This is a genomic window from Rhodocyclus gracilis, from assembly GCF_009617575.1.
Lineage (GTDB): Bacteria > Pseudomonadota > Gammaproteobacteria > Burkholderiales > Rhodocyclaceae > Rhodocyclus > Rhodocyclus gracilis.
In genome coordinates, this window is record NZ_WIXJ01000001.1 from 456893 (window position 1) to 514563 (window position 57671).

45 protein-coding genes (1 of these 45 cut by a window edge) are annotated in these 57671 nt (G+C 66.4%); 23 read left to right on the forward strand and 22 right to left on the reverse strand.

Annotation, left to right across the window (positions count from 1 at the left end; all coding sequences use genetic code 11):
• Positions 1-273: the 5' end (the start) of a branched-chain amino acid transaminase gene (locus GHK24_RS02075; protein ID WP_153468180.1), read on the reverse strand. 648 nt of this gene lie to the left of the window's left edge; only the first 273 of its 921 coding nucleotides appear in the window; it begins with the start codon at positions 271-273; its stop codon lies off the left edge, out of view.
• 106 nt (positions 274-379) lie between these two features.
• Here GHK24_RS02075 and GHK24_RS02080 point away from each other — a divergent pair, with 106 nt between their 5' ends.
• The 6 genes from GHK24_RS02080 to GHK24_RS02105 all read left to right on the forward strand — a co-directional run bounded on the left by GHK24_RS02080 (position 380) and on the right by GHK24_RS02105 (position 5974).
• Complete coding sequence (locus tag GHK24_RS02080) at positions 380-826, forward strand: NUDIX hydrolase (protein ID WP_153468183.1); 447 nt, start codon at positions 380-382, stop codon at positions 824-826.
• Positions 823-1539, forward strand: coding sequence for a hypothetical protein (locus GHK24_RS02085; protein ID WP_228384478.1), 717 nt, complete (start codon positions 823-825; stop codon positions 1537-1539). Before GHK24_RS02080 ends, GHK24_RS02085 begins: the two co-directional genes overlap by 4 nt.
• Positions 1529-2680: a tRNA 2-thiouridine(34) synthase MnmA gene (mnmA, locus tag GHK24_RS02090; RefSeq protein ID WP_153468186.1), complete on the forward strand. Its 1152-nt coding sequence runs from the start codon at positions 1529-1531 to the stop codon at positions 2678-2680. Before GHK24_RS02085 ends, mnmA begins: the two co-directional genes overlap by 11 nt.
• Positions 2677-3678 carry a lysylphosphatidylglycerol synthase transmembrane domain-containing protein gene (locus GHK24_RS02095; protein WP_228384479.1) on the forward strand — a complete coding sequence of 334 codons (1002 nt, stop codon included), beginning with the start codon at positions 2677-2679 and terminating at the stop codon, positions 3676-3678. Before mnmA ends, GHK24_RS02095 begins: the two co-directional genes overlap by 4 nt.
• 90 nt (positions 3679-3768) lie before the next feature.
• On the forward strand, positions 3769-5133 hold the full coding sequence (locus GHK24_RS02100) for an FAD-binding oxidoreductase (RefSeq protein ID WP_153468192.1): 1365 nt from the start codon (positions 3769-3771) through the stop codon (positions 5131-5133).
• Positions 5134-5236: 103 nt separating this feature from the next.
• The gene (locus tag GHK24_RS02105; protein WP_153468195.1) at positions 5237-5974 is read left to right on the forward strand and encodes an SDR family oxidoreductase; all 738 of its coding nucleotides are present in this window, start codon (positions 5237-5239) and stop codon (positions 5972-5974) included.
• A gap of 183 nt (positions 5975-6157) precedes the next feature.
• Here GHK24_RS02105 and GHK24_RS02110 read toward each other — a convergent pair whose 3' ends face one another.
• Positions 6158-6766 (reverse strand): glutathione S-transferase, encoded by a 609-nt coding sequence (locus GHK24_RS02110; protein ID WP_153468198.1) that lies wholly within the window; start codon positions 6764-6766, stop codon positions 6158-6160.
• A gap of 163 nt (positions 6767-6929) precedes the next feature.
• On the opposite strand from GHK24_RS02110, the gene purB reads away from it, so the two are divergent.
• The 3 genes from purB (at position 6930) to GHK24_RS02125 (ending at position 9236) form a co-directional block, all read left to right on the forward strand.
• The gene (gene purB / locus GHK24_RS02115) at positions 6930-8297 is read left to right on the forward strand and encodes an adenylosuccinate lyase (RefSeq protein ID WP_194286352.1); all 1368 of its coding nucleotides are present in this window, start codon (positions 6930-6932) and stop codon (positions 8295-8297) included.
• A 99-nt stretch (positions 8298-8396) separates the two neighbouring features.
• Positions 8397-8750, forward strand: coding sequence for a DUF2322 family protein (locus GHK24_RS02120; RefSeq protein WP_153468204.1), 354 nt, complete (start codon positions 8397-8399; stop codon positions 8748-8750).
• 15 nt (positions 8751-8765) lie between these two features.
• Complete coding sequence (locus GHK24_RS02125) at positions 8766-9236, forward strand: c-type cytochrome (protein WP_153468208.1); 471 nt, start codon at positions 8766-8768, stop codon at positions 9234-9236.
• 180 nt (positions 9237-9416) lie between these two features.
• Here GHK24_RS02125 and GHK24_RS02130 read toward each other — a convergent pair whose 3' ends face one another.
• The 7 genes from GHK24_RS02130 to GHK24_RS02160 form a co-directional block, all read right to left on the reverse strand.
• Positions 9417-10121, reverse strand: a complete 705-nt coding sequence (locus GHK24_RS02130) for a cytochrome b/b6 domain-containing protein (RefSeq protein ID WP_153468211.1) — start codon at positions 10119-10121, stop codon at positions 9417-9419.
• Positions 10122-10333: 212 nt separating this feature from the next.
• The gene (secF, locus tag GHK24_RS02135) at positions 10334-11278 is read right to left on the reverse strand and encodes a protein translocase subunit SecF (RefSeq protein WP_153468214.1); all 945 of its coding nucleotides are present in this window, start codon (positions 11276-11278) and stop codon (positions 10334-10336) included.
• Positions 11279-11290: 12 nt separating this feature from the next.
• Positions 11291-13177, reverse strand: a complete 1887-nt coding sequence (secD, locus tag GHK24_RS02140; RefSeq protein WP_153468217.1) for a protein translocase subunit SecD — start codon at positions 13175-13177, stop codon at positions 11291-11293.
• A gap of 78 nt (positions 13178-13255) precedes the next feature.
• Positions 13256-13588 (reverse strand): preprotein translocase subunit YajC, encoded by a 333-nt coding sequence (gene yajC, locus GHK24_RS02145; protein ID WP_153468220.1) that lies wholly within the window; start codon positions 13586-13588, stop codon positions 13256-13258.
• 91 nt (positions 13589-13679) lie between these two features.
• Positions 13680-16301 carry an alanine--tRNA ligase gene (gene alaS / locus GHK24_RS02150; protein WP_153468223.1) on the reverse strand — a complete coding sequence of 874 codons (2622 nt, stop codon included), beginning with the start codon at positions 16299-16301 and terminating at the stop codon, positions 13680-13682.
• Between the two features lie 175 nt (positions 16302-16476).
• Positions 16477-17226, reverse strand: a complete 750-nt coding sequence (gene ugpQ / locus GHK24_RS02155) for a glycerophosphodiester phosphodiesterase (protein WP_340666074.1) — start codon at positions 17224-17226, stop codon at positions 16477-16479.
• Positions 17223-18518: an extracellular solute-binding protein gene (locus tag GHK24_RS02160; RefSeq protein ID WP_153468230.1), complete on the reverse strand. Its 1296-nt coding sequence runs from the start codon at positions 18516-18518 to the stop codon at positions 17223-17225. Before GHK24_RS02160 ends, ugpQ begins: the two co-directional genes overlap by 4 nt.
• Before the next feature lie 147 nt (positions 18519-18665).
• On the opposite strand from GHK24_RS02160, the gene GHK24_RS02165 reads away from it, so the two are divergent.
• On the forward strand, positions 18666-19136 hold the full coding sequence (locus GHK24_RS02165) for a hypothetical protein (RefSeq protein ID WP_340642704.1): 471 nt from the start codon (positions 18666-18668) through the stop codon (positions 19134-19136).
• 244 nt (positions 19137-19380) lie between these two features.
• Complete coding sequence (locus GHK24_RS02170; RefSeq protein WP_153468233.1) at positions 19381-20859, forward strand: DEAD/DEAH box helicase; 1479 nt, start codon at positions 19381-19383, stop codon at positions 20857-20859.
• Positions 20860-20930: 71 nt separating this feature from the next.
• On the opposite strand, the gene GHK24_RS02175 is transcribed toward GHK24_RS02170, so the two are convergent.
• From GHK24_RS02175 to paeA, 5 genes are read right to left on the reverse strand one after another with little or no spacing between them, the layout of a single operon-like run.
• Positions 20931-21812 carry an HDOD domain-containing protein gene (locus GHK24_RS02175; protein ID WP_153468236.1) on the reverse strand — a complete coding sequence of 294 codons (882 nt, stop codon included), beginning with the start codon at positions 21810-21812 and terminating at the stop codon, positions 20931-20933.
• A 57-nt stretch (positions 21813-21869) separates the two neighbouring features.
• Positions 21870-23135 carry a glycolate oxidase subunit GlcF gene (gene glcF, locus GHK24_RS02180; protein WP_153468239.1) on the reverse strand — a complete coding sequence of 422 codons (1266 nt, stop codon included), beginning with the start codon at positions 23133-23135 and terminating at the stop codon, positions 21870-21872.
• Positions 23136-23137: 2 nt separating this feature from the next.
• Positions 23138-24361 carry a glycolate oxidase subunit GlcE gene (glcE, locus tag GHK24_RS02185; RefSeq protein ID WP_153468241.1) on the reverse strand — a complete coding sequence of 408 codons (1224 nt, stop codon included), beginning with the start codon at positions 24359-24361 and terminating at the stop codon, positions 23138-23140.
• Entirely contained in the window at positions 24358-25938 is a 1581-nt protein-coding gene (locus tag GHK24_RS02190; protein WP_153468244.1) for an FAD-linked oxidase C-terminal domain-containing protein, read from the reverse strand. Before GHK24_RS02190 ends, glcE begins: the two co-directional genes overlap by 4 nt.
• The gene (gene paeA / locus GHK24_RS02195) at positions 25935-27272 is read right to left on the reverse strand and encodes a polyamine export protein PaeA (protein WP_153468247.1); all 1338 of its coding nucleotides are present in this window, start codon (positions 27270-27272) and stop codon (positions 25935-25937) included. The genes GHK24_RS02190 and paeA overlap by 4 nt, the downstream gene beginning before the upstream one ends.
• Before the next feature lie 302 nt (positions 27273-27574).
• On the opposite strand from paeA, the gene GHK24_RS02200 reads away from it, so the two are divergent.
• The 10 genes from GHK24_RS02200 (at position 27575) to GHK24_RS02245 (ending at position 38932) form a co-directional block, all read left to right on the forward strand.
• Entirely contained in the window at positions 27575-28726 is a 1152-nt protein-coding gene (locus tag GHK24_RS02200) for an efflux RND transporter periplasmic adaptor subunit (RefSeq protein ID WP_153468250.1), read from the forward strand.
• Between the two features lie 2 nt (positions 28727-28728).
• The gene (locus tag GHK24_RS02205; RefSeq protein ID WP_153468253.1) at positions 28729-31854 is read left to right on the forward strand and encodes an efflux RND transporter permease subunit; all 3126 of its coding nucleotides are present in this window, start codon (positions 28729-28731) and stop codon (positions 31852-31854) included.
• On the forward strand, positions 31851-32171 hold the full coding sequence (locus GHK24_RS02210) for a DUF3240 family protein (RefSeq protein WP_153468256.1): 321 nt from the start codon (positions 31851-31853) through the stop codon (positions 32169-32171). Before GHK24_RS02205 ends, GHK24_RS02210 begins: the two co-directional genes overlap by 4 nt.
• On the forward strand, positions 32168-33628 hold the full coding sequence (locus GHK24_RS02215; RefSeq protein WP_153468260.1) for a TolC family protein: 1461 nt from the start codon (positions 32168-32170) through the stop codon (positions 33626-33628). Before GHK24_RS02210 ends, GHK24_RS02215 begins: the two co-directional genes overlap by 4 nt.
• A 341-nt stretch (positions 33629-33969) precedes the next feature.
• Positions 33970-34203: a hypothetical protein gene (locus GHK24_RS02220; RefSeq protein ID WP_153468264.1), complete on the forward strand. Its 234-nt coding sequence runs from the start codon at positions 33970-33972 to the stop codon at positions 34201-34203.
• On the forward strand, positions 34200-34553 hold the full coding sequence (locus GHK24_RS02225) for a hypothetical protein (protein ID WP_153468267.1): 354 nt from the start codon (positions 34200-34202) through the stop codon (positions 34551-34553). The genes GHK24_RS02220 and GHK24_RS02225 overlap by 4 nt, the downstream gene beginning before the upstream one ends.
• Positions 34554-34649: 96 nt before the next feature.
• The gene (locus tag GHK24_RS02230; protein ID WP_153468269.1) at positions 34650-35795 is read left to right on the forward strand and encodes a LysR family transcriptional regulator; all 1146 of its coding nucleotides are present in this window, start codon (positions 34650-34652) and stop codon (positions 35793-35795) included.
• Positions 35796-35805: 10 nt separating this feature from the next.
• A complete protein-coding gene (locus GHK24_RS02235) occupies positions 35806-36456 on the forward strand; it encodes a winged helix-turn-helix domain-containing protein (protein WP_153468272.1) in 651 nt (216 codons plus the stop codon).
• A complete protein-coding gene (locus GHK24_RS02240; RefSeq protein WP_153468275.1) occupies positions 36453-37979 on the forward strand; it encodes an ATP-binding protein in 1527 nt (508 codons plus the stop codon). Before GHK24_RS02235 ends, GHK24_RS02240 begins: the two co-directional genes overlap by 4 nt.
• A gap of 158 nt (positions 37980-38137) precedes the next feature.
• Positions 38138-38932, forward strand: coding sequence for an EAL domain-containing protein (locus GHK24_RS02245; RefSeq protein WP_153468278.1), 795 nt, complete (start codon positions 38138-38140; stop codon positions 38930-38932).
• A gap of 99 nt (positions 38933-39031) precedes the next feature.
• Here the strand turns inward: GHK24_RS02245 and GHK24_RS02250 are convergent, their stop codons facing one another.
• The 6 genes from GHK24_RS02250 to GHK24_RS02275 all read right to left on the reverse strand — a co-directional run bounded on the left by GHK24_RS02250 (position 39032) and on the right by GHK24_RS02275 (position 49328).
• Complete coding sequence (locus GHK24_RS02250; protein WP_228384481.1) at positions 39032-39916, reverse strand: decaprenyl-phosphate phosphoribosyltransferase; 885 nt, start codon at positions 39914-39916, stop codon at positions 39032-39034.
• A 9-nt stretch (positions 39917-39925) separates the two neighbouring features.
• Complete coding sequence (locus GHK24_RS02255) at positions 39926-41494, reverse strand: ArnT family glycosyltransferase (RefSeq protein ID WP_153468281.1); 1569 nt, start codon at positions 41492-41494, stop codon at positions 39926-39928.
• Between the two features lie 36 nt (positions 41495-41530).
• Positions 41531-42607, reverse strand: coding sequence for a 3-deoxy-7-phosphoheptulonate synthase AroG (gene aroG / locus GHK24_RS02260; RefSeq protein ID WP_153468284.1), 1077 nt, complete (start codon positions 42605-42607; stop codon positions 41531-41533).
• Positions 42608-42732: 125 nt separating this feature from the next.
• On the reverse strand, positions 42733-44181 hold the full coding sequence (tldD, locus tag GHK24_RS02265) for a metalloprotease TldD (protein ID WP_153468287.1): 1449 nt from the start codon (positions 44179-44181) through the stop codon (positions 42733-42735).
• Positions 44182-44242: 61 nt separating this feature from the next.
• A complete protein-coding gene (locus GHK24_RS02270; RefSeq protein ID WP_242569235.1) occupies positions 44243-45016 on the reverse strand; it encodes a carbon-nitrogen hydrolase family protein in 774 nt (257 codons plus the stop codon).
• Positions 45017-45086: 70 nt separating this feature from the next.
• Complete coding sequence (locus GHK24_RS02275; RefSeq protein WP_153468293.1) at positions 45087-49328, reverse strand: YhdP family protein; 4242 nt, start codon at positions 49326-49328, stop codon at positions 45087-45089.
• A 177-nt stretch (positions 49329-49505) separates the two neighbouring features.
• Between GHK24_RS02275 and glnE the strand changes: the two genes are divergently transcribed.
• The gene (glnE, locus tag GHK24_RS02280; protein ID WP_153468295.1) at positions 49506-52319 is read left to right on the forward strand and encodes a bifunctional [glutamate--ammonia ligase]-adenylyl-L-tyrosine phosphorylase/[glutamate--ammonia-ligase] adenylyltransferase; all 2814 of its coding nucleotides are present in this window, start codon (positions 49506-49508) and stop codon (positions 52317-52319) included.
• Positions 52320-52443: 124 nt separating this feature from the next.
• Positions 52444-54741 carry a hypothetical protein gene (locus GHK24_RS02285; RefSeq protein ID WP_153468298.1) on the forward strand — a complete coding sequence of 766 codons (2298 nt, stop codon included), beginning with the start codon at positions 52444-52446 and terminating at the stop codon, positions 54739-54741.
• A gap of 32 nt (positions 54742-54773) precedes the next feature.
• Here the strand turns inward: GHK24_RS02285 and GHK24_RS02290 are convergent, their stop codons facing one another.
• Complete coding sequence (locus tag GHK24_RS02290) at positions 54774-55961, reverse strand: methionine aminotransferase (protein ID WP_153468301.1); 1188 nt, start codon at positions 55959-55961, stop codon at positions 54774-54776.
• Between the two features lie 24 nt (positions 55962-55985).
• Positions 55986-57650 carry a methyl-accepting chemotaxis protein gene (locus GHK24_RS02295; protein ID WP_153468304.1) on the reverse strand — a complete coding sequence of 555 codons (1665 nt, stop codon included), beginning with the start codon at positions 57648-57650 and terminating at the stop codon, positions 55986-55988.
• Between the last annotated feature and the right edge of the window lie 21 nt (positions 57651-57671).

The following is a 57671-nucleotide window of genomic DNA, read 5'->3' on the forward strand; positions in this document are numbered from 1 at the left end:
ATTGGCACGCACCACGGCTTTTTGCGCTTCCATCAGCGTATCCCGGTCGAAGCCGACCTTCATCTGGAAGATCTTGGCCGAGTTGAGCAGACGCTCGGTGTGCTCGCGCAAGCGGAATACCGCCGTGCCTTGCTCCGCCTTGTAAGCGCGTACACCTTCAAAAACACCCATGCCGTAATGCAGGGTGTGCGTCAGGACGTGGGTCGTCGCCTCACGCCAGGGCACCATTTCTCCGTCGTACCAGATGAAACCGTCGCGATCCGCCATCGACATCTTGTTTTTCTCCGTTCGCCACAAAATAGAGGGGGAAATTCTAGCCGATTTTGCCCCCCGGTTGGCGGTAAAATGGCCGCTTTCCCTAGCAAGTACGCCATTTGTCATGATCTGGAAACCGCATGTCACCGTCGCCGCCGTGGTCGAGCGCGACGGAAAATTCCTGCTTGTCGAAGAGCATACCGACGACGGGATCGGCTTCAACCAGCCGGCAGGACACCTCGAATGCAAGGAGTCGCTGATCGACGCCGTCGTGCGCGAAACGCGCGAAGAAACGCGCTACGACTTCGCGCCGCGCTCGCTCGTCGGCGTCTATAACTGGCGCAACGACGCTCGCGATCTCACGTATCTGCGCTTCACCTTCGCCGGCGAAATCGTCGGCTTCGATCCGGCGCGCGCGCTGGACGACGGTATCATCGCCGCGCACTGGCTGACGCTCGAAGAAATCCGGGCCTGCCGCGCGCAGCATCGCAGTCCGCTGATCCTGCGCTGTATCGAAGACTGGATCGCTGGCCAACGGCATCCGCTGAGCCTGCTGACTCACTTCGCATGAAACCGTCGGCCGCCTCGTCGCGCCCGTTTTCGAGCACGTTTTGGCGCCCGCTTTCGCCGCTCTCTCTGCCAGCATCCCTGCGGCGACGTTTCTGGCCGTTACCGCTTCTCCTGGCGGCTCTGGCGCTGCTCGCTGGCACTGCCTTCGCCGACAGTGCCTTCGCCGGCGAGGCGATTTCGGTGTGCTACAACTACGGCTGTCTGGTGCAAAGCGAGGTCGTTTTCAGCAAACAAAACCTCACCCGCGTCGGCGAATTGCTGGGCGATGCGCGCACGCCGGAGCACGAACGCGCCCTCATCGGCGTGGCGGTCGGCTGGCTGCTCGGCATCGCCGGCAAGCAGACGCCAATCTTCGCCGACCGGGCGGGCAATTTTGCCGATGACGGCGTCGAGGGGCGTATGGACTGCATCGACCACTCGACGACAACGACGCGCCTGCTGCGCCTCTTCGAGCGGCACCGCTGGCTGCATTTTCATCGCGTACTCGAACCCGCGCGGCGCACGCGCGGACTGATTTTTGACCACTACTCGGCGCAGATCGAGGAGATCACGCCGCCACCGATGTGCACCTCGGCCAACGAGGCACCGACGGTGTCGGACGACGCCATGTCGCGACGCTACGTCGTCGATAGCTGGTATGTAGATAATGGACAGCCCGTGCCCGTACTGGCGCGGCAACGCTGGCAGGATGGAGAAGGACCGGATGGCGACTGAACACGAATTTCCCCAGGCAGAAAGCATTGAACCGGGCGACGGCCGTACCGTCGTCGTCGGCCTTTCCGGCGGCGTCGACTCGTCGGTCGCCGCCTTGCTCCTGAAGCAGCGCGGCTGGCGGGTTGTCGGCATGTTCATGAAAAACTGGGAAGACGACGACGACGAGGAATACTGCTCGTCGCGGCAGGATCTGATCGACGTCATGAGCATCGCCGACCACCTCGGCATCGACGTCGAGGTCGTCAATTTCGCCAAGGAATACAAGGAGCGCGTATTCGCCGAGTTCCTCCGCGAGTACGCCGCCGGTCGCACGCCCAACCCGGACGTGCTGTGCAACTCGGAAATCAAGTTCCGCGCTTTCCTCGACCACGCACTGACGCTCGGCGCCGAGAAGATCGCCACCGGCCACTATGCCGGCGTGCGCACCGACCCGGCCGGCAGCGGTCGCGTGCAACTACTCAAGGCCGAAGACGCCAGCAAGGATCAGAGCTACTTCCTGCACCGCCTGAATCAGGCGCAGCTGTCGAAAACCCTCTTTCCGCTGGCCAGCATCTACAAGCGCGAGGTGCGCAAAATCGCCGCCGCCGCCGGCCTGCACGTTGCGGTGAAGAAAGACTCGACCGGCATCTGCTTCATCGGCGAGCGGCCGTTCAAGGAATTCCTGATGCGCTACCTGCCGCCGCAACCCGGCGAGATCCGTGCGCTCGACGATGAGCGTGTGCTCGGCACGCACGACGGCATGACCTATCACACCATCGGCCAGCGCAAAGGCCTGCATATCGGTGGCCGCAAGGACGGCAAAGGCGCCGCCAGCGGCGAGCACGAAGCCTGGTTCGTCGCCGCCAAAGACATTGCGCGCAACATCCTGTACGTCGTCCAGGGTCACGACCACCCGGCCCTGCTGCGCCACGACCTGAAGATCGACCAACTCTCCTGGGTCGCCGGAGAGGCGCCGCATCCGGCCTGGGTCTACACCGCGAAAACGCGCTATCGCCAGGACGACGCGGCCTGTGCCATCAGCCAGATCGACGGCGAACGCTGCACCCTCGATTTCGCCGAAGCGCAATGGGCGGTCACCCCCGGTCAGTCGGCCGTGCTCTACGAGAGCCGCGTCTGCCTTGGCGGCGGCATCATCGTTTGACCGCGCCAAACGCACGCGACACGGGCAGCTCGCGCCCAAAAGAGGGTTGCGGGGCCGATGCCGCGCGCCCCACGGGCACGCGCGGGCTGCCGGTACGCGCCGCTCTGGCCAGCGTCGCGCTGGCGGCACTCGGCTATCTGGCCCTTTCGCTATGGGCGGGCTGGCGCGATGTCGTTGCCGGCATCGACGCCGTCGGGCCACTCGTCCTCGCCGGCTTGCTGGCGCTCTCCCTCGCCAACTACCTGCTGCGTTTCGTGCGCTGGGGGCGGTACCTGTCGCTGCTCGACGCGCCGGTGCCCTGGCGCATCAACCTGCCCGTCTACTTCGCCGGCTTCGCGCTGACGACAACGCCGGGCAAGCTCGGCGAAACGCTGCGCTCGGCACTGCTGAAGCCGCACGGCGTGCCACCACCGGCGAGCCTCGCCGCCTTTTTCGCCGAGCGCGCAAGCGACTTGCTGGCCGTCATCACCATCACCTCGTTTGGCTTATGGTCCTACGCGCCGGCGCGTCCAGCCGTTGCCGCCGGGCTGGCGCTCGTTCTCGTCGCGCTGATCGGCGTGCAGTCGACGCGACTGATCGCCGCTATCGACCGCCGTGCGAGCGCGCATCCGCACGCGCTGGCCAAGCTCGTCGTCCGACTCTGCGAAATCGTCCTGCACTTTCGTCGCTGCTTCCGCCTGCCAGCCATGAGTATGGGGCTGGCCTTCGGCATCGCCGCCTGGCTGGCGGAGGGTATCGGCTTCTGGTGGCTGCTCGCCGCCCTCGGCCAGCCGCTGCCGCTGGCCGACGCCGTCTTCATTTACGCATTCGCCATGCTCGTTGGCGGCCTCTCGTTCCTGCCCGGTGGCCTCGGCGGTAGCGAAGCGGTGATGATCGGCCTGCTGACCCTGCACGGCCTGCCCGATGCCAGCGCCGTCACCGCCACCCTCATCTGCCGACTGGCTACCCTGTGGTTCGCCGTCGCCATCGGCGCCGTTTTCCTCTCCCGTCAGCGCTGACGCACTCGCCATGACGCACCGCCTCTCTGCCACTTCCGTCCCCTCCCCGACCTCGCGCCGCCACGGCCAAACTGCCCGCAGGAGCGACGCATGGCACTGAATTCCTGGGGGCGCCTGCCGAGCCTACCGGCGGCGCAGGAGATTCCCTGGCGCCAGCGCGATGACGCTCTGCCCGAGCTGCCGATTCCCCTGCTCGCCTTCGGCAATGGGCGTAGTTACGGCGATTCCTGCCTCAACAGCGACGGTGCCCTGCTGCTCACGCGCGGCACCGACCGTTTTATTTCGTTCGACGCCGCCCCGACCACGCGAGGCAACCCGACGCCGGCAACGCCAGCAACCCATCCCACCCCAGCGCACACGCAAGTCACCGCCACCGATGGCGACAGCGCCTATCTGCGCTGCGAGGCAGGTGTTTTGCTGGCTGACATCATCGAGGTTTTTCTGCCGCGCGGCTGGTTCCTGCCGGTGACGCCCGGCACGCGCTTCGTCACCGTCGGCGGCGCCATTGCCAACGACGTGCACGGCAAGAACCACCACCGCGCCGGCAGCTTCGGCGCGCATGTGCGAAGCTTCGAGCTGCTACGCTCGGACGGCTCGCGCCGGGTCTGTTCGCGCCATGAAAACGCCGACTGGTTCGCCGCGACAATTGGCGGACTCGGCCTCACCGGGCTGATCACCTGGGCGGAGATCGAATTGCGTCGCGTCGACAGCGACGGCCTCACGGTGGAAAACACCCGCTTTCATGGCCTCGACGAGTTTTTCGCCCTCAACGGCGAGGCCGAAGCGGCGTATGAATACGCGGTCGCCTGGATCGACTGCCTCGCCAAAACACCCCGAGGCATCTTCATGGCCGCCGACCACGCACCCGCCGGCAGTCGCGCCAGAACGCCGGGCAAAGCGAAACGCGCGCCGTTCACTCCGCCGCTGTCGCCGGTCAACACGGCAAGCCTCAGCCTCTTCAACCAGGCGTACTACCACCGCCCCCTGCCGTCGCGCGGGCTGACGCACCTGTTGCCGTTTTTCTACCCACTCGATGGCATACTCGACTGGAACCGCCTCTACGGCCGGCGCGGCTTCTATCAGTACCAATGTGTCGTCCCGCGCGCCGCACGCGCCGCCATCGACGAGATGCTGCACGCCATCGCTGCCAGCGGGCAGGGCTCGCTGCTCGCCGTGCTGAAAACCTTCGGCCACGACGCGTCACCCGGCATGCTCTCGTTCCCCATGGAAGGGACCACCCTCGCGCTCGATTTTCCCGACCAAGGCGAAGCCACGCAGGCGCTCTTTGGCCGCCTCGATGCCATTGTCGCGTCCGCCGGCGGCCGTCTCTATCCGGCCAAGGACGCGCGCATGCCCGCCTATCTTTTCCGGCAGGGCTACCCGCAGTTCGACGCCTTCGGCCGCTTTGTCGACCCACGCTTTTCCTCAAATTTCTGGCGCCGCATCAGCGCGTAGGCGCCACCGCAAAGTCTCGGCCAACCACTTAGCCACCCGCTTTCGGCCCACGACGCCCGCCACCCACACACGCCACCGACCGCACTTCTCACCGGACCTTCGTATGCAGAACATCCTCATCATCGGCGCCACCTCCGCCATTGCCGAAGCCAGCGCACGACGCTTTGCGGCGCGTGGCGACGCGCTTTTTCTCGTCGCCCGCGACCCCGTGCGTCTTGAGCACATCGGCGCCGACCTGCGCCTGCGTGGCGCCGCGCGCGTCGCCACCTTCGTCATGGACGCCACCGACAGCGCCGCGCATCCGGCGATGCTCGACGCGGCCGAACAGGCGCTGGGCGGCATCGATGTCGCCCTGATCGCGCACGGCACGCTGCCCGACCAGAAAGCCTGCGAAGCGTCGGTCGAACTCACGCTGGCGACCCTCGCTGTCAATGGCACCTCGGTCATCGCACTGGCGACCCTCATCGGCGCGCGCTTCGAAGCACGCAAGACCGGCGTGCTGGCCGTCATCGGCTCCGTCGCCGGCGACCGCGGACGCGCCAGCAACTACGTCTATGGCACAGCCAAGGGAATGGTCGACATCTTCATGCAGGGGCTGCGCCACCGCCTGAGCAAAAGCGGTGCGCAAGCACTGCTCATCAAGCCCGGCTTTGTCGATACGCCGATGACGAGCAGTTTCAAGAAGGGGGCACTGTGGGCGCAGCCTGACACCATCGCGCGCGGCATCGTCGCGGCGATCGAGGCGCGGCGTGACGTGGTTTACCTGCCGGGATTCTGGCGCTGGATCATGCTGATCATCCGCCACATCCCCGAGCGGATTTTCCAGCGCACCTCGCTATAAGCCGCGCATGCGAAAGACCGCGCGCAGCACGCCTTAGCCCCAAGGGGCGTAAGGCCGACGAAGTCGGCAACAGCGAAGAGTGAAAGCCGCAACGCCGGGCGGCAAACGAAACCCCGCGACACCCCGCCGGCGAACAAACCACCAAAGGCGCTATTGCGAGCGGGAGCGATGCGGCGGCGGGAGCTATTCGCTCGGTACGGTATCGATGAAGCTCTGACGCTGCATCAGCTTGTCGTACAGGCGACCGAGGTTGGCGTGCGTCTCACGCCACTCAATCTCGGGGAAGCGGAAGGCGAGGTAACCCAGCGTCGCGCCGGTGGCGATATCGGCAAGCGAGAAGTGCGTGCCCATACACCAGGCGTCTTCGCCGAGCTGTTCGGCCATGAAGGCCAGGCCGCGATCGATCTTCTCTTTCTGACGGGCGATCCAGGCGGCATCGCGATGCGCCTCGGGGCGCTTGCGCTCAAGGAAAATCAGCGCAGCCGCATCCGCCACACCATCCGCCAGCGCTTCCCAGCGCTTCACTTCCGTACGCTCACGATTCGGCGCCGGCATCAGCTTGTTGTTCGGCGTCACATTGTCGAGGCATTCGACGATGACACGCGAATCAAACAGCACCGTCTCGTCGTCCAGCACGAGCGCAGGAATCTTGCCCAGCGGATTGGCGTCGGCGACATGATTACCCGGCACCCAGGGGGATTCGATGGCGAACTCGACCTCGATCTTCTTTTCTGCGAGGACGACGCGCACCTTGCGGGCGAAAGGACTGGTCAGCGATCCGATGAGCTTCATTGGTTTCCAAGAATAGTGAGGCGCGCCAATTATAGCATTGCCGGGCCGACGGGCCTTGGCGGGCGCAGAGTGTGCGTTGGGCGCGGGGCCGCGTGCGGCGAGTGCGCCGCCCAACCGGCGCGCTGAGGTAAAATTACGGCTTACCCCCGAAAGGATGCAATCCATGCACGAGAGTTCCCTGACGTCGCTATCGCCACTGGACGGCCGTTACGCGTCCCGCCTGGACGCCCTGCGCCCGCAGTTTTCCGAATACGGTCTGATCCGGCGGCGTCTGCAAGTCGAAATCGCGTGGTTGAAGGCGCTCTCCGCCGAGCCCGCTTTTGCCGAAATTCCGCCTTTCTCTGCCGCCACGCTGGCCGCGCTCGACGCGCTGGTCGACGGTTTCGGCCCGGCCGAGGCCGCTGAAGTCAAGGCCATTGAGGCGACGACCAACCACGACGTCAAGGCGCTGGAATACTGGATCAAAGGCAAGCTCGCCGATAACGCCGAAGTGACGCGCGTCGGCGAATTCATCCATTTCGCCTGTACGTCCGAAGACATCAACAACCTGTCGCACGGCCTGATGCTCAAGGCGGCGCGCGACGAAACCATGCTGCCGGCACTGACCGCGCTGATCAACCGGCTGAAGACGCTGGCGCACGAATACGCAGCCGTGCCGATGATGGCACGCACGCACGGCCAGCCGGCAACGCCGACGACCATCGGCAAGGAGATGGCCAACGTCGCCTGGCGCCTCGACCGCGCACGCATGCGCATCGAATCCGTCAGCCTGCTGGGCAAGATCAATGGCGCGGTCGGCAACTACAACGCCCACCTCGCCGCCTATCCGGATTTCGACTGGGAGACTTTCGCCCGTCGCTTCGTCGAATCGCTGGGGCTGGAATTCAACCCCTACACGATCCAGATCGAACCGCATGACTCGATGGCCGAACTCTTCGACGCCCTCGCCCGCGCCAACTCGATCCTGATCGACCTCGACCGTGACGTCTGGGGCTACATCTCGCTCGGCTTCTTCAAGCAAAAGGTCAAAGCGGGCGAAATCGGCTCGTCGACCATGCCGCACAAGGTCAATCCGATCGACTTCGAGAATTCCGAAGGCAACCTCGGTATCGCCAACGCCGTGCTGCACCACCTCGCCGAAAAGCTGCCGATCTCCCGCTGGCAGCGCGACCTCACCGATTCGACCGTTCTGCGCAACATGGGCGTCGCCTTCGGCTACACCCTTCTTGGCTACGACTCACTCAGCCGCGGCCTCGGCAAACTCGAGATCGACGCCGAACGCATGCGCGCCGACCTCGACGCCAACTGGGAACTCCTGGCCGAGCCGATCCAGACCGTCATGCGCCGCTACGGCATCGCCAACCCGTACGAGAAGCTCAAGGAACTGACGCGCGGCCAGCGCGTATCGCGTGAGCGCATGCAGGCCTTCGTCCAGTCGCTGGAGATCCCCGACGCCGCGCGCGCCGAACTGCTGCGCCTCACGCCGTGGGACTACACCGGCAAGGCCGAAGAACTCGCCCGCCGCATCTGAGTCGAGACGACGGCAGGCCGAACGACGCGTTCCGGCTTGCCGAATTCCCCGCCACCGTGCCAAGCGCGTGGCGGCGACCAACGCCTTCGAGAAATTCCCATGAGTACGTTTCAGGACAACCTCAAGAAGCTGCCCGGCATTTCGCATCTGGCGGCGATTGACCTCTTCGACAGCGAGGGCGCAGCCGTCGCACGCATCGAAAATCAGCCCGGCCAATCGGGCTCGCTCACGCTCTACAACTACTTAGCGCAGATCTACGGTGCGATCACCCCGGAAGCCGCCGCACGGGGCGTCGAACTGTATGCCGAACACAGCGAAGACGCGCGCGCCCACCCCGGCAAACACCCGAACATCGACCGGCTTTTCAGCCTCGTCGCCGAGGCGAAGACCCTACGCATGAAACATGTATTTCACGACGATGGTGTAGTATCGTTTCGTCGTAGCAAGCCCTGAAACAACGGAGGAAAAATGAAAAAAGCATTCACCGCACTCATCACCGGCGCTACCCTCGCCGCCGTCGCTGGCGCTGCCTTTGCCGAGCCGGCCAAGAGCGAAGACCTCATCAAATGGCGTCAATCCGCCTATCAGGTTCTGCACTGGAACATGGACCGCCTGAAGGCCAACATCGACAGCCCGCAGTACAACAAGGACGACGGCATCAAGGCCGCCAACACCATCGCTGCCATCGCCAACTCCGGCATGGGTTCGCTCTTCGCCGCCGGCACCGAAACGGGCAAGGGCTGGCATCCGACCAGCGTCAAGCCGGCGTTCTTCACCGACGGCAAGAAGGTGGGCGAAGTCGCCGTTGCCTTCAACAAGGAAGCCAACGAACTGGCCAAGGTCGCCGCCACTGGCGACGCGGCAGCCGTCAAAGCGCAGTTCGGCAAGGTCGGCCAAACCTGCAAGGCCTGCCACGACGATTTCCGTCGCAAGGACTAAGCACTCGCTGGAGTCGTTGCCGCTACGCCGGCAACTCATCCATGAAAATGGCCGCCCGATGGGCGGCCATTTTTGTTGGCGGTCGGCGAGGACAGAGAGTACCGACATAGCGATGGAGGCGGACGCAACGCGAATGGCGCGTCCTCCCGGCCTCCCGCAACACCTCGCGCTATCAGCGACCTACCAGGAAGGCGCCGCCGGGGCAGTCACCGCCGGCGCGGGTGGCGGCGGGGGCAACAAGGCGCCAGAGGCGGCGTACACCGCTGCCAGGGCGATCGCCAGTGCGACGACGAAGGCAACCACACCGCCGCCCTTGGCCGACTCGCCAGCACCTTCCGGCACGTCTTTCCAGCCGGTGATCATCGGCAGCACGAGGTTGTTCTTCTTCACGCGCTTATAAAAGATGATGGCCGCCACGTGCAGCGCGATAAAGGCGATGAGCACGTTGCCAGCGAGCGAATGCAGACCGCTGATGGTGTCGCTCAGATCCTTGCCGACGAGATCGAAGAGCGGGCCACGAAACGCGATATCGTCGTTACTGAAGAGGCCGCCCAAGGCCTGCGCCAGCACCAGCGCCAACAGCGCAAAGGCCGACAAAGCGCCGACCGGGTTATGACCCAGACCATGCCACTGTCCGCGCAGATACGCGGCTATCGATGCCGGCGAGGGGAAAAACTGCGCAAAGCGCGCATACGTCGAGCCGACGAAGCCCCAGACGAGACGGAAGACGACCAGACCGACAATCGCCAGACCGAACTTGCCATGCCATTCGATGGCATTGCCGCCGATCTCGCCACTGACGAGCGCGGCGCTCACGAGCGCAAACAGTGACCAGTGAAAAATCCGGGTCGGTAAATCCCAGAGCTTGATACGTCGAATCGTCATACGTCACTCCTGGCGATGAAGAGACGACAACGCCGCCGGCGTGGTGTGCGCCCGCGGCGTGCCGTCAAACGTTAGTGGCGATCCACGGCTGGCAATCGCCGAAAGGCGTCCGGCGCGTCGCCGGACGAAAAAGCGCGAACGTCCTGCACGAACACGCGACGCGTACGTCAGGCGCCAACGATCGGCGCGAACTCCGAGTGCCGGACGTCGGTTTAGACGACGGCGCCGTCCTCGTTCGCGCCTTCGATCTTGCGCTTGGGCTTGACGAACTGATCACGCGACACGCCAAGCCACATCACCAGCGGGCTGGCGACGAGGACGGAGGAATAGATACCGAAGCAGATACCAATCGTCAGCGCCAGCGCGAAGTTGTGTAGGGTCTCGCCGCCGAAAACGAGCATCGACAGTACCATCATCTGCGTCGAACCGTGCGTGATGATCGTCCGCGAGATGGTGCGCGTGATGGCGTGGTCGATTACCTGCGGCGTCGTCAACCCCCGCGACTTCTTGAACGTCTCGCGCACGCGGTCGAAGACGACCACCGACTCGTTTACCGAATAGCCAAGCACGGCCAAGACCGCTGCCAGCACGGAGAGCGAAAACTCCCAGCGGAAGAAGGCGAAGAAGCCAAGAATGATGATCACGTCGTGCAAGTTGGCGACGATCGCCGCCACCGAGAAACGCCATTCGAAGCGGAAGGCCAGATAAACGACGATGCCGATGACGACGAGCAGCAGGGCCAGAGCGCCGTTCTCGGCAAGCTCGCGACCGACTTGCGGGCCGACGAATTCGACGCGGCGCAAGGTCGCGCCCGGCGCATCGGCGTCCAGCGCGGCCATGACGGCTTCACCGGCCTTGGCCGTCGGCTGGTCGGCCTTGAGCGGCAGACGAATCAGCACGTCGTGGCTGGAACCGAAGTTCTGCACCGCCGTATCGTTATTGCCGGCTTTGGTCAGCGCGTTGCGGATCTTTTCGAGATCGGCGGTCTGGGCGTAATTGACTTCGACCAGCGTCCCGCCGGTGAACTCGATCGACAGGTTCAGGCCATTCCAGAAAAGGAAAAATACAGCGGCAACGAAAGTCACCAGCGACACCCCGTTGAACACCAGGGCATGGCGCATGAACGGGATGTCTTTGTGGATGCGGAAGAATTCCATGTTCGCGCTCCCTTATTTGACCGTGGCCGTCGTGGCAGCGGTCGGCGTCTTGGGCTTCCAGACTTGACCGATGGACAGCGACACCAGGCGGCGACGTCCGCCGTAGATGAGGTTAACCAGCGAGCGCGAGACCACCACCGACGAAAACAGCGAGGTGAGAATGCCCAGGCAATGCACCACCGCAAAACCGCGAACCGGCCCGGAACCGAAGATGAGCAGCGCCACCCCGGCAATCAATGTCGTCACGTTCGAGTCGAGAATGGTGCCAAAGGCGCGCTCATAGCCGGCCGTGATGGCCGCCGCCGGCGTCATGCCGTTGCGCAACTCTTCACGCACCCGCTCGTTGATCAGCACGTTGGCGTCAATCGCCATCCCCAGCGTCAGGGCAATAGCGGCGATCCCCGGCAGTGTCAGCGTCGCCTGCAAGAGCGACAGCAGGGCGATGAGGAAGAGCAGATTCGCCGCCAGCGACAGCACGGAGACCACGCCAAACAGCAGGTAGTAGGAGGCCATGAAGACGGCGATGGCGGCAAAGCCCCACAGCGTCGAATTGAAGCCCTTCTTGATGTTATCGGCGCCGAGGCTCGGACCGATGGTGCGTTCCTCGATAATTTCCATCGGCGCCGCCAGCGAGCCGGCGCGCAGCAGCAGCGCCGTGTCGTTGGCCTCGACGCTGCTCATGCGTCCGGAAATCTGCACGCGGCCACCGCCGATTTCGGTGCGGATCACCGGCGCCGTGATCACCTCGCCTTTGCCCTTCTCGATGAGCAGGATAGCCATGCGCTTGCCGACGTTTTCACGCGTCACATCCTTGAAAATGCGCGCGCCCGCCGAGTCAAGCGTCAGGTGCACCGCCGGCTCCTGCGACTGGGAGTCGAAGCCCGGCTGCGCGTCGGTCAGGCGTTCGCCGGTCAGCATCACCTGCTTCTTCACCAGCAGCGGCTTGCCGCCGCGTTCGACATAGAGTTCGGTACCGAACGGCACCTGACCGGCCTGCGCCGCTTCCAGCGCGCCCGGCGTGTCGTCGACCATGCGGATTTCGAGCGTCGCCGTACGGCCGAGAATGTCCTTGGCCTTCGCCGTATCCTGCACCCCGGGCAGCTGCACGACGATGCGGTCGGCGCCTTGTTGCTGAATCACCGGCTCGGCGACGCCGAGTTCGTTGATCCGGTTGTGCAGCGTCGTCATGTTCTGCTTGAGCGCGAAATCCTGAATGCGCTTGATTGCTTCCGGACGCATCGTCGCGAGAAGCTTGAGATCGTCGCCTGCCCCTTGATCGGTCAGCTGCAAATCCGGTTGCGATTCGCTCAGCGCGACGCGGGCACGATCACGCGTTTCGGTGTCGCGGAAGCGCACCACCAGTCGCTCGCCTTCACGCGTGATACCGGCGTGACGAATGTTCTTGTCGCGTAGGAAACCGCGCAGATCGGCCGACAGCGCATCGAGGCGCTTGGTCAGCGCGCCTTGCATATCGACCTGCAAGAGGAAGTGCACACCGCCGCGCAGATCGAGGCCGAGATACATCGGCAAAGCGCTCAGGCTGGTCAGCCATTGCGGCGAACTCGACAACAGGTTGAGGGCGACGACGTATTGCGCGTTTTCCGGATCGGGATTGAACTCCTTCTCCAGCACATCACGCGCCTTCAACTGCGAGTCGGCGTCATGGAAACGCACCTTGACGCCAACCGGGTCGAGGAACAGACCGTCGTTGGTCAGTGACGCCGCTTTCAGGGTCGATTCGACGCGATCCAGCGTCTGAGGATCGACCTTGAGCGTTGCCTTGACGCTCGACACCTGCACAGCCGGCGATTCGCCGAAGAAATTCGGCAGGGTGTAGACGAAGCCGATCAATAGCGCGACGACGACGGTAACGTACTTCCAGAGCGGATAGCGATTCATGGCCTGCGACGGAATGGGTGACGAGACGAAAGCGGGACGAAAGCAAAACGACGCGAACCGAAGGTCCGCGTCGCCGGCTTACAGACTCTTCAGCGTGCCCTTCGGCAACACGAGTTGCACAGCGGTCTTCTGCACCTGGATTTCGACACCTTCCGAAACTTCCAGAGCGATATAGGCCTCACCAACCTTGGCAACCCGGCCGGCAACGCCGCCCTGGGTGACGACCTCATCGCCTCTGGCCAAGGCTTCGACCAGCGCCTTGTGTTCCTTGGCGCGCTTCATCTGCGGGCGCACCATCAGGAAGTACAGGACGATGAACATGAGGACGATCGGCAGGATCTGCATCAATCCTCCGGTCGGATCGGTGGCGGCAGCAGCGGCTTGTTGTGCGTAAGCTGAACTGATCAGCAAGGTGTTCTCCCTGAGCTAAACCGATGAAATGAGAGGGTGCATTGTAGCACCCTCGAAAATGCGTCACCCGGCAGGTGCGCCGGGGCCACGATCAGAGACGCGACTCCAGCCACTCGGCGACGGAAGCCAGCGCTACCGGCAGCTTTGCCGGATCGTTGCCGCCGGCCTGCGCCAGATCGGGACGACCGCCGCCCTTGCCGCCGACCTGCTGCGCGACGTGATTGACGAGATCGCCGGCGCGTACGCGCTTGACGAGATCAGGCGTCACCGCCGCGATCAGCGTCACACGTGCGTCAGCCACCGCGGCGAGGACGACCGCCGCGCTGCGCAGGCGGTCGCGAAGCTTGTCGGCGAGTTCGCGCAGCGTGACCACGTCGGCGCCGTCGATCTCGGCCGCAAGAACGCGCACGCCCTTGATGTCGGCGGCCTGCGCGGCGAGCGTGTCGCCCTGGCTGGCGGCCAGCTTCGACTTCAAGCGGGCGACTTCCTTTTCCAGCGCGTGCGCGTGCTCGAGCGCCTGCGCGATCTTGCCCGGCAGCTCGGCTACCGGCGACTTGAACGCTGCCGCCGCCTCGCCGAGCAGGGTGCTCTGCTGCTGCACCCAGGTCAGCGCGCGCTCGCCGGTGATCGCCTCGACGCGACGCACGCCGGCAGCGACACCGCTTTCAGCGACGATCTTGAACAAGCCGATATCGCCGGTGCGCGCGACGTGCGTGCCGCCGCACAATTCCTTCGACGAACCGATGGTCAGCACGCGCACTTCGTCGCCGTACTTCTCGCCGAAGAGCATCATCGCGCCGGTCTTCTGCGCCGATTCGATGTCCATCACGCTGGCGTCGGTGGCGACGTTGGCGAGGATTTCGGCGCTCACCAGCGCTTCGACACGGCGGATTTCGTCGTCGGACAGCGGTGCATTGTGCGCAAAGTCGAAGCGCGTGCGCTCGGCGTCGACCTGCGAGCCCTTCTGCTGCACGTGGCCGCCGAGCACTTCGCGCAGCGCCTTGTGCATCAGGTGCGTTGCCGAGTGGTTGCGCATCGTCTGCGCGCGCGCCGGGATGTCGACACGCGCCGACACGCCATCGGCGAGCGTCAGCGTGCCGGTGCGGACGATGCCGTGGTGGCCGAACACCGACGCCTGAATCTTCTGCGTGTCTTCGACGGCGAAAATGCCCTGCGCCGAACGCAGTTCGCCGCGGTCGCCGACCTGACCGCCGGATTCGGCGTAGAACGGCGTCTCGTCGAGGACGACGACGCCAAGATCGCCTTCGCGCAGCTCATTGACCGGCGCGCCGTCCTTGTACAGCGCGAGGATCTTGCCCTTGCATTCGAGCTGCTCGTAGCCGTGGAAAGTCGTCGCCGGGCCGTCGTATTCGAGGCCGGCCGCCATGCGGAACTTGCCGGCGGCACGCGCCTGCTCCTTCTGCCGGGCCATCGCCGCGTCGAAAGCGGCGGCGTCGACCGTGACGTTGCGCTCACGACAGATGTCGGCGGTCAGATCGAGCGGGAAACCGTAGGTGTCGTGCAGCTTGAACGCCGTTTCGCCGTTGAACACCTTGCCGCCACCGGCGGCCAGCGCGGCGAGTTCGCCTTCGAGGATCGCCATGCCGTGCTCGATCGTCTCGAAGAAGCGCGTTTCCTCCTGACGCAGCACCTCGGCAATGCGCGCCTGGCCTTGCACCAGTTCCGGATAGGCCGCGCCCATTTCGGCGACCAGATCGGGAACAAGTTTGTGGAAGAAGGCGGCGCGCGCGCCGAGCTTGTAGCCGTGGCGGATGGCGCGGCGGATGATGCGGCGTAGCACGTAGCCGCGGCCTTCGTTGCCGGGAATGACGCCGTCGGCGATGAGGAAGGAACAGGCGCGGATGTGGTCGGCGAGCACCTTCAGCGACGGGCTGTCCATGTCGGCGGCACTGGTTTCTCGCGCCGCCGCCTTGATCAGCGCCTGAAAGAGGTCGATCTCGTAGTTGCTATGCACGTGCTGCAGCACCGCCGAGATGCGCTCGAGGCCCATGCCGGTGTCGACCGACGGCTTCGGCAGGCGATGCATGACGCCGGCCTCGTCGCGGTTGAACTGCATGAAAACGTTATTCCAGATCTCGATGAAGCGGTCGCCGTCTTCGTCGGGCGATCCCGGAGGGCCGCCCCAGATGTGCTCGCCGTGGTCGTAGAAAATCTCGGAGCACGGGCCGCAGGGGCCGGTGTCGCCCATCATCCAGAAATTGTCGGAAGCGTAGCGCGCGCCCTTGTTGTCGCCGATGCGCACGATCTTCTCGGCCGGAACGCCGACTTCCTTGTGCCAGATGTCGTAGGCTTCATCGTCGTCGGCGTAAACCGTGACCATGAGCTTTTCCTTCGGCAGCTTGTACACCTCGGTGAGCAGCTCCCACGCGTACTTGATCGCGTCGCGCTTGAAGTAGTCGCCGAAGCTGAAATTGCCCAGCATCTCGAAGAAGGTGTGGTGACGCGCGGTGTAACCGACGTTCTCGAGGTCGTTGTGCTTGCCACCGGCGCGAACGCATTTCTGCGAGGTGGTGGCGCGCGTGTAGGGACGCTTGTCGAAGCCGAGGAAGACGTCCTTGAACTGGTTCATCCCGGCGTTGGTGAACAGCAGCGTCGGGTCTTCGTGCGGCACCAGCGAACTGGAAGCGACAATCTGGTGCCCCTTGGAGGCGAAGAACTGGAGGAACTGCTCGCGAATTTCAGCGCTTTTCATCGTAGGCGGACCGGCAGGTCAGGAGGGATTCGGAAAGGCGCGATTCTAGCATCGAAAACCCAGCCCTCCCGACCGGCGCCAGTCGCGCACCGCCCGACTGGCAAGGCGGCATGATGCCCGGCGCGCATGACCGTTGCGTTAATCGTTGCCAAGAGAGGCGACCGAGAGCGCCGCTTCAGCTCGGGCGCCGCGCCAACAGATCCGGACGGTCGGAAAAAACCGCCGCCACACCGCGCGACCAGCACTGCGCGGCAAGTTCGCGGCCATTCACCGTGTAGCAAAGCACCGGCACACCGGCTTCGCGCGCCTCGGCGAGAAAGCCCTCAGCGACGGCCTCGGCCGCGCAATGCACGCTGAACGCGCCGAGACGATCCGCCTGCGCCCGCCAGTCGGCGGGTGGCCGATGCCACAAACACGCCAGCGGCAAAAGCGGGACCGCCTGCCGTGCGGCCAGCAGTGCTTCGAAAGAAAAGGAAGAAACCAATGGCAAGGGCGCACCCTGCCAGAGCGCCGCAATCTCTGCCGCAACGCAGGCGCCCGTTGTCGCCTCACTCCCGTCGGCGGGCTTGATTTCCACGTTGGCAACGAGCGCCAAGGCGCGACACAGGGCTGCGGCCGCAGCAAGCGTCGGCAAGGGCTCACCGGCGAAGGAAGGGTGATGACGGACGCCCGCATCGAGAGAGGCGAGAACGTGGTCAGGCGTCGCCGCGACGCGGCCATGGCCAGTCGTTGTCCGCTCCAGCGTCGCGTCGTGAATCAGCCAGGGCGTGCCGTCAGCGGAGAGCGTGACGTCAAACTCGACGGCACGAAAGCCGGTGAGCGCAGCAACGCGCAGACCGGCCAGGGTATTCTCCGGCGCCAGCGCGCCACCACCGCGATGCACGAAGCACCTCGGCAACGCCCACGCTGGCGCCGGACGAATCACAACGGCGAGGCGCGCAAGGCTTGCGGCAGCACCACGTTACCGCGCTCGACCGCATCGTCGAGCGCCGCCTTGGCCGGCTTGCGGTTTGCCCACACCGCTTCCAGTTCTTCCTCGACGATCATGCGCACCGGCTCGATCTGCGACACACGCAGCGTGCGTTGGGCGCTCTTGCCCTGCAGCTGGCGCATGGCCACGTCAACGCCGGCCACATCGCCACCGAGCAAGCGGCTGCTCACGGCGGCCCGCGCCGCCGGCGTCATCGGCAGGAAGCCGCCGTTACGCGTCAGCGCGACCTGCACATCCGGCGCCATCAGGAACTTGACGAAGCTCGCCGCGCCCTTGTACTCGGCCGGCTTGTGACCACCGCCAACCCACAGCGAGGCACCATCGGCGAGTGTTTGCTGCGGTGCGCCGCGCACGTCGTCATAGTAAGGCAGCGCCGACACGCCTACCTCGAGGCCCGGCTTGTCGCGCAACGTCGCGTACAGCGCCGACCCACTCGTCAACATGCCGCATTCGCCTTCGGCAAAGCGCTGATCGGCCTCATCGCGGCGACCGAAGTAGACGAAGAAACGGCTCTTGTACCAGCTGTTGAGCATGGCGATGTGCTTGATCTGCACCAGCCCGTTGAACGCCAGGCGCCCGCGGCTATCGGCCACTTCGGCGCCATTCCAGGCGCTGGCATTGTCGATATGCACCCACGCCGGCCAGGAGGTCGTGTAGGGACAGCGGCTTCCCGCGTCGAAAAGCTTGTCGGCCGCCTGCTGCACCTCCCACCAGGTATGCGGCGGCGTCTCCGGATTGAGGCCCGCCTTGCGGAAGAGCGCCTTGTTGTAGAAGAGCACCGGCGTCGACAGGGCGACCGGCAAGGCCATCAGACGGCCTTTCGAGTCGGCCACGCCAACACGCAGTTCCGGCGACAGGCGCGCGCTGTCGAGCGGCTCCTTCGCATCGCGCAGGACTTCAAACAGCGGCTTGAAGCGAGCGCGATTGGCAACGAAGTGCGAGAGATCCTCGCGCGTCGCCAAATTAAGGAGCGTCGGCGACGCCCCTTCAGTGCTGCGCACCAGATGCAGATGGAACTCCTTCTGCGTGGCATTAAAACGGTCGACGACCGGCTCGAGACGTTCGGCTTGCGCCTCGTCGAGCTGGTGCGAGAGTTCAATTTCGGTCGGCACCGCCGGTGCAACCGGACGCGGCGTTTTGGCGGCCGTCTTCGACGCTGCCTGCGCGGTACCCACCGCGACGCATGCGCTCAAGACCAGGCACGACAACAAAGAGGTAGTACGCATTGACACTCAACTCCTCGGAAACGAACAGGCGGCGATTATAGACCCCGAAAAAGCCCCTCCCGGCGCGAACTGCAATGCCGGAGAGGCACCCGCCGGCGCGTTTACGGTTACAATTCCGCGCACATTCAAGACGAAAGCGCGATTCCCGTGACCCAACGGACGTCACCTTCCTGGCACCGGTTTATTTTCGCCATCCCTGTACTGATCGGCCTGAGCGGCGTGCTGAGCGGCTGCGATCAGGTGCAGCAAAAGCTCGGGATTGAAGACTCCGCCGCCAAAGCGGCCCGCAGCGAAGCCGAAGGCAAGGCGGTCGGCAGCGCCTGCCGCCAATCCGGGCGCGCCATCGAAGACTGCTACTCGATCTACTCGTGGCTGCCGAAAGCGCCGATTTTCGAAGGCTGGCGCGACATGGACGCATACATGCGCGAAAACAAGCTGGAGACGATCACGCCGCAACTGCCGCCGCCGTCCCCCCCTGAAACCGGGAAGAAGAAAAAACCGAAACCCGCCCCTGACGCCGAGGCAGCAACAGCTGCCGCCCCGGCCGGCGACAAGCCTGCGGAGAAGCCGGCAGAGGGTGCCGCAGACAAGGCGCCCGTCGCCAGCGAGAAGCGCTGACGCCCGCCCGGCGGCGGCGGCGCGCGAGTCGCAGGCCGCGACGTGCCGACGTGCGACTCGCGATGCGCCCCTCTGTGGCCAGTTTGCCAGATGACACGAGACACCGGCGCCAGCCCGTCGCCAGCATCGCCCATTGGCGCTCCCGCACGGGTCTGGCGAGGCTATTCCCCCGCCAGAGGCAGGGCGGACGTGTATAATCCGCGCCTCATGTTATTGATCGAACACTTCTTTGAAGGCAGGGCCGATGCGGTTTGACGAACTCGGGCTAGCGCCCGACCTCCTGAAAGCCGTTGCTGAGCAAGGCTATTCAGAACCCACACCGATCCAGGCGCAGGCGATTCCGCTCGTGCTCGAAGGCAAGGATCTGATGGGAGGCGCGCAAACCGGTACCGGCAAAACCGCTGCCTTCACGCTGCCACTGCTGCAACGCATCCTCCCCTTCGCCACCAGCAGCCCCTCGCCGGCCCGCCATCCGGTGCGCATCCTGATCCTCGCGCCGACGCGCGAACTGGCGATCCAGGTGCACGACTCGGTCAAGAGCTACGCCAAATACGTCCCGCTGCGCAGCCTGTGCGCCTACGGCGGTGTCGACATCAAGCCGCAGATTGCGGAAATCCGCCTCGGCGTCGAAGTCCTCGTTGCCACGCCGGGGCGCCTGCTCGACCTCGTCGAGCACCGCGTCATCAATTTCGGCAGCGTGCAGGCGCTCGTCCTCGACGAAGCCGACCGCATGCTCGACATGGGGTTCATCCCCGACATCAAGCGCATCCTCAGCATGCTGCCCGTGCAACGGCAAAGCCTGCTGTTCTCGGCGACCTTCTCGGACGAGATCAAGAAGCTCGCCGACACCATGCTGAAGTCGCCGGTGCTGGTCGAAGTCGCCCGCCGCAACACCGTCTCGGAAACGATCACCCACCGCGTGCACCCGGTCGCCAGCGCCTCCAAGCGCGCGCTGCTGGTGCGCCTCCTGCGCTCCGAAGAGTTCGGGCAGGTGCTGGTTTTTACCCGCACCAAGCTGGAAACGGCGCGACTGGCGCGTGAATTGCAACGCGCCGGCATCGCCGCCGACGCCATCCACGGCGACAAAAGTCAGCTCGATCGCCTGAAAGCGCTGGAAGCCTTCAAGAACGGCACGGCGATGGTGCTGGTCGCCACCGACGTGGCGGCACGCGGTCTCGACATCGATGAACTGCCGCACGTCATCAACTTCGAACTGCCGCATACGCCGGAAGACTACGTCCACCGCATCGGTCGTACCGGCCGTGCCGGTAAGCACGGCAACGCCGTGTCGCTGGTTTCGGCCGACGAAGTGCAGTACCTCGTTGATATCGAGAAGCTCATCAATCTGAAGATCGAGCAGGTTCGCATCGATGGCTTCGAGCCCGAGTCGGACTGGGAATACCCGCCGAGCGGTCACAAGAAGCACGGCCAGCGCCGACTGGCACCGACGGCGCCGAGCGCCCCGCCGAGTGGCCACGGCGCGCGTCCCTCACCGGCCGCGCCGACTGCGGGCGAACGCCGCGAGCGTCCGGCACGCCCCTCCCAACGGTCCACCTCGCGCATCGCCGCCGATGGCTTCGACTTCGACAAGCCTTACGAGCCGAAAACCAGCACCGGCAGCGAAGCCGTCGCCAAGGTGCCGGCACAAAGCAGTCCCGGAACGTCGGCGCACGCACCGCGCCGCGTGGTCGCTGCGCTGCTCGGCGGTCTCGGCCGCAAGTAGGGCCGCCGGCCACTCCGGCGCACTCCACGCCGGGCGATCGACCCATCAGCAGGTGCGGCACAGGCGAGCACTCAGTGCTCCTGATAGCGTTCGAGGATGACGTCGATGAATTCGGCCAGCGCCTCGTCGTGAATACCGAGTTCGTCCGCCACCTCGCCGCGATTGGCAGCCCAATCCGGGCTCGGCAAGGCGCTATTGAGCGCATAAATGTGGATCGCCAATTGCAGGATGGCAATCATCGTGCGCGCCGAATGGTCTTCCAACCGAGAAAAATCGTGGTGGTAGCGAATGGCGTCGCAGACGAATTCCGGCAGTTTCCAGTGCCGGGCGACGAGGAAGCCGACCACCGAGTGATCGGCTGAAAAGCGCTGATCCTCTTCGGCCAGATTCGGCCAATGCCCCGGCTCGTCGAGGCGCAAAGCCTTGCAGTAATCGGGGAAGCGCTGCATCAGCACCGCCACGCCACAGTCGTGGAAGACTCCGGCCAGGTACGCCTGATCCGGGAAGATGTTGCACACCGAGACGCGATCTTCGGCGATCAACATGGCAATCTGCGCAACCGCCCGTGAGCGCGCCCAGAAAGCTTCCAGCGCCGGCATCTGCTGCCCGCCTTTGCCGCCCGCCGAACCTGCCGAAAGCGCGATCGCCCGCACCAGATTGGTCGTCTGCGAGACGCCGACGACTTGCAGGATGCGCACCACAGACGTGAAAGGCTGATGCGCGCGAAACACCGGCGACTGCACGGCCTTGAAGAGCAGCGCCGAAATGCCGGGATCTTCGGCAATGGTCGCCGCCAGTCGTCGCACGTCATCGACGCCACTCGTCACCAGACGGGCCAGTTCGGTAAGGACGCGCGGCTGCGGCGGAATGCGGATGCCCTGATCCATCAGTTGCGTCAGCTTGCGCGCTTCGTCGTCTTCCAGACTGGCGAGGAGACCCTTGTCGATGTTCATTGACGGTAATCCTGAAACGGCAAAAAGACGGCGCAGTCATGATTACCGCGCACAGGGTTAGGGACAGATCACCTCCGCCAGCAATTCGACCCAATGGTGCACCGGAATCGTTGCCGCCGCAGCCAGGTGGTTCTGGCAGCCGACGTTGGCAGTGGCGATAAGCTCGGGCCCACCGACGCTCAGCGCCGCCAGCTTGTCGGCCCGCAAGCGCGTCGACAAAGCCGGCTGCAACAACGAATACGCCCCGGAGGAACCACAGCAGAGATGACTGTCCGCCACCGGAGAAAGTTCATAGCCGGCGGCGAGCAATAGCGACTCGACGACGCCACCGAGTTTCTGTCCATGTTGCAGCGTGCAGGGCGAGTGAAAGGCGATGCGCCGCACGCGTGCCGGAACCGAAGCAGGCATGGCGCGCCGCGCCTCCGCCAGCAGGGCGGCAAGGGCCTCGCGCTCGTCGGCCAGCACTTCGGACACGTCGCGCGCCAACGCTGCCACGCGCGCCGCCTTGGCGGCATACGCCGGATCGCCGGCAAGAATCTTGCCGTATTCCTTGACGTGCGCCGCGCACCCCGAGGCGGTGACGACGATGGCCTCGACCTCGTCGCGAGCAACCCACGGCCACCAGCAATCGATCAGGCGGCGCATGTCGTCGCGCGCTGCCGCCGGCGCGTCGAGGTGATAACGCACGGCGCCGCAGCAACCGGCGCCCGGCGCCTCGAACAGCTCGATCCCCAGACGAGCAAACACCCGCGCCGCCGCACGATTGGTGCGCGGCGTCAAGTGCGGCTGCACGCAGCCGGCGAGCACCAGCATGCGCCGTGCCGAAGTACCCCGCGCCGGCCAGGCCGGCACGCTGGTATCGCGCGGCGGAATCTTGCTCGCCACGGACGCCGGCAACAGCGGCTTCGCCCAGCGGGCGAGCGACAGGGCCGAGGCAAACACGCCACCGCGCGCCAAGGTTTCGCGCAAGACATGACGCCGCGTGCGATCGGCCAAGGGACGAGGCGAACGCGCTTCGAGCACTTCCCGGCCGATATCGAGCAGGCGGTGATAATCGACCCCGGACGGGCACGTCGTCTCGCACGAGCGACACGACAGGCAGCGGTCGAGGTGCAGACGCGTTCGCGCCCCGGCCTCGCCGCCTTCGAGGAGATTCTTGATGAGATAGATGCGCCCGCGCGGCCCATCGAGCTCGTCGCCAAGCAGCTGATAGGTCGGACAGGTTGCCGTGCAAAAACCGCAGTGCACGCAGGTCCGCAAAATGGCCTCGGCCTCCTGGCCGACCGCTGAATCCTTGATGAAGGCTGCCAACGATGTCTGCATCGTCAAAACTCCCGAAACAGACGACCGGGGTTGAACACTCCCGGCGCATCGAAGGCGTTTTTCAGGCGGCGGTGAATGGCCGCCAGAGGCGGCGGCAGGGGCGCGAAGGCGCCGATGGCGCTCTTCAAGGGCGCATCGCCACGAAACAAGGTGGCATGCCCGCCCGCCGCCGCGGCCGCCGCGCGCAAGGCAAGCGGATCGCCATCGCGGCGCCAGCGCAAAGCCCCGCCCCACTCGATCAGGGTTGTCCCTGTAGCCCCCCCGGCAATACCGCCGGGCGCGTCGGTGGTCGACGCAGGCTCCGCGCCATCCGCCGCCGGACGCACGGGCGGTGTCGTGGCCCTCAGTGCCAGCCGCCACAGGGGGAGCGGCTCGGCGCCGACGACGCCGGCAGCGAACTGCCGCGCATCGCCGGCCGGAGCAGTGGCGGAAAAAAACGGGTGCGTCTGCTCGCGCAGACTGCGCCAGAACACCGCCGCCTCATCCTCCGGCAGGTGGCCAACCGCCACGCCGGCAGCACGCAGCTCACGCTGCAAGGCGGCGGCCGACGAGGCGACAGCCGCCGCCGCTCCGGAGAGGCGCAGCGACAGGCGACCGCCAAACCACGCCGAGGCAGAAAGCGGTAAGGGCAGCGCATTCCACGCCGCAAGACGGCGCAGCGCCTCGCCCTCGCCGAGATCGGCAACGAGCGTGCGCTCAGCGACCGGCCGCGGCAGGGTCTTCAGCGACACTTCCGTCACCAGCGCCAGCGTGCCAAGGCTGCCGGCGAGCAGGCGCGGAACATCATAACCGGCGACGTTTTTCATGACCTGCCCGCCAAAGCTGAGCGCGCGCCCTTCGCCGTCGATCAGTCGTACGCCCAGCACGTAATCGCGCAAGGCCCCGGCCTGCGAGCGGCGCGGACCGGACAGGCCGGCAGCCAGCATGCCGCCGACGGTCGCCTGCGGGCCGAAATGTGGCGGCTCGAAAGCCAGCATCTGCCCCTGCGCCGCGAGCGCCGCTTCCAACTCGGCGAGCGGCGTACCGCAGCGCGCGGTGACCACCAGTTCGCTCGGCGAATAGGCGACGATGCCACGATACTCCCGCGTATCGAACACCTCGCCACTGCCCGGCAGCAGAGGCTGCCCATAGAAATCCTTCGAGCCAGAACCACGCAGACGCAGCGGCCGGCCATCGGCGGCGGCGGCGCGCACGCGCTCGCACCAGCGATCATGAATCGCCTTCATCGCGACCCCTCCGTTTTCGTCGCATCGCCCGGTGCAGACGCGCCATCGGCCGGATCGCCCCAGACATCGTGCGTCGCATCATCGGCCGCCGGCGCGCAGCATGGCGTGCCACGCTCGCCCGCCGTCGCCAAACGCGCCAGGCGGTATTCGCGGCAGCGTGCCGGCGTCGGGATGGCCTTGCCCGGATTGAGCAGGCCGGCCGGGTCGAAGGCGCGCTTCAGGCGTTCGAACAGCGCCAGTTCGTCGGGGGTGAATTGCGCGCACATCTGCGTCACCTTCTCGACGCCAACACCGTGCTCGCCGGTGATGGTGCCGCCGAATTCGACCGAGAGTTCGAGGATTTCAGCGCCAAAAGCCTGCGCGCGCTCGAGCTCGCCGGGCTGGTTGGCGTCGTACATGATCAGCGGGTGCAGGTTACCGTCGCCAGCGTGGAAGACGTTGGCACAGCGCAGCCCGTAGCGCCGCTCCATGTCGGCGATGGCCTGCAGCATGCGGCCGACGCTGTGGCGCGGAATGGTGCCGTCCATGCACAGGTAGTCGGGCGTGATGCGGCCGACGGCGGGGAAAGCCGCCTTGCGCCCGGCCCAGAATTTCAGCCGCTCGGCCTCGTTCTGCGAGACGCGGATGGCGGTGGCGCCCGAGGCCGCCAGCACCGCCTGCATGCGCGCCATTTCCTCGGCCACCTCTTCCGGCGTGCCGTCCGACTCGCACAGCAACAAGGCTTCGGCGTCCATGTCGTAGCCGGCGTTCACGAAGGGTTCGACGGCGTGCGTCGCCTTCTTGTCCATCATCTCGAGGCCGGCCGGCAGGATGCCGGCGGCGATGATCGCCGCCACCGCCTCGCCGGCGCGTGTCACGTCGTCGAACGAGGCGAGTGCCACCTGCGCCAGCTCGGGCTTCGGGGTCAGGCGCACGGTGGCCTCGGTGATCAGCACCAGCAAGCCCTCGGAGCCGTTGGCCACGGCGAGCAGGTCGTAGCCCGGCGCGTCGGGCGCGGCGCAGCCGAACTCGACGATCTCGCCGGCGATGGTGAGGCCGCGCACGCGCAGCACGTTGTGCACGGTCAGGCCGTACTTCAGGCAGTGCACGCCGCCGGAGTTCTCGGCGATGTTGCCGCCGATGGTGCACGCGATCTGCGACGAGGGATCGGGCGCGTAGTAGAGGCCGTAAGGCGCCGCTGCCTGCGACACGGCGAGGTTGCGCACACCCGGCTGGACGACGGCGGTGCGCGTCGCCGGGTCGATGGCGAGGATGTTCTTCAGTCGCGCCAGCGAGACGACGACGCCGTCCGGATGCGGCAGCACGCCGCCGGAGAGCCCGGTCGCCGCGCCACGCGGCACCACCGGCACGCCGAGTTCGTGGCAGACGCGCAGGATCGCCCGCGCCTGCGCCTCGTTTTCCGGCAGCGTCACCAGGAGCGGCAGCTGCCGGTAGGCGGTCAGCCCGTCGCATTCGTAGGGCCGCAGCGCTTCTTCGTCGACGCGCAGCGCGTCCTCGGGAAGCACGGCGCGCAAGCGGGCAACGAGCGCCGCGCGGTCGACGGCAAAGCGCGGCGGAGCGAAGGCGAGGCCGCTCATGGATGGGCGGGGCCGGCAACGGAAACGTCGCCATCGCCCTCGCGGCGGACGTCGAGGCGAGTGACCAGCAGCTGGTCGATCTTGTGATTGTCGATATCGAGCACCTCGAAACGGAAACCGGCGTGCTCGACGCTCTCGGTCGGGCGCGGCACGCGGCGCAGCACGTACATCATGAAGCCGGCGATCGTCTCGAATTGGTCGTCGTCGGGGAACGGCTCGATCTGCAAACGCTGTTCGAGATCGCCCACCGGCGTCATGCCATCGACCAGCCAGGAACGCGCGTCGCGCTGGATGATCTGCTCGTCCGCGGGCGTCATCAGCGAATCGCCCATCAGTGTGCAGGTCACGTCGTTCAGGGTAATCAGGCCGACGATCAGACCGTACTCGTTGATGATCAGCGCGAAATCCTCGCGCATGATCTTGAACTGCTCGATGATCTCCGACAAGGTCAGCGTTTCCGGCAGGATCAGCGCCGTATGCAGGGCGCTGTCGCCACGCAGCGACAATGGCTCACCGTTGAGCAGACGGCACAGGATGTCCTTGGAATCGACGTAGCCGACCACCCGGTCAATCGTGCCGGCGCAGACCGGGAACTTGGCATGCGGATGCGCGCTAATCTTGGCGCGAATGCTCTCGTCGCTCTCGTTACGGTCAAGCCAGACGATGCTCTCGCGCGCCGTCATCGTCGACGGCGCCGTGCGGGTTTCCAGCTCGAAAACGTTTTCGATCAGCTGCTTTTCCTGACGCGCGACGACGCCCGCTTCTTCCCCGGCATTGGCCAGCGCGACGATATCTTCCGGCGTGATGTCCTCCGGCCGCGACGGCGGCAGACCGAGCAGGCGGAGGATGTGACTGGCAACGCCGTTGAACACCCAGATCAGCGGCCGCAAGGCTTTCAGGCACAGCACCATGGCCGGCGCGATGCGCAGCGCAATCGCTTCCGGGGCGACGATGGCAATGCGTTTGGGAATCAGGTCGCCGATCAGGATGAAGCTCGTCGTGACCAGCAGGAAGGAGCAGGCGGAGCCGAGAAAACTTGCCGTTTCGGGCGACGCCACATCGACGAATAAACGCGAGAAAACAGGCGCATATGCCCCTTCACCGAGAACCCCGGCAAGAATTCCGACAGCATTGACGGAAATTTGCACGGCGGTAAAGAAATGGCCGGGCTGTTCCTGCAAGAAAAGGACGCAGGCAGCGCGTGGATCGCCCTCGTCGCGCATCTGCTTGAGCTTGAGCTTGCGCGCGGCGGCCAGCGAGATTTCGGAAAATGAAAAAAAGGCACTGGCAGCGACCAGCGCAAAAAAAATCAGCGTGTTTTCGATTGGCGTCATGCAGTTAGCGCAAAAAGCCCCGTGAAATGTGGGCAACGGGGAGACTCTAGCCCGCCGCCCGGGCGAAAGCAAACCGCCCATGCCGACGGCAAGCCACCGCTGTTCCGCCGCCCTACAGCGCCCTCCTGCCGCGCACGGCGGCGCCGGGCGGCGGTCGAACACCCTGCCGACCGCCCGCGACCGCCACGACACAAGCGCCCGCAGTTCCTGCTCTTTGCCACTCAGTTGCCGCTCTCTTCGCTGCCTTAAGACGGACTTAAGCTTCGCCACCTAGACTGCGCGGGCGTTTAGCCGAGGATGCCATGCGAACACTCCTGATTCCCTTTCTGCTCCTGCCCCTGACACTGGCGATGAGTCACGCGTCGGCGGCGGAAACTCCCGCCACGCCGCTGCTGGCGATCTCCGCGCAGCAAGCGAATGCCCTCGGTGTCGCCAGCGAACGGCTGTCGCACGCCGGCAACGGGCTCGCCAGCGGTTTGCCGGCCGAAGTGCGGATCCCGAACGAACAGTTACGCGTCGTCGCCGCGCCCTTGCCGGGGATGGTCGTCGCCATCGACGTCGCGACCGGACAGACGGTGAAGCAGGGACAAACGCTGGCGCGCCTTGCCAGCCCCTCGCTCCTCGCGGCCGAACGCGATTTCCTGCAAGCCGCCCAGTCGGCACATCTGGCCGCGCAAGCCGCGCGGCGCGATGAGCAGCTCTTCAGCGAAGGGATCATCGCCGAAGCCCGCGTCCAGACGACACGCGCCAACCACGAACAAGCAGCGCTGGCGCTGGCCGCGCGGCGTGCCGAACTGCAACTGGCCGGCGTCTCCGACGGCGCCTTGACGGCGCTCGCGCAACAACGGCGGCTGCCGAGCGAGATGCTGATCAGCGCGCCAATTGCCGGCATCGTCCTCGAACAATCGGTGCAGCCGGGGCAACGCGTGGACGCGGCGGCACCGCTCTTTCGCATCGGCAAACTGACGCCGCTCTGGCTCGAGATCGAAACACCGGCCGCACTGGCTTCCACGCTGCGCGAAGGCGCGGCGGTCAGCGTGCCGGCCGTCGGCGCGCGCGGCAAGGTCATCAACATCGGCCGCCAGATCAGCGCCGGCAGCCAGACCGTGACGGTGCGCGCACGCCTCGACGCCGGTGGCGAAACGCTGTCGCCGGGTCAGCGGGTCGCCGCTGACATCGACGTACCGGTGCGCAGCGACGGTTTCCGCGTGCCGCAATCGGCGCTCGTCCGCATCGGCGGCGACGCCTTCGTTTTCGTCGCAGAAGGCGCGGGTTATCGCCCCCTCGCCATCAAGATCGTCGGTCAGGCCGGCGATCAGGTGATCCTGCAATCCGCTCGCCTGACACCGCAGACGCGCATCGCCATCAAAGGCGTGGCGGCGCTGAAGAGCATCTGGGGCAGCGCGGCGGAATCGGCCAGTGCCGCTGCCGGCAAGGCGGGCGAGGCCAAATAACGATGCTCGCCCGACTGATCGAATTCTCGCTGACGCAACGCCTGCTGGCGCTCGTCTTCACTGCGTTGCTCGTCGGCGCCGGCGTCGTTGCCTTCAACACCCTGCCCATCGACGCCTTCCCCGACGTGTCGACAACGCAGGTGAAGATCATCATCAAGGCGCCGGGCATGACGCCGGAAGAGGTGGAAGCACGCATCACCGCGCCCATCGAACAGGAAATGCTCGGCATCCCTAAGCAGCGCATCCTGCGCGCCGTCGCCAAATACGCGCTCACCGACATCACCATCGATTTCGAGGACGGCACCGACATCTACTGGGCACGCCAGCAAGTCGCCGAACGCCTGGGCACGGTCTGGAAAGACCTGCCGGAACACGCCTCCGGCGGGCTGGCGCCGATCACCACGCCGCTCGGCGAAATGTACATGTTCACCATCGAGGGGCCGCTCTCGCTCGAAGAGAAACGCACGCTGCTCGACTGGACGATCCGCCCGCAGCTGCGCACGCTGCGCGGCGTCGCCGATGTGAACTCGCTCGGCGGCTACGCGCGCGCCTTCGAGGTCAAGCCCGACCCGGCGGCGCTCAACGCGCGTGGACTGACGCTCGACGATCTGAAGCGCGCGCTGGAAACCAACAACCGCAACGACGGCTCGGGGCGCATCGGCGAAGGCGAGGAAACGCTGCTGGTGCGTATCGAGGGCGCCATCCACACGCTCGACGACGTGCGCTCGATCGTCATCAAGGGTGCCGACTCTGCCAGCGCGCGCGGCGTCGTGCGCGTCGGCGACATCGCGCAGGTCGAAGTGGGTGCCATCACGCGCTACGGCGCCGTCACCCGCGACGGTCAGGGCGAAGCGGTCGAAGGGCTGGTGCTCGGCCTGCGCGGCGCCAACGCACGCGCGGTGGTCGATTCGGTGCGCGCCAAGCTCGCCGAGATCGCGCCGACGCTGCCGCCCGGCGTGACGATTGAACCGCTCTACGACCGCGGCAATCTCGTCGAACGTGCCGTCGGCACCGTTACCAAGGCGCTGCTCGAAGCCATCGTCCTCGTTGTCCTGCTGCTGCTCGCCTTCCTCGGCCAACTGCGGGCGGCGCTGGTCGTCGCACTGATCCTGCCGCTGTCGGCGCTTGGCACCTTCATCCTGATGAAGCTGTTCGGGCTGTCGGCCAACCTGATGAGCCTCGGCGGCCTGGCCATCGCCATCGGCATGCTCGTCGACGCGGCGGTGGTGATCGTCGAAAACGTCGAAGCGAGCCTGACGCAGGCCGGCGCGACGCGCAAGCTGCCGCTGCAACACGTCATTTACCGGGCGGTACGCGAAGTGGCGGCGCCGGTGGCCTCCGGCATCCTCATCATCGTCATCGTCTTCGTTCCGCTGCTCACCTTGCAGGGGCTGGAAGGCAAGCTCTTCATCCCGGTCGCGCTGACCATTGTCTTCGCGCTGTCTTCGTCGCTGCTGCTGGCACTGACGGTGATCCCGGCCTTCGCCTCGCTGCTGATGAAGCGCGGTGAGCCGCACGAGCCCTGGCTGATGCGCAAGCTCGACGGCCTCTATGCGCCGGCACTCAACTGGGCGCTCGCCCACGCCCGCGCCATGATCGGCGGCGCGCTCGTCCTGCTCGTCGCAGCGGCCGGCGCCTATCTGCTGCTCGGCAAGACCTTCATGCCGACGATGGACGAAGGCGATCTTGTCATGCAGCTGGAAAAGCTGCCGTCGGTCAGCCTCGATCAGACCATCGACATCGACAGCCGCATCCAGCGGGCGATTCTCGAACGCGTGCCGGAAGTAAAGCGCATCGTCGCCCGCGCCGGCTCCGACGAACTGGGCCTCGACCCGATGGGCCTGAATCAGACCGACACCTTCCTCGTCCTCAAGCCCATCGCCGAATGGCGGCGTCCGGACAAGGAATGGCTGACCAACGAACTGCGCGTCGTCATGCAGGATTTCCCCGGCATCACCGCCAGCTTCACGCAGCCCATCGAAATGCGCGTTGCCGAAATGCTGACTGGCGTGCGCGGCGATATTGCCGTCAAGGTCTTCGGACCCGATCTCGATGAACTGGCGCGCCTGTCGACCGCCATCGAAGCGATCCTGAAAGCAACGCCGGGCAGCGAGGACGCCTTTACGCTACGCAACGACGGCGTGCAGTACCTGCGCGTCGCCGTTGACCGCCTCGCCGCAGGCCGCCTCGGCATCGATATCGAAAGTCTGCAATCGGCGCTGAAAAGCCTGGTTGAAGGCCAACCCGCCGGGCTCGTCATCGAACCGGGGCGGCGTACGCCGGTGCTCGTGCGCGGCGAATTCGCCAACGGCAGCGGCGGCATCGCCGCCTTCAGCGCGCTGCGCGTCGCGGTGCCGGGCGGCGGCACGGTGCCTCTGGCGCAGATCGCCACCATCGAGCGCGTCGATGGCCCGGTCAAGATCGACCGCGAAGACGCGCAACGCTACGTCGTCATCCAGTCGAACGTACGCGGCCGCGATCTCGTCGGCTTTGTCGAAGAAGCCAAGAAGACCGTCGCCGCGACGCTGCCACTGCCGCCGGGCTATCGCATCGTCTGGGGCGGCCAGTTCGAGAACCAGCAGCGTGCCTCGGCGCGTCTGGCGATTGTCGTGCCGGTGGCGCTCGGTCTCATCTTCCTCCTGCTGTTCTCGACCTTCGGCTCCTTGCGACAGGCGGCGCTGGTCCTCGTGAACATCCCCTTCGCGCTGATCGGCGGCGTGTTTGCCCTGCTCGTCTCTGGCGAATACCTGTCGGTGCCGGCCTCGGTCGGCTTCATCGCCCTGCTCGGTATCGCCGTGCTCAACGGCGTGGTGATGATCACCTACTTCAACCAGCTGCGCGCGCAAGGGCTGGCGCTGGCCGAGGTGGTCGTCAGCGGCGCCCGCCGCCGTCTGCGGCCGGTACTGATGACGGCGTCGATTGCCGCCTTCGGCCTGCTGCCGCTGCTCTTTGCCAGCGGTCCCGGCTCGGAAATCCAGCGCCCGCTGGCCATCGTCGTCATCGGCGGGCTGCTCAGCTCAACGGCGCTGACACTGCTCTTGCTGCCGCTGCTCTACCGCCGCTTTGGCGAGGCGCCAGTGGCGAGCGCGCCGAGTGAGACCAAACGCTCCCCCGGAGAATCCGCATGAACACCGCGACCACGCCCGACGTCTGCCTGACCCTCGTCGCCGCCCGCGAAATCGAGGAAATGATCATCGACGTCCTGCTCGAACACGACGACATCGTCCGCCGCTTCGGCACGCACCCGCTCGACGCCCATGGCGCCCGCATCGGCTACGCCAGCGTCGCTGAACGCGTGCGGGGCCGCGCCGAACGCAGCCAGTTCGAGCTGTTGATGGCCAACCACGACACGCCCCGCATCCTCGACGCCCTGCGCGCCCGACTGCCGCGTGCCGACATCAGCTACTGGATCACGCCCGTGCTGGCGTACGGGAGACTCGCATGAGCACGCCCCCCCTCGCCGCGACACACCGCCCACGCGCGCGACCACTGACGCTGCTGCTGGCGCTGCTGCTCGGCACGGGCAGCCTCGCCAGTCACGCCGGTGCAGCCGGTCTGGCGCCGGCAACGCGTCTGCCCGTCTCGCCCGCCACGAGCGCCATGACGGCATCAGCCGGCGCGCCGGCAAGCGAAGTCGCCACCGACACCTATCCCGCCGAACTGCCGCCCGCCGCGCAGGCGATCCTCGCCGTACGCCAGTCGCCGCAAGTCGTCGGCGCGCAGATGCAGATCGACGCCGAGATCGAGCGGCGCAACAGTCTCGAAGCCGGGCCGTACGAATGGACGGTGCGCCTTGGCCGGCAACAGCGCCGCATCGACAGCAGCGAAACGCCGTCGACCACGCAGCGCTTCCGCGAGTGGAACGCGGCGCTCGAACGCCCCGTGCGCATGCCGGGCAAAGCGACGCTCGACACCAACATCGGCGACCAGGGCGTCGCCCAGGCGCGTGCCGCACACGCCGACGCCCTGCACGAAACCGCCCGCACGCTGCTCGGCGCCTGGTTCGTCTGGCTGCGCGAAAGCGAAACGGCGCGCCAGTGGCAACAGCAGACCGATTCGCTGCTCGCGCAGCAGCAAGCCACTGCCCGGCGCGTGCAACTCGGCGACGGCGCACGACTGGAATTGCTGCAAGCCGAGGCCGCCGCCGCGCAAGCACGCGCCGCACTGGAGCAAGCCCGCCGCCGCACCGCCGTCGCGGCCGCCGAGCTGCGCGCGCGCTTCCCGGCCATCGTCCTGCCGACGTCGGCGCCCATCCCCGGCCTGCCGCAACCGCCGAGCGGCAGCGCCGGACAGTGGCGCGAGCATCTGCTCGAACACAACCACGAGCTGCGACTGGCGCGCGCCGAAACGCAGCAGGCACGACTCGCCGCCCGGCGCAGCGACGCCGAGCGCGTGCCCGACCCGACCATCGGCGTGCACGTCGGCGGCGAACGCAGCGGCGAAGAACGCCTTACCGGCTTCACCTTGAGCATCCCGCTGCCCGGCGGCGCCCGCTCGGCGAACGCGCGCCGCGACACCGCGCTTGTCGGTGTCGCGGCGCAACGCGAAGCCGCCGTCACCGCCAAGGTCGCCGCCGAGATCGCCTCAGCCTTGGCCGGCGCGGACACCGCCTACGCCGCCTGGCAAAGCGCCGAAAATGCCGCGCGCGGGCTGGAAGACGCCGCCCGCCTGACAGCGCGTGCGCGCAGCCTTGGCGAAGCCTCACTCAACGACGTCCTGCTGGCGCAGCGCTTGGCCAACGACGCCCGTCTGGCCGCCAACAGCGCCCGCCTCGACGCCCAGGAAGCCCGCTGCCGCCTGCTGCTCGACACCCACCAACTCTGGGCCTACGGTGACGAAGGGGACGAGGAAGATGAGTGCGAGGCAGCCGCCGACGCGCAAAACGCCCGCGCCATGCGCTGAGTGGCCGCCAGGAGGCCGCGCGACCTTCTCCGCCGTAGCGAAAGCAGCGAACGCAGCCGAAAGTGCAGCCCTCGCCACCGGGCGCCACCGTGCCTCACCATGCTCCAACGATTCTTCCGTCACGTACGATGCCGTACAGACGCCGCCGCCTCGCGTTCGCGACACTGTCCCGGTCATCGCAGCATCGCCGGTCGCCACCCCATTCACCGGCGGCCGAAATACCGGCGGGGACGCACGCCGCTGGCGTTGCCCCCTCTCCCTGAAACGCGGCCACATCGGCCGAAACGTTTCATCACGCTGTCGCTCGCTCCGGGCTCGCTTCCGGGGCCGGGGAGCCTTCCGTGGGCTATTTCACTGCCGTCATTCCGCCGCCACCGCCGCACGAAACGGCGCTCCCTGCGCTGTCGCAGCTGCGCCGACTGGCCGAAAACGCACTGGTCGTGCTGTTTGTGGCGATCTTCATGGTGCTGCACTGCGCCCCGCTGCGCGCAGCCGACAGCGGTGCTTGCCGCGTGGCAATGGCTGCCGACGCTGCCGACCGTGCGGCGCCAGTGTGCCGGCAAAGCCCGCAATGACCGTCACCTTCCTGCCACCGCCGCCGCGCCGCTTCGCCGCACTACATGGCGCCTGCGCCGACTGGCAGCCGCTCGTTGCAGCGCCTTTGCCTGCCCTCGAAGCGCCTCTGCCAGCCGACACGCCAACGCCGCCGTTAACAGCGCCGCCCGCTGCCAGCACGCTGATCGCGGCAGCACCGATCGCCGAAATCGACATTCCCCCCCTCATCAACGCCGCGCCCAGCGCAGCGAAGACACGCCTCGACGCGCCCCTTGTTGCCTCCGCAGCGCCCGCGCTGGGCGAGGCGACGCCCCGCATTGTGGCCGATGCATTGACACCGGCTTTCAAGACTATCGACACCCGGCCATAACGCCACCAGCGAGTTGCCTTTGCGGCAAGACGCGCCTCGCAAATATTGACAATAGCCACCCAAAAGCAAAGACTATTTCCTCAAAGGAAACAGTCAATGCCCCAAAATCACCCAACCCCAGCCTCTGCAGCGCCCCGCGCCAGCGAAACGCCCGAACAAAGTACCGACGAGGTGTCGCTGCTGAATCATCTGGGCGAAATGGCGGTGTTCGCCCGCGTGCTAGAGGCCGGCAGCTTTTCCGCCGCCGCGCGGCAACTCGCCCTCAGCACCTCAGCGGTCAGCAAGCAGATCGGCCGTCTCGAACACGCGCTTGGCGTTCGTCTCCTGAACCGCAGCACGCGCGCGCTGAGCCTCACCGACGCCGGACGCGCCGTACATACCCACTGCGCGCAACTCGTCGCCGCCGCCAACAGCGCCCGAGACGCCGCCAAGGGCCAGGGTGCTGCTCCCGCCGGGCGTCTGCGCATCAGCGCCCCCATCGCCTACGGCACGCAGCACATCGCCGCCGCGCTGCCAGGCTTTCTCGCCCGGTACCCGCAGATTGAGGTCGAACTCGTGCTGCTCGACCGAGCGGTCGATGCGCAGGCAGAGGGCTTCGATCTGATCATTCAGCACAGCGCGCCAGGCGACGGAAGTCTCGTCAGCCGACCGCTCGCGGCGAGTGAAACCGTCGTCTGCGCCGCTCCTGCCTATCTGGCACAGCGCGACAGGCCCGGCCAGCCGGAAGAGCTTGCCGCGCATAACTGCCTGCGCGAGAGCCACGCTCACAGCGAACTCTGGCGCTTCATACCCCGACACGATGCGGGCAAGACCGACGTCCAGACCATCAGGGTCAGCGGTAACTACCGCGTGAACAGCCACGCAGCGATCGTCGCCGCCGCCCTGGCCGGGATCGGCATCGCCCGTCTGCCACGTCGCTGCGTAGCCGACGAGCTTGCCAAAGGCAGCTTGTGCGAACTGCTGCCCAACTGGCGCACGCCCGACGTGCCGGCCTACGCCGTAGGCCCTGCATTTGAGGCACGCCCCCCGTTCGCCGCCGAGCGCTCCAGCGGCGCCGCCATCCGCGCCTTCATCGAGCACCTGCTGGCTTACGATGCCGCCCAAGCGCAGATCATGGCGGCGGCGACCACCGAAGCGCCAATCGCGCCTGATGTGCCCGGCGCCCCCGGAACACCTGCCGACACGAGCAAGCCCGCGCACGATGGCCGCGCTTTCGTACGCCCGTCCTGGATGGGCTGGTAGGGGCGACGTCATGCGACTGCTCATCGTCGAAGACGACCCTCTCCTTGGCGACGGCATGCAGGCCGGCTTCAGCGTGAACTGGGTACACGACGGACGTGCCGCTGAAGCGGCACTCGCCAGCGAAGGCTACTCGGCACTGGTACTCGACCTCGGCCTGCCCGGCGAGCCGGATGGACTGGCGCTACTGGCGGCGCTACGCCGGCGCGGGGCGGCGCTGCCGACATTGATCGTCACCGCGCGCGACACAGTCGCCGACAAACTCGCCGGACTCGATGGCGGTGCCGACGACTACCTCGTCAAACCTTTTGACCTCGACGAACTGGCGGCGCGCCTGCGCGCGCTGATCCGCCGCAGCCACGGCCGGCCAACGGCGCGCATCGTGCACGGCGAAATGGAGGTCGACGTTGCGGCACGGCAGGCGACGCTGCGTGGAGCGCCCGTCGAACTCTCGGCGCGCGAATTCGCCCTCCTGGAAGCCCTGCTCGAACATCGCGGACGCGTCATGCCGCGCGCCCGCCTCGAAACGCTGATCTACGGCTGGAATGAAGAGCCGGAGAGCAACGCCGTCGAAGTGCACATCCACCATCTGCGCCGCAAACTCGGCAGCACGCTGATCCGCACCGTGCGCGGCGTCGGCTACACCATCGACCCGACGCCATGACTCCAGCAGTGGCGCAACCGCCCCCAACGAACACCACGCCCGCACACACCGCGTCCGGCCAGCACGACGCTGACAGCACGACCGGCCATGCGCGCTTCTCCCTGCGCGGACGGCTGCTGTGGCTGCTGCTGTCGGCGATTGCCGGTCTCTGGCTGCTCATCGCGCTCGCTGTTTTCGTGCGCGCCCATGATGTCGCCGACGAGCTTTTCGACGCGCAAATGCGGCAAATGGCGAGCAGCCTGCTCGATACCAGCGCCGCCGGCCCCGACGCCCTGCCCACTTCGCTCGAAGCGGTGGCGGCAGGGCGCGCACCGGCGCTCGTCTTCCAGCTGTGGCGCCGCAACGTGACGACCGATGGCCGACATGAAGAAGCGCCAACGCTGCTGGTGCACTCGAAGGCCGCCCCCCACACGCCGCTCATCGACGGCGAGGGCTTTCGCGAGCAGCAATGGGGCGGCGAACTCTGGCGCTTCTACAGCCTGCGCGACGCCAGCGGGCGCTACGAAGCGCAGATCGGACAGCAGCACGACGTCCGCTACGCCCTCGCCCGCGCCGCCGCCGGCCGCATGCTGATTCCGTTGCTGGCCGGGTTGCCGCTGCTGGCCTTGGCCATCTGGCTGGCCATCGGCCACGCCCTGCGACCGCTATCGGCGCTCGCCGCCGCCGTCAGCGCCCGCCGTCCGGACCAACTCGACCCCATCCCCGTCAGCGCACCGCCGGCCGAAGTGTCACCGCTGATCGACGCGCTGAATGGCCTCTTCGAGCGCATCCATCGCACCCTCGATAACGAACGCCAGTTCACCGCCAACGCCGCACACGAACTGCGCACGCCGCTGGCCGCCCTGAAAACGCAGGCGCAAGTCGCCCTGCGCGCCGAGAGCGAAGGCGAGCGCCGCGAGAGCCCCGTCCCCGAACGGCGGCATGCCCTTGAACAGGTGATCGCCGGCGTCGACCGGATGACGCGCCTCACCGAACAACTGCTCCTGCTCGCCCGCCTCGACCCCGAACACACAGCGCTGGCGCGGCAACACGTCGACCTCGCCGCCATCGCTGTAGACGTTTGCGCCCTGCTCGACGCCAAAGCGAGAACGCATGCCGTCGAACTCGCCTTCGTCACCGACAGCGACGCCGCGCCACACGCGCCACACGGCGCCAGCATCTTCATCGAGGGCGTTGGCGACCTGCTCGCCGCGCTGCTGCGCAATCTCATCGAGAACGCCATCCAGCACGCTCGCGTCGGCGGCACGGTAGATGTCAGCCTGCGCCAAGACGGCAAAACGATTGAGCTCGACGTCGATGACGACGGCCCCGGCATCCCCGAAGCGCAGCGCGCGCAGGCGCTCGAACGCTTCGAGCGCCTCGGCGAACGCGGCGGTGGCGGCAGCGGACTCGGGCTGTCGATTGCCGCCCGCATCGTCGCCCTGCACGGCGGGCAGCTCGATCTGGCCGAGAGCCCGGCAGGCGGGCTGCGCGCCCGTGTGCGCCTGCCGGTGACGCACGGCACCGCCTGCCCACCCCGCTAGAGCCCCCCTCACCTCCACATGCCCTCGCACCTAGCCAACGCTCCGCACATGCTGCCAACTTCACGCGCCAACGACTGTCCGAGAACAAGACCGCCGCCGCACACCGCCTGATGCACGCACGTTCTATCCACACCCCGCTTTCGCAAGGAACCGCCTTCATGCCCAAGACCACTGCCGCGCCGGACGTCCCGGCCGATGCGCCAATAGACGCCCCCGGCTGCGAGCGTTGCCGGAATCTCGACGCACTCGATTTCGAGTTTTCGTTTGCCTATCAGCCGATCATCGACTTCCACGCGCGCCGCATCTTCGCGCATGAAGCGCTGGTACGCGGCCCGCAAGGCGAATCCGCCGCCTCGGTGCTGGCCAGGGTCAATGACGACAACCGTTATCGCTTCGATCAGGCGTGCCGGGTGAAGGCCGTGCAGGGTGCCGCCGCGTTGGGCATCCAGGAATTCCTCTCCATCAATTTCATGCCGAACGCGGTCTATCAGCCGGAAGCCTGCATCCGCTCGACCTTCGCGGCAGCACAGAAGTACAACTTCCCGAAAGAGCGGATCATCTTCGAGGTACTGGAAGGCGAGAACATTTCCGACCGGCCGCACTTGATTCGTATCTTCGAGGAATACAAGCGATTCGGCTTCCAGACGGCGCTCGACGACTTCGGCGCCGGCTATGCCGGTCTCAACCTGCTGGCGGATTTCCAGCCCGACATCATCAAGATCGACATGGATCTGGTGCGCCACATCGACACCAGCAAACCCAAGCAGGCCATCGTCGAAGGCATCGTGCACATCGGCCGGCAACTCGGTATCCGCATCCTCGCCGAAGGCATTGAGACGCGCGCCGAGCGCGATTTCTTCCTCAGCTGCGGCGTCACCCTGATGCAGGGATATTTTTTCAGCAAGCCGGCCTTCCAGGCCATCGGCAGCATCGACGCCAGCGCCTGGCAGTGAAGTTGGCGCGCTGGCAGCAAGATGTCGGCGCGGCGGGCTGCTCGCCTGTTTTTAGACGTCGCGGCCCGCCCTCGCCATGCCTTGCGCCCCGGTGCCCGCCTACGCGAGCAGCAACAGAACAGCGACGAGCCAGCTGACGAAGGCGCCGGCGAGGTGCCGGTCGCGCAGGAGCGCGGCGGAAGGATCGCCACCGCCGCCCCGCCGATGCAGGAGGAAGAGGTAGCGGAAAACGCCGTACACGACGAAGGGCACGGTGTAGATCAGCTGCGTCGTACCATGCAGCGCCACCGTTTCGGCGCTGACGGTATAGAGGCTGTAGCTGACGATGGCGCCAGCGGCGCAGATGCCTATCATCTGGTCGAGCAAGGCCGGATCGTAGTCGTCGAGCACCTTGCGATGGCTGCCGCCGCGCCCGTCCATGGCGTCGATTTCCGCCCGCCGCTTGGCAAAACCAAGAAAGAGCGTGAGCATCATGCCGCACAGGAAAAGCCAGTGCGAAGGCGCGATGCCAACCCCCAGCGTGCCCGCCAGAATGCGCAGCATGAAGCCGGCCGAGATGATGAAGACATCGAGCACGACGACGTGCTTGAGGCCCATCGAATAACCGACGTTGAGCACGGCATAGCCGACGATGATGCCGGCCGCCGTCAGCGAGACCGAGGCGGCCAGCGCCAGCGCGCCGCCAATGCACACGGCGGCGAGCAAGAGGGCCTGCGTGGCGCTGATGGTGCCGGAGGCGAGCGGGCGATGCCGCTTGTCCGGATGCTCGCGATCGCGCTCGCGATCGGCAAAATCATTGATGACGTAGACCGCCGAGGCCGCCAGCGAAAACGCCGCGGCAACCAGCACGACATCGCGCACCAGCGCCAGATCACCCCAGGCGTGCCCAAACAGGAGGCCAACGAAGACGAACCCGCTCTTCACCCATTGATACGGGCGCAGCAGTTTGAGGTAAGGAGCAAGACCGGTCATGAGAGGAGCCATTCGCCGCGATTATCGTGGTTTTAGCGGCAGCATGCCGCCGGTGTCGTCGGGGAAATAGCGCGTGCAGAACTCACACGGGCTATCCGCCCGGCGCGGCATCCAGGCAGGTGCACGGTAAAAGCGGTCGCGCACACGCGTCAGCACGCCGTCGCGATACGCCGCATAGCGGAAACCTTCCCCGAGCACGAGCGTGTAGCGCACGCCATGAAGATCAATGTGTTGCAGCGCAATACGCTCGAAATACGGCGCGTACTCATCCGCCGCCGGCTCGCTCTTGCGCAGGATCAGCACGCGACCGCCATCGTGCACGCGCCAGTCGGTCAGGAAATCGTCCTGCCGCGCGTGGTAGGAGCCTTCGCCGAACACCGCGAAGGGACGCCGCGCGTGATAGGCCAGCGTCGCCGCCGGCGAATAGCCGTCGGTGGCAAAAAGATAATCGTCCGCCCAGGGTTGCAGGCGAGCGAGCAATTCGTCGGCGCGCACCGTCAGCACAATGCCGTCGTATGCGCTGCTGTTGCGCCAGGTCTCCAGCGGCAGCGTGGAAATGACGCCGATCAAGAGCACATGCGCGACGGCAAACAGTGCCGAGCAGCGCAGCAGACGCGCCACGTTCGCCAGCGGCAGCGCCATCGCGCCGATCGCCGCCAGCAGCGGCGTAAAAGACGCCAGCCAGTGCAAGCCCACCGACTTCTCGAAGGAGAGAAGGAACAGCAGCAACAAAGGCACGCCCGCCAGCCATAGCACCGCGCCAACATCGGCGCGCTGGGCGGCGGCACGCAATGCCGCGCGTTGGCGCCAGAGCGCGATCAGCAGCCAGGGCGTTGCCAGATAGGCGAGGCAGACAAAGTAGAGCGGCGGGTTCTCTGCCTGAAAGCCCGCATCGGCGGTGCGGTTGACGAAATTGAAGAGAACATTGACCCAGCAATGTCCGTTGTTCCACCACAGGTTATAGATCGGCGCCGGCAAGGCAGCGAGAACGAGCACCGCGAAGCCTGCCCAACGGCCCCGGTCGCGGCGCGCGAGCAGGACATGCGCAAGAATGCCGACACCAAGCAGCGCCGCGAAGTATTTACCAAGAAAGGCGCCGCCCAACAGCAGTCCGGCGACGCCTTGCCAGAGCAAGGCACGCGGCAGATTGCGGGCGCGCAAGGCAGCGACGTAAGCGCCAACCGCCAGCACCGAGAAGAGGATCACCGGCGTATCGGTGGTGATCAGGACATTCCAGACCGACGCCGGCTGCAACAAGACCAGCATCGCCGCCAGACGCGCCCGTTCGCTGCCGAGAGGCCGCGCCAGCTGCCAGGCCACCAAGGCGAGGGCGCCGGGCAGCAACACCGCTGGCAGACGCAGAAACCACTCGGCACGCGAGGCCTGAAGGAGCGCCGTCAGCCACCAGCCCACCATGGGCGGATGATCGTAGTACCCGCCTGCCGGATGCTCGCCCCAGAGAACGAAGTAGGCCTCGTCCCCCGTCATCGGCAGGACAGCCGAGAACCAGAAACGAAAGACGAGGAGCGCCAGCACGAGGGCGACACCCAAGGTGCCGCCACGCCAGGCGTTCGCCCACCGGGCGTTCATCGCCACCGCCCCGGAGAGCGCCCGAGCACCCGCGAACTACTCGCCTGCCGCGGCCAGACGACGCTGGCGGACACCCTCGGCGAGGGTTTCCATGACGGCAAGCGAGTCCTCCCAGCCCAGACAGGCGTCAGTCACGCTCTTGCCGGCTTCCAGCACACGGCCCTCGACGAGGTCTTGCCGCCCTTCGATCAGATGCGACTCGACCATGACGCCGATGATGCGCGTATCCCCGCCCGCCAACTGACCGGCCACATCGCCGGCAACGTCGATCTGCCGCTTGTACTGCTTGTTGCTGTTGGCATGCGAGAGGTCGATCATCAAGCGCGCGCCAAGACCGGCCGCCGCAATCTCGCGACAGGCAGCGTCGACGGCCGGCGCATCGAAGTTCGGCTGTTTGCCGCCGCGCAGGATGACATGGCAGTCCTCGTTGCCGGAGGTCGACACAATGGCAGAATGCCCGGCCTTCGTCACCGACAGGAAATGGTGCGGCGACTGCGCGGCGCGGATGGCGTCGATGGCGATGCGTACATTGCCGTCGGTGCCGTTCTTGAAACCGACCGGGCACGACAGGCCGGAGGCCAGCTCGCGGTGCACCTGCGACTCGGTCGTCCGCGCACCGATGGCCCCCCAGGAAATCAGGTCAGCCGTGTACTGCGGCGTGATCGTGTCGAGGAATTCCGTCGCGCACGGCAGGCCCATATCGTTGATGTCGAGCAGCAAGCCACGCGCCAGACGAACGCCCTCGTTGATACGGAACGAGCCGTCAAGGCGCGGATCGTTGATCAGGCCCTTCCAGCCCACGGTCGTGCGCGGCTTCTCGAAATAGACGCGCATCACCACGAGGAGATCATCGGCGAAGCGATCCGCCTCTTTTTTCAGGCGGCGGGCGTACTCGAGCGCGGTCGAAACATCGTGAATCGAACACGGCCCGATCACCGTCAGCAGGCGATCATCGGCGCCCTGCAAAATGCGGTGAATTCCCTGACGCGCGTTGTAGGTCGTCAGAGCGGCATGCGCGCCGACCGGAAACTCGCGGAAAACATGCGCCGGCGGCACCAGTTCCTTGATTTCGCGGATGCGAACGTCGTCAGTATTCGGCTTGCTTTGCAACATCGTGAGAGACCCCGGCCAGTGTCAGCCGCGTATCGCCGGCTGATTTCGGAAAGGGCATGATTCTACGCGAAAGCGCCCGCGCCCGCTCCCACCGGGCAGGCGCGCCGCACCGGCCGCTGGCGCGCTTACGCCGTACCGCCCACCGTCAGGCCGTCGATGCGCAGTGTCGGCTGACCGACGCCGACCGGAACGCTCTGTCCTTCCTTGCCGCAGGTGCCGACGCCCGGATCGAGCGCCAGATCGTTGCCAATGAGCTTCACCTGGCGCATCGCCTCGGCGCCCGAGCCGATCAGCGTCGCTCCCTTGACCGGTACTGTGACGCGCCCGTTCTCGATGAGATAGGCCTCGGACATCGAAAAAACGAACTTGCCGTTGGTGATGTCGACCTGGCCTCCGCCGAAGTTCACCGCGTAAATGCCCTTTTTCACCGAGCGGATGATCTCCTCGGGAGTCTTGTCGCCATTCAACATGCAGGTGTTGGTCATGCGCGGCAGCGGCAGGTGGGCGAAGGACTCACGGCGCCCGTTTCCGGTCGGCGCGACGCCCATCAGGCCGGCGTTGAGGTGATCCTGCAGATAGCCTTGCAGGATGCCGTCCTCGATCAGCACGGTGCGCTGCGTCGGCGAACCTTCGTCATCGATGTTGAGCGACCCGCGCCGCCCGGGGAGCGTGCCGTCGTCAACGACAGTGACGCCCTTGGCGGCAACGCGCTTGCCGACGCGGCCGGAGAATGCGGAACTGCCCTTGCGGTTGAAGTCGCCTTCGAGACCATGACCGACCGCCTCGTGCAGCAGGATACCCGGCCAGCCGGGGCCGAGAACGACCGGCATGGTGCCCGCCGGCGCCGGACGCGCATCGAGGTTGGTCAATGCCTGATGCACCGCCGCCTGCGCGTAGTGTTGCAGCAACTCGTCGGTAAAGAGCGCGTAGTCGGCGCGCCCGCCACCGCCCGCCGAACCTTGCTCACGACGGCCGCCATCCTCGACGATGACGGTGATCGAGACGCGTACCAGAGGCCGTACGTCAGCGGCCAGCCGGCCACCGCTGCCGGCGATCAGCACCACCTCGTACTCACCGGCAACGTGCGCCATCACCTGCGCCACGCGCGGGTCGGCGGCGCGCGCCAGCGCTTCCAGTCGTTCGAGCAGGCGCACCTTGCTTGCCGCATCGAGCGAGGCGAGCGGGTCGAGCGGCGCATACAGGCGGTGGCCGGGCGATTTCTTCATGGCCGGCACGCGGCGATTTTCGCCCGCCGCCGCAATCGCCCGCACCGCGTGTGCCGCGTCACCCAAAGCCGCCAGACTGATGTCGTCGGAGTAGGCAAACGCTGTTTTTTCACCCGCCAGTGCGCGAACACCCACCCCCTGATCGATGGAAAAGCTGCCCGCCTTGACGATGCCTTCCTCGAGGCTCCAGGCCTCGGATCGGCTGTACTGGAAGTAAAGATCGGCGTAATCGACCTGTCGCGTCATAATCTCGCCGAAGAGGCGCGACAGATCGCGGGGATCGAGGCCATGCGCCGTCAGGAGCGTCGCTTTGGCTTGGGTGAGCAGTGTTTCGTGGTGTGCGGTCATGAGGGGCAGTGAGAAGTATCGGTAACAAGGGCCGGAGAAGGGCCGGAAGCGGCCGGGCGAATCACATGACGCGATGCGCCAGCGCCGGCAGACTGGCGCGGATTTCGGCGATACGCGCCGGATCGAAGCGACCGAGAACGACGCCGGCGCCTTTGAGTTTACGGTCGAGGACGATCCCCCAGGGATCGATCAGCATGCTGTCACCGTGCGTTTCGCGGCCGTTTTCGTGGCGGCCGCCCTGCGCACTGGCGACCAGATAGCACTGGTTTTCGATGGCGCGGGCACGCAGGAGGATTTCCCAGTGCGCCTGCCCCGTCGTTTCGGTGAAGGCCGCCGGCAAAGCCAGCAAATCTACGACACCAAGCGCGCGGTAAAGCTCCGGAAAACGCAGGTCGTAACAAATGGACAGGCCCACCCGCCCGAACGGCGTGTCGAAGGCGACCGGGCGCGTACCGGCTTCGATGGTCGCACTTTCGTTGTAACGCTCGGTGCCCTTCTCGAAACCGAAGAGGTGCACCTTGTCGTAGCGGGCGACGCGTGCGCCATCCGGTGCGTAGGCGACACTTGAGTTGAGCACCTTGGCCGGATCGTTGCCGGCGAGGGGAATCGAGCCGCCAATCAGCCAGATGCCGTGCCGCGCCGCTTCTTCGGCGAGAAAGGACTGGATCGGCCCGTTGCCGTCGGCTTCGCGCACGCGCAGCTTGTCGCCCTCATTCATGCCCATGATGGCGAAATACTCGGGCAGCACGACGAGTTCGGCGCCCTGCGCTGCCGCATCGGCGACAAGGCGCCCGGCGGTGGCGAGGTTATCGGCAACGCGCGGCGCCGAGATCATCTGCACGGCGGCGACCAGCGCCGCGCGATGGCCGCGTACCGGGGCATCGGCGGGGGGCAAAGACTGAGGCTTAGCGGGAGTCACGAGAGTCTCCTGGCGAGGGGGTGGCGGTATCCGGCACGCGCAGCGTTGGCGCATCGGTGCTCGCGGCGCGCGAGAGCTTTTCGACCTTCGGATCGTCCCACGTTCCGGTGACGAGATAGTCGAAACCAAAGAGATGGTTGAGCGGGTTTTGCAGAATCTTGTGCGCGAACAGAGTGGCAACGCCCGCCACCGGATTGAGCAGGGCGACGCCAAGCGCCGCCGTGCCGCCGAGTTCGGGCTGCACGGTCACACTCAGGCGCTGCGTCTCGCGCGCGAGGTCGGTATCGCCGCGCATGACGACGCGTGCCGCCGGGCCGTCGATCTGCAAACGGTCGGAATGCATGATGCCACCCTGCATGCTGAGCTTGCCAGCCATGCTGTCGAAGGCGAATCCGTCGCTGAAAATATCGCGGAAATCGAGCGTCACCCGGCGCGGCAGGGATTGCAGGCTGATCAGACCGATCAGCTTGCCGGCGCCGGGATCGACCTTGACGAACTGCCCCTTGGCCGCATCGAGCTTCATCTCGCCGCTGAGTGTCGCAAAATCGAGGCCGCTCGGCGGCCCGACCCAGGCGACGGAGCCGTCGAGCTGCGCCGTCCCGCCACGTACGGTGCCCGGATAACCGAGCCGTTCGAGCAGTTTGCCGATATCGCTGGCGGCCAGCTTGAAATCCAGCGAAGTCCGGTTGCCGGCGGCGAATTGCCACTGGCCGCTGGCGCTGAGCGTGCCGGCGGGATTGCTCAGGCGGATGCGATCCAGCCGCCAGACACGCCCTTCGTTGCGGGCGGCCAGTTCGAGGCGACCGAAATGCCGCGCGCCGACCGAAAACTCGTCGGCGATGACGTCGAGCGCCGGTAATTCGTCCACGCTGTCGACAACCTCTGGCGGCACATCGCCCCCCGCGCCAAGCGATTCGATGGCGAGCTGCTTGAGGCGCGCCGAGAGCTTGCCCTTACCGCTGCCATCCCATTGCAGATCGCCAAGCACCTGCCGCGATCCGAGATGCATCAGCCACTGCGCGCCCTGCGCCGTTGCCGTGAGATCAACATCGTTAAAGCGCCGCCCGAAGAGGCGCATCTCGCCGCTACGCAAGGAAGCGCTGGTGAAAGCGGACGGTGCGCTATCGGCACTGCCGGCGTTGCTGGCATTCGCTGCGTTGGCCGTCTTGCCCTTGCCCGAACTGAAGAGGTGTCGCCAGAGGTCGGCGTCGAACTGACGGGCGGTCACATTGAGGGCCAGACCGCGATCCGGCAGACGCAACGGCCGGCCAATTGCGATGGCGCCGCGCTCGACCACATAGTCGTCAGCCGGACGGCGGCGAATGATCTGCCCGCTGAGCAGCGCGCCTGCCGGCGTTGCGCTGGAACTACCGGCAACGCCGCCGAGCGAGAAACGCAGCTGATCGCGTGGAATCGGTTGCGCCGCCGCACCGCGCGCGCCGCGTGCCGGCGGCTGCGGCATCAGCGAGGCCTTTTCAAAGCGCAGCAGCAGATTGTCGTTGGCGCTCTTGTTGAAGGGCTCGGGCAGCGTCGAACTCAAGCCATTCAGGTTCGACTCGATCGTCAAATCCGCCGCGCGCTTGCGCACCCGCACTTCGCCGCGATAGGCGAAATTGCCCGAGAGGCGATCAAATAAGGGCGAATCGAACTGCCGCCGCAGCTGCCCGGCATTGATCGAGCCAGAAGCGTCCACCAGCACGCGCCCGTCAGACTGCGTCCCGCCCTTGATCTGCAACGGCCCGCCCAGAAGGGTGCCGCTGATTTCCGGCGTCGACAGGGCCTTTTCGCTGAAATGCAGCACGCCGTTGACCTGACGCAGCGGCGGCAACGCGGGTTCGATCGTCACCTCGTTGTTGACGAGGCGGAACGCCCCTTCCAGGCGCGCCTCGTTCATCAGCGCCAGATCGAGCGGCAGTTTCAGCGACAGATCGAGGACGCCCTCACCCGACGCGCGCATGTCGTCGGTGAAGTGGTCGATCTTCTCGGCGACCGGGCTCTGATCGATGAATTTGAGGAATTCGCTGGTCGGCCCTTCTGCCCGGCCGTTAACCTTGAGCATCGTCACCGTCGCGTCGAAATCGGGAATTTCCGCATGCGTCGCTTTCAGGTGGGCGCCGAGAATCGACGCCCGCTCGACGTCGACGCTCATGCCCGGCCCCTCGAAACGCAGAACGCCGTCAATGCCGGTGATCTGCGGCCAGCCCGGAGCGTAGTGCAGCGTCACATCGTGGGCGCGCGCCGTGACGAGAAAGCGCCCCTGCGTCGGATCGACGAAGGGGAAATGCGCCAGATCGCCCTTCAGCGTCAGCTGTACGTCGCTGGCCGTGCCGGCGAGCAAGGCACTATGCAGCCACTGGCGCGCCTCGACGTTGACCGCGTGCGGCATGAAACGCCAGACGGCGCGACCATCGGCGCGGCTCAGACTGCCGGTCAGATCGATGCTGCCCGGCCCCTCGCCGGTATAGCGATAGCTGCCTTGTGCACTGCCGGCGGCGTCGGCACTGGCAAAATCCGCCCGCGTCAGTTGCGCCTCCAGCACGCCGTCGCGAATCGTCCATTTCGCCTCGGCATTCAGCGAGTCGAGCGCTTGCAGCGGCTCGGGGAAAACGCTCGGCACGTCGAGGGAAACCTTCTGCGTACGCAAACTGGCACTACCGCCTTTTTGCGTCAGATCAACGCTGCCCGCGAGGCCGCTGAAGCCCGGCATATAGCCCTGCGCGGCGAGCGCCAGCGCCTCGAAGCGCGCCTTCAGTGCGTATTCCTTGAGCGACTCGGCATCGCCCTGCCAGGAGGCGCGCAAATCGCTGACCCGCCCCTGCGGCGCATACTCGGCGAGCCACTGGCGGGTGCGCGCGTCGAGCGGCAGATAGGCAGCCAAAGCTCTCAGGGCCGAAAGATCGATCCGGTTGGCGCGAATGCTGCCGCTCACCGCGCCCTGCTCGCCGGGCTGCCAATCCACATGGAAATCGGTCGGCGGCAGGGTGACTGCCGGAACGCTCGTAGCGACGGCCGGGAGGTGGGAAGTGACCGAGGAATGGGCGGCGGCTTGCGGCGAAGCGGCCGGCGGCGTGGCCACTTTAGCCGCTTTGGCCGGCGCCTCAGGGGTGTGCGTCGCCGTGCTGGCCGGCGTGCTGGCCGGCGTGCTGGCCACCGCCTGGCTCGCCGTCTCCGGCGCGGCCACGTCAGCTTCCGCGCGCGCCTGAGCCGTCGCCAGCGCGACCTGCGTGCCGTCGACCGTAAAACCGTGCTCGCTCAAGGCGACGGCGAGGCGCCCCTGCATCCGTTCGAGTTCGAGTTCGGGCAGACGCGGTGTCAGGCGCAGGCGGACGTCGCGCAAGGCGAGGTCGGCAGTGACGACACGCGGCTTCCCATCGGCCACATCGACCCAGGCACGCACGGCACCACGCCCTTGCGGCAGAGTCACCGGGTAATCGATCCACCGTCGCCACACCGCGAGATCGGCGTAATCGATCTCGCCATACAACTGGCCTCGCCAGGCGTCGGGATGATCAAAACTGCGCCCGCGCAGATCGCCGCGCAGATCGATCTTGGCGGCCAGCTCCGGCGACGGCAGCGCCGTCACACCAAAGCGGTGGCGGCTACCGAAATTATCGAGGCCAAAATTCACGTCCTCCAGCACCAGCGCCGGCGCGGCACGCAGCGCATCCTCCCAGATGATGGTGGCGCCGCGCACGCGGATATGCCGCTGATCGAGAATCCAGTCCGCCGCACCGCTGCCCGTGGGCGAGCGCGCCAGCGGGATGCCGGCGACGTAAATCTGTCCATCGGCATCGCGCCGCAGATTGAGCGTCGGCTCGTCAATGGCGAGCAGGCGCAGCTTCAACTGGAAGGTCGTCGCCGTCCACCAGGACAGCACCGTCTGCACGCGCGAAAAAACCAGCGCTGGCCGGCCTTCGGCATCGGCGATGCGAACGTCGATCAGGGCGAGGTCGGGATTCACCCCCTGCCAGCGCGCCTCGATGCGACCGATACTGACGGAGAGGCCAAGCCCCTCGCTCGCCATGCGCTCGATATCGCCCCGGTAATGCTCGATATTGGGCAGCACGCTGTAGCGCAACACCAGCACCGCCGCGACAAACAAAAACCAGAGTACGGTGGCAGCGACGAGCAAAACGCGGCCGAGACGACGCACCGCCGGCTGCGCCAGAAAAGGCCAGAGACGGTGAAAGCGGTGGTAAAGCGCCTGACGCAGTGGATGAACGGCCATCAGACGGCGCCGTCAGCGGCGGGCTTTTGCCAAAATTTGCGGGGCGTCACTAGAATGGCGGGCAGAAAGCCGGAAGAAGAAGCCGTAAAGCCCCGATTGTAAAGCATCGGCTCCGTAGGCCGCAGCGCCGTGTCGACGGTGGCTCGCCGGCAACGGTGGCCAGCCACCGAGAACCTGATGACCGACGCCCTTTCGCCTCACTCCCCCCCCTCGCCCTCGCCGCTTTCTTCCGTCGCCCCGGATTCCCCCCCCGCGAGCCACGGCGGCCTCACCGGCGACGAGGCGCCCGACTGGGGCCACGCTCTGGCGCTCAGCCGCTGGCTGCGGCAACTGCTCGCCGGGCATCCCGAGATCGGCGACTGGCTGCACACGCATGCCGGCGCCCCCGTCAGCGAATCCCTGATGCTCGCCAACCTGGCGGCGGCCGCCGACGGCGACGAGAGCGCCCAGCAGCATGCGCTGCGCGTGCTGCGGCAGCGCGTCATGGCAACCCTCGCCGTCCGCGATCTCGCCGGTGTCGCCCCCCTCAGCGAAGTGATGGAGACGATGACGCTCCTCGCCGAAGTGACGGTCAACTTCGCCCTCGCTCACGCGCACCGCGCGCTGGTGCAGCGCTTTGGCGAACCGCTCGATAGCAACGGAGTCGCGCAGCGCCTGCTCGTCATCGGCATGGGCAAACTCGGTGGCCGCGAGCTGAACGTTTCGTCCGACGTCGACTTCATTTTTGTCTATCCCGAAGAAGGCCACACCGCCGGCCGCGCCGACGGCAGCGGCGTGATCGATGCTTACGATTTCTTCAACCGTCTGGGCAAGCGCCTGATTGCCGCGCTCGGCGAGATCACTGCCGATGGTCAGGTGTTCCGCGTTGACATGCGTTTGCGGCCGAACGGCGACTCCGGCCCGCTGGTCTGCTCGCTCGACGCGCTGGAGAACTACTTCGTCACGCAAGGGCGCGAATGGGAACGCTACGCGTGGATCAAGGCGCGCGTCCTCAATGCGGGCGACAACCTGCAAGCCGAGTGGGTACTCGCGCTCGAGCACATCGCCCGCCCCTTCATCTACCGCAAATACCTCGATTTCGGCGCCATCAACGCGATGCGCGACCTGCACGCGCAGATTCGCCGCGAAGTGGCGCGCCGCGACATGGCCGACCACATCAAGCTCGGCCCCGGCGGCATCCGTGAAATCGAATTCATCGCGCAAGCCTTCCAGCTGATTCGCGGTGGCCGCGATTCCGGGCTGCGCATCCGGCCGACGCTGGCAACCCTCGCCGCACTGGCGCAGCGGCGCCAGCTGCCGGAAGCCGGCGAGCGTGAGCTGGCGCTCGCCTACGACTTCCTGCGCCGCCTCGAACACCGCCTGCAATACGTCGACGACGCGCAGACCCACCGCCTGCCGGCAGGCGAAGAAGAGCGCGCACAGATCGCGCTCGCCATGCATTACCCCGACTGGAATGCGCTCGTTGTCGACCTCGACGCCCACCGCGCACGCGTTGCCCATCACTTCGAACTGGTTTTCTCCGAGCCGGCTGAAGCCGCGCACGCCCTGACCGGCCTCTGGCAGGGCCACTGCGACAGCGAGACGGCGCTGGACTGCCTCGCCGGACTCGGCTTTCGCGATCCCAAAGGGGCGGGGGAACGCCTCCAGCAGTTCCGCGCCAGCGGCCGCTACCAGCAACTGCCGGCGAGCAACCGCGAACGCCTCGATGCCCTTGGCCCGCGCCTTCTGGCGGCTGCCGCGGCGACGCGTGCGCCCGACGCCACCTGGCGGCGCGGTCTCGACTTTCTGGAAACCATCAGCGGGCGAGGCGCCTACCTCGCCCTGCTGCAACAGTATCCGCAAGCCCTGCAAAAGGTGGGCGAACTCGTCGGCAGTTCATCGTGGGCTGCCGAGTACCTCACCCGCCACCCGATCCTGCTCGACGAACTGCTGGACTCGCGCCTCTACGAACTGGCGACCGACTGGGATGGATTTCGCAGCGAACTCGCCGCCCGCCTTGCAGAAAACCGGGGCGACACCGAACGCGAAATGGATCTCCTGCGCGAACTGCACCACGCGCAGGTCTTCCGCCTGCTGACGCAGGATCTCGCCGGCCTGCAAAGCGTCGCGCGCATCTCCGACCACCTCTCGCAACTGGCCGACATCCTCCTGCAAACGACGCTGGATCTGTGCTGGAGCAAGCTGACGCGCCGCCACCGCGAGCAGCCGAAGTTTGCCGTCATCGGCTTTGGCAAACTCGGCGGCAAGGAGCTGGGGTACGGTTCCGACCTCGACATCGTTTTCATCCACGACGACGACGATCAGGAAGCCGGCGCCATTTACTCGCGGCTGGCGCAACGCATGATCAGCTGGCTGTCGAGCCGCACGCCGGCGGGCATCCTCTTCGAGACCGACCTGCGCCTGCGGCCGAACGGCGACGCCGGCCTCATGGTCAGCCCGCTCGCCGCCCTGCACGACTACGAGCGCGACCACGCGTGGGTGTGGGAGCATCAGGCACTGACGCGCGCCCGCTTCTGCGCCGGCGACGCCGAGCTTGGCGAACGTTTCGAGGCCATGCGTATCGATATCCTCCGTCAGCCGCGCGAGCACGACACGCTGCGCCGCGAAGTCCTCGCCATGCGCCAGCGCATGCTCGACGCGCACGCTTCCGGCAGCGACATCGAGTTCGATATCAAGCAAGACCCCGGCGGCATCATCGACGTCGAGTTCATCGTCCAGTACCTGATCCTCGGTCACGCCCACGCGCACGCCGACCTGTGCCGTAACATCGGCAACATCGCGCTGCTGCGCCTTGCCGCCGAGCTTGGTCTGATCTCGCCCACACTCGCCGAGGCGGTGCGCGAAGCCTACCGCCACTACCGTCGTCTGCAACACGCCAAGCGCCTCGATGGCGTGCCGGCAGCGCGCGTCGAACGCGCCGCCATGCGCGCCGACATCGACGCCGTGCGCGCCCTGTGGCGCGAAGTGTTCGACGATGTTGGCGAGGACTGAACGACGCGCCATTTTTCCGTCCCCATTCGTCACAGTTTCTTCGTCCACTCGCCAACTCGTCGCCCGACCTTCGTCCGCTCACCCCTTTCGCCACGCCGCGCGCGCCCTTTTGAGAAAGGCCCGTATGTCCGCCCCCGCGATCCCGGAACACTCCGCACAGCCCAGCCAGGCCAACCGCGCGCCGCACCCCTGGCGCTTTTTCCGCATCGGCGGCTTCGATCAGGTGCGGCTCGACAGCGCCGCCGACCTGCTGGCGCTCGACGCGCTCGACCAGAAACTCTGGGTGGCCCTCGCCTGCCCGACCGCCGGCCTTGAATTCGACCCGACAACGCTCGCCCTGCTCGACGCCGACCGCGACGGTCGCATCCGCGCGCCCGACCTCATCGCCGCCTTGCAGTGGACGGCCCGGCACCTCCACGACGCCGAACTCCTCGCCCGTGGCACGCACCCTCTGCCACTGGCCGCATTGGCGCGTGACGAAGGCGCCGCGTCGGCCGACGCGCCTGCGGGCGGGCATCTGCTGGCCGCCGCCCGCGCCCTGCTGATCCGCCTCGGACGCGATGCCAACGCCCCGGACGCGTCGATCACGGCGGACGACGCCGCCGCTGCCGACGCCCTTTTTGCCAGCGATCCCTTCAACGGCGACGGCGTCATCACCGGCGCCGCCGCCAGCACCCCGCGCGTGGCACAACGGATCGACGACATCCTCACCCTCACCGGCAGCGCGCCGGATCGCAGCGGACAGCCCGGCATCACGCAGGCGCACGTCGACGATTTCTTTGCCGCCGCACGCGCCCTGGCCGATTGGCAAAACGCCCCCAGCCGCACGCCGGGGCTCTTGCCGCTCGGCGCCGATAGTTTGGATAAAACCGGCAGCAGCAACGCCGCAGCCGCGAGCGCCTTAGCCGCCGTGCGCGCCAAGATCGACGACTATTTCACGCGCTGCCGTCTGGCGGCCTTCGATGCGCGGGCGACGACGGCACTCAATGGTTCCGACGCCGACTTCCTCGCCTTGGGCGCGCGCCTCCTCGCCAATGCCGACGCCGATGCCGCCGCATTGCCGCTGGCGCGCGTCGAGGCCGACCGCCCCTTGCCGCTGACACACGGCGTTAATCCCGCCTGGGCCGGCGCCCTGCAGGACTTTGTCGAGCGCGTGCTGACGCCGCTCGCGGAGTCCGCGAGCACAACCGCCACGACGACGCTCACCGAGGAGGACTGGTGCCACGTCTGCGGACGCTTTGCCGCCTATCTCGACTGGCAAGCCAGCAAACCGGCGACACCGCTGAGCGATGCCATCGCCGCACGGTTCACCGCGCCGGAACTCGCCGATCTGCTGGCGAGCGACGACGAAGCGGCGCTCAGCGCACTGATTGCCGCCGACGCGGCCCGCGCCGACGAGGCCGCCGCGCTGGCTGACGTGCAGCGGCTCGTCCTGTACGTGCGCGATCTCGCCCACCTGGCGGACAACTTCGTTGCTTTCCGAGGTTTTTACACCGGCCGCGAGCCGGCGATCTTTCAGAGCGGTACGCTGTATCTGGACGGACGCAGCTGCAACCTGTGCATCCCTGCGCTCGACCCGGCGCGACACGCGGCACTGGCGGCGCAATCGGGGATATTCCTCGCCTACTGCGACTGCGTGCGCGGCAACGAAAAGCGCTCGATTGCCGCCGCCTTCACGGCGGGCGACTCCGATCAGCTGACGGTCGGCCGCAACGGCGTCTTCTACGACCGGCAGGGCCGCGACTGGGATGCGACGATCACGCGCATCGTCGATAACCCGATCAGCCTGCGCCAGGCTTTCTGGTCGCCCTACAAAAAGCTCGCGCGCCTCATCGGCGAACAATTGCAGAAGGTCGCCGCCGCGCGTGCCAAGGCGGTCGACGATAGCGCTGCGGCGCACGTCCTCGGCCTGCCGGGCAACCTCGTTCCCGCCGGTCTGCCGCCGACAACGCCCGCCGCGGCCAGCGCGGTACCACCGCCGGCCAAGCCCGCTGCCTTCGACGCCGGGCGCTTCGCCGGCATCTTCGCCGCCATTGGTCTGGCCATCGGTGCGATTGGCGCGGCGCTGGCGTCGCTCGTCACCGGTTTTCTCGGGCTGCCCTGGTGGCAGATGCCAATTGCCTTGGCCGGCCTCTTGCTGATCGTTTCGGGGCCAGCAGTGGCGCTCGCGGCCTTCCGTCTGCGCAACCGCAATCTGGCGCCGCTACTCGACGCCAACGGCTGGGCGGTGAATGCCCGCGCGCGCATCAACATCCCCTTCGGCACTTCGCTCACGCACGTCGCCAAGCTGCCGGCCGGCGCCGAGCGTTCGCTCAGCGATCCGTATGCCGAAAAGAAAAGCCCGTGGGGCTTTTACGCCTTCCTGCTGATCGCGGCGGCGCTGCTGGCGGTGGTCGCCGTGCGGCTGTTCGGCGGCCACTGAAGGCAGCGGCCGGCCGGCGAACAGCTGCCCGCCTAGAGACGGCGCAAGCGTTCGCCGGCGGCGGCGAGGGTCGTTTCCTGCTTGGCGAAGCAGAAGCGGACAAGGCGCGCGGCGCGTGCCGCCTCGACGCGTTCGCCGCCGTAAAACGCCGAGAGGGGAATCGCCGCCACCCCCGCCTCACGCGTCAGCCACAACGCAAACTCGTCGTCGGGCAGATCGGAGATGGCGTCGTAGCGCGCCAGCTGGAAGTAGCTGCCGCGGCAGGGCAGCAGTTCGAAGCGCGAATCGGCCAGTTGGGCGCGGAAAAAGTCACGCTTTTCGGTGTAGAACGCGGCCAGTTCGAGATGCCGCCGCGCCTCCCGCATGTAATCGGCAATCGCCAGCTGGCACGGCGTATTGACGGTAAAAACGTTGAACTGGTGCATCTTGCGAAAATCCCGCGTCAGGGCTGCCGGCGCCATGACATAGCCGATCTTCCAGCCGGTGATGTGGTAGGTCTTGCCAAAAGACGAGACGACGATGCTGCGCGCCGCCAGCGCCGGATGCGCCACCACGCTGAGATGGCGCGCACCGTCATAGACCATGTGCTCGTACACCTCATCGGAGAGGACGACGATGCCGGTGCCGTGTACGAGCGCGGCGAGCGCATCGAGATCGTCGGCACCGAGCAATGCGCCGGTCGGATTGTGCGGCGAGTTGATGATGATCATGCGCGTGCGGGGCGTGATCAGCGCCGCCACCTGCGGCCAGTCCGGGCGAAAGTCCGGCACGGCGAGCTGCGCATGAACGACCCGCCCGCCGACCGTCTCGATGGCGGGCGCGTAGCTGTCGTAGACCGGCTCGAAGACGATGACCTCGTCGCCGGGCCCGACGAAGGCCGCGATGGCGGTAAAGATCGCCTGCGTCGCCCCCGCCGTGACGGTGATTTCGCTGTCGGCGTCGACTGTCGTGGCGTACAACGCCGCCACCTTGTCGGCGATGGCGCGGCGCAACTCGGCGGTGCCGATCATCGGCGGATACTGGTTACGCCCGGCGAGCATGGCGCGATGCGCGGCGTCGAAAAGGGCCGGTTCAGCCTGAAAGTCAGGAAAACCCTGCGACAGATTGATGGCACCGCACTCGTTCGCCAGAGCGGACATGACGGTAAAGATGGTCGTCCCGATGGCGGACAGGTGCGGGCGCGAGGCAATGACCGGCGCTTCGGATACAGGGGCATTCATGGGGCAAGACGCTTTCGTGCAGACTCAGTGGGTTGCCGGCTCGACGCGGAACCCGGCAATGGATTGGCTCAGATCGGTCGCCGCGTCGCGCAACTGCCCGGCGGACTCGCTCATGTGGCGGGAAGCGCCGGTCGTTTCTTCGGCCGAGGTGGAAATGCGCTCCATGTTAACCGCGATATCGGTGCTCGCCGTCTTTTGTTCCTTCACCGACCAGGCAATGTCCTCGACCCCCTTGCTTGCCGATTCCACGGACTGCCGCGCCTGATTGAGGGTGGTTTCGACCTCGCTGGCGAGGCCGGCGCTGACCTCAATGGATTTCAACCCGGCCTCGACGGCGGCGTGTACCTGATCGGTCTTCTGGATGATCGACTGCGCCACCTCGTCGATGCCGGCCGCTGAATGGCCCGACTTCTCGGCGAGCTTGCGTACCTCGTCGGCGACCACGGCGAATCCGCGGCCCTGCTCGCCGGCGCGCGCCGCTTCAATGGCCGCATTGAGAGCCAGCAGGTTGGTCTGATCGGCAATCTCGCGCACTTCCTGCGTCATGCCGGTAATGGCGCTCGTGCTGCGCACGAATTCATCGACAGCCGCGGCAATCGCTGACACCGTCGTCTCGATGCGGCGAATTTCGGCGACCAGCTCCGTCACCTTGCGATTGCCTTCGTTGGTGTTGTCGACGCTCTCGCCGGATTGCTGGCGTACGTCCTCCGCCGTGTCGGCGACCGTCGCAATCGCCACCGTCAGTTCTTCGACCGAGGCGGCATTGCTCGATACCAGACGCGCCTGCTCATCGGCCGTCGAGTGCAACAACTCGGCCGTCGTCGCCATGTCGGTCGCCGCACGATTCACCGACTGCACCGACGTCGCCACCTGCGCGACCAGCGTCTGCATCTTGCCGATCATGGCGTTGAACGCCTGCGCCATCTTGCCGACCTCGTCGCGCTGATCGGCCTTGGCGCGATGCGTCAGATCGCTGCTGGCGGCGATCAACTCCATCACGTCTTCGAGATGCTTGATCGGACCGGTGATCGAGCGGATGACGACAGCAGCCAGAACGATCAGCAGCAGCACCGCCGCCGAAACGAAGATCGCCAGCCAGCGACGCACGCCGTCGTACAAAGCCTGCGCCTCTTCTTCCTCGCGCCCCTCGCTGGCCGTCGCGACACGCTGAATATCGCTGACGAGACCGTCAATCATCTCCGTCGGCTTGCGGTCGATCCCCTTGACCTGCTTGTCGACCACGGCCGCCGGATCGCTGGTGTTGCGGTCGTAGGATTTCAGCGCCTCACGATACATCGGCCCGAGCTTGCGAAATTCGGCAATCGTCTCGGAAACCTTTACCTGATCGGCAATCCCCAGTTCGTCGACCAGATTCTTCAGCGTATTCAAACGCTCGGCGACCGCTTTTTCTTCCTTGTCGAAACCGGCGAGGTATTTATCGTAATTCGCCGGGTCCTTGCCGCGCAGGAGAATGTTTTTCCATTCCTGCACCTGAATCTTGAAATTAACCTGCGCCGCCCGCGCGCCGTCGACCGCCGCGAGAAGCTTCTGGTGCGTGTTGATCGTCGCCTCGATTTCGGCATTCAGCCGACTCGCCTGCCATACCGAAAAGACACCGACCAGCAGCAGAGCCAGCACCGAAACAAACACCAGAATCAATAGCTTGGTGCGAATCGCCAAATCTTTCATACCCGTTTCCTCGAAAAGGTG

Bases quoted from the DNA above. Each gene is read 5' to 3' on its own strand.
- GHK24_RS02200 (WP_153468250.1), top strand. From the start codon at position 27,575: ATGCGAACACTCCTGATTCCCTTTCTGCTCCTGCCCCTGACACTGGCG.
- GHK24_RS02105 (WP_153468195.1), top strand. From the start codon at position 5,237: ATGCAGAACATCCTCATCATCGGCGCCACCTCCGCCATTGCCGAAGCC.
- glcF (WP_153468239.1), bottom strand. From the start codon at position 23,135: ATGCAGACATCGTTGGCAGCCTTCATCAAGGATTCAGCGGTCGGCCAG.
- GHK24_RS02255 (WP_153468281.1), bottom strand. From the start codon at position 41,494: ATGAACGCCCGGTGGGCGAACGCCTGGCGTGGCGGCACCTTGGGTGTC.
- mnmA (WP_153468186.1), top strand. From the start codon at position 1,529: ATGGCGACTGAACACGAATTTCCCCAGGCAGAAAGCATTGAACCGGGC.
- GHK24_RS02250 (WP_228384481.1), bottom strand. From the start codon at position 39,916: ATGGCTCCTCTCATGACCGGTCTTGCTCCTTACCTCAAACTGCTGCGC.
- GHK24_RS02170 (WP_153468233.1), top strand. From the start codon at position 19,381: ATGCGGTTTGACGAACTCGGGCTAGCGCCCGACCTCCTGAAAGCCGTT.
- GHK24_RS02120 (WP_153468204.1), top strand. From the start codon at position 8,397: ATGAGTACGTTTCAGGACAACCTCAAGAAGCTGCCCGGCATTTCGCAT.
- GHK24_RS02205 (WP_153468253.1), top strand. From the start codon at position 28,729: ATGCTCGCCCGACTGATCGAATTCTCGCTGACGCAACGCCTGCTGGCG.
- GHK24_RS02245 (WP_153468278.1), top strand. From the start codon at position 38,138: ATGCCCAAGACCACTGCCGCGCCGGACGTCCCGGCCGATGCGCCAATA.
- GHK24_RS02270 (WP_242569235.1), bottom strand. From the start codon at position 45,016: ATGATCTCGGCGCCGCGCGTTGCCGATAACCTCGCCACCGCCGGGCGC.
- GHK24_RS02125 (WP_153468208.1), top strand. From the start codon at position 8,766: ATGAAAAAAGCATTCACCGCACTCATCACCGGCGCTACCCTCGCCGCC.
- glcE (WP_153468241.1), bottom strand. From the start codon at position 24,361: ATGAAGGCGATTCATGATCGCTGGTGCGAGCGCGTGCGCGCCGCCGCC.
- GHK24_RS02190 (WP_153468244.1), bottom strand. From the start codon at position 25,938: ATGAGCGGCCTCGCCTTCGCTCCGCCGCGCTTTGCCGTCGACCGCGCG.
- GHK24_RS02110 (WP_153468198.1), bottom strand. From the start codon at position 6,766: ATGAAGCTCATCGGATCGCTGACCAGTCCTTTCGCCCGCAAGGTGCGC.
- GHK24_RS02210 (WP_153468256.1), top strand. From the start codon at position 31,851: ATGAACACCGCGACCACGCCCGACGTCTGCCTGACCCTCGTCGCCGCC.
- GHK24_RS02080 (WP_153468183.1), top strand. From the start codon at position 380: ATGATCTGGAAACCGCATGTCACCGTCGCCGCCGTGGTCGAGCGCGAC.
- GHK24_RS02295 (WP_153468304.1), bottom strand. From the start codon at position 57,650: ATGAAAGATTTGGCGATTCGCACCAAGCTATTGATTCTGGTGTTTGTT.
- alaS (WP_153468223.1), bottom strand. From the start codon at position 16,301: ATGAAAAGCGCTGAAATTCGCGAGCAGTTCCTCCAGTTCTTCGCCTCC.
- GHK24_RS02100 (WP_153468192.1), top strand. From the start codon at position 3,769: ATGGCACTGAATTCCTGGGGGCGCCTGCCGAGCCTACCGGCGGCGCAG.
- GHK24_RS02240 (WP_153468275.1), top strand. From the start codon at position 36,453: ATGACTCCAGCAGTGGCGCAACCGCCCCCAACGAACACCACGCCCGCA.
- GHK24_RS02285 (WP_153468298.1), top strand. From the start codon at position 52,444: ATGTCCGCCCCCGCGATCCCGGAACACTCCGCACAGCCCAGCCAGGCC.
- secD (WP_153468217.1), bottom strand. From the start codon at position 13,177: ATGAATCGCTATCCGCTCTGGAAGTACGTTACCGTCGTCGTCGCGCTA.
- GHK24_RS02275 (WP_153468293.1), bottom strand. From the start codon at position 49,328: ATGGCCGTTCATCCACTGCGTCAGGCGCTTTACCACCGCTTTCACCGT.
- secF (WP_153468214.1), bottom strand. From the start codon at position 11,278: ATGGAATTCTTCCGCATCCACAAAGACATCCCGTTCATGCGCCATGCC.
- GHK24_RS02130 (WP_153468211.1), bottom strand. From the start codon at position 10,121: ATGACGATTCGACGTATCAAGCTCTGGGATTTACCGACCCGGATTTTT.
- GHK24_RS02175 (WP_153468236.1), bottom strand. From the start codon at position 21,812: ATGAACATCGACAAGGGTCTCCTCGCCAGTCTGGAAGACGACGAAGCG.
- GHK24_RS02230 (WP_153468269.1), top strand. From the start codon at position 34,650: ATGCCCCAAAATCACCCAACCCCAGCCTCTGCAGCGCCCCGCGCCAGC.
- paeA (WP_153468247.1), bottom strand. From the start codon at position 27,272: ATGACGCCAATCGAAAACACGCTGATTTTTTTTGCGCTGGTCGCTGCC.
- GHK24_RS02085 (WP_228384478.1), top strand. From the start codon at position 823: ATGAAACCGTCGGCCGCCTCGTCGCGCCCGTTTTCGAGCACGTTTTGG.
- GHK24_RS02160 (WP_153468230.1), bottom strand. From the start codon at position 18,518: ATGCGTACTACCTCTTTGTTGTCGTGCCTGGTCTTGAGCGCATGCGTC.
- aroG (WP_153468284.1), bottom strand. From the start codon at position 42,607: ATGTTGCAAAGCAAGCCGAATACTGACGACGTTCGCATCCGCGAAATC.
- GHK24_RS02225 (WP_153468267.1), top strand. From the start codon at position 34,200: ATGACCGTCACCTTCCTGCCACCGCCGCCGCGCCGCTTCGCCGCACTA.
- tldD (WP_153468287.1), bottom strand. From the start codon at position 44,181: ATGACCGCACACCACGAAACACTGCTCACCCAAGCCAAAGCGACGCTC.
- purB (WP_194286352.1), top strand. From the start codon at position 6,930: ATGCACGAGAGTTCCCTGACGTCGCTATCGCCACTGGACGGCCGTTAC.
- GHK24_RS02235 (WP_153468272.1), top strand. From the start codon at position 35,806: ATGCGACTGCTCATCGTCGAAGACGACCCTCTCCTTGGCGACGGCATG.
- GHK24_RS02290 (WP_153468301.1), bottom strand. From the start codon at position 55,961: ATGAATGCCCCTGTATCCGAAGCGCCGGTCATTGCCTCGCGCCCGCAC.
- GHK24_RS02215 (WP_153468260.1), top strand. From the start codon at position 32,168: ATGAGCACGCCCCCCCTCGCCGCGACACACCGCCCACGCGCGCGACCA.
- glnE (WP_153468295.1), top strand. From the start codon at position 49,506: ATGACCGACGCCCTTTCGCCTCACTCCCCCCCCTCGCCCTCGCCGCTT.